At 69.7% G+C, this 57,671-nt stretch carries 50 protein-coding genes (2 of these 50 running past the window's edge); 24 read left to right on the top strand and 26 right to left on the bottom strand.

All coding sequences use genetic code 11. The features are described 5' to 3' along the window. Positions 1–268 carry the start of an IclR family transcriptional regulator gene (locus tag T333_RS21070; protein ID WP_357249996.1) on the bottom strand. Its footprint begins 506 nt before the window's first position, so only the first 268 of its 774 coding nucleotides appear in the window; the start codon lies at positions 266–268; the stop codon falls past the left edge of the window. A gap of 139 nt (positions 269–407) precedes the next feature. On the opposite strand from T333_RS21070, the gene glpK reads away from it, so the two are divergent. Together glpK and T333_RS21080 are read left to right on the top strand one after the other, a co-directional pair. Further along, positions 408–1,922, top strand: a complete 1,515-nt coding sequence (glpK, locus tag T333_RS21075) for a glycerol kinase GlpK (protein WP_496425557.1) — start codon at positions 408–410, stop codon at positions 1,920–1,922. 64 nt (positions 1,923–1,986) lie between these two features. Then, positions 1,987–3,741 carry a glycerol-3-phosphate dehydrogenase/oxidase gene (locus T333_RS21080; RefSeq protein WP_496425558.1) on the top strand — a complete coding sequence of 585 codons (1,755 nt, stop codon included), beginning with the start codon at positions 1,987–1,989 and terminating at the stop codon, positions 3,739–3,741. A gap of 57 nt (positions 3,742–3,798) precedes the next feature. Here T333_RS21080 and T333_RS21085 read toward each other — a convergent pair whose 3' ends face one another. The 4 genes from T333_RS21085 to pruA all read right to left on the bottom strand — a co-directional run bounded on the left by T333_RS21085 (position 3,799) and on the right by pruA (position 8,657). Next, the gene (locus tag T333_RS21085) at positions 3,799–4,356 is read right to left on the bottom strand and encodes an Lrp/AsnC family transcriptional regulator (RefSeq protein ID WP_496425559.1); all 558 of its coding nucleotides are present in this window, start codon (positions 4,354–4,356) and stop codon (positions 3,799–3,801) included. A 34-nt stretch (positions 4,357–4,390) separates the two neighbouring features. Beyond that, on the bottom strand, positions 4,391–5,839 hold the full coding sequence (locus T333_RS21090; protein WP_496425560.1) for an amino acid permease: 1,449 nt from the start codon (positions 5,837–5,839) through the stop codon (positions 4,391–4,393). A 179-nt stretch (positions 5,840–6,018) separates the two neighbouring features. Beyond that, on the bottom strand, positions 6,019–6,984 hold the full coding sequence (locus T333_RS21095) for a proline dehydrogenase family protein (RefSeq protein WP_496425561.1): 966 nt from the start codon (positions 6,982–6,984) through the stop codon (positions 6,019–6,021). Then, positions 6,984–8,657, bottom strand: coding sequence for an L-glutamate gamma-semialdehyde dehydrogenase (gene pruA, locus T333_RS21100; RefSeq protein ID WP_496425562.1), 1,674 nt, complete (start codon positions 8,655–8,657; stop codon positions 6,984–6,986). Before pruA ends, T333_RS21095 begins: the two co-directional genes overlap by 1 nt. A gap of 136 nt (positions 8,658–8,793) precedes the next feature. Here pruA and T333_RS21105 point away from each other — a divergent pair, with 136 nt between their 5' ends. After that, positions 8,794–10,431: a PucR family transcriptional regulator gene (locus tag T333_RS21105; RefSeq protein WP_496425563.1), complete on the top strand. Its 1,638-nt coding sequence runs from the start codon at positions 8,794–8,796 to the stop codon at positions 10,429–10,431. A gap of 35 nt (positions 10,432–10,466) precedes the next feature. On the opposite strand, the gene T333_RS21110 is transcribed toward T333_RS21105, so the two are convergent. Continuing rightward, entirely contained in the window at positions 10,467–11,192 is a 726-nt protein-coding gene (locus tag T333_RS21110; RefSeq protein WP_496425772.1) for a uracil-DNA glycosylase, read from the bottom strand. A 319-nt stretch (positions 11,193–11,511) separates the two neighbouring features. Here T333_RS21110 and T333_RS21115 point away from each other — a divergent pair, with 319 nt between their 5' ends. The 3 genes from T333_RS21115 (at position 11,512) to T333_RS21125 (ending at position 15,119) form a co-directional block, all read left to right on the top strand. Further along, a complete protein-coding gene (locus T333_RS21115; protein WP_496425564.1) occupies positions 11,512–13,971 on the top strand; it encodes an ATP-dependent Clp protease ATP-binding subunit in 2,460 nt (819 codons plus the stop codon). An 86-nt stretch (positions 13,972–14,057) separates the two neighbouring features. Further along, the gene (locus T333_RS21120) at positions 14,058–14,732 is read left to right on the top strand and encodes a LutC/YkgG family protein (protein WP_496425565.1); all 675 of its coding nucleotides are present in this window, start codon (positions 14,058–14,060) and stop codon (positions 14,730–14,732) included. A 27-nt stretch (positions 14,733–14,759) separates the two neighbouring features. Further along, the gene (locus tag T333_RS21125; protein WP_355002949.1) at positions 14,760–15,119 is read left to right on the top strand and encodes a DUF488 domain-containing protein; all 360 of its coding nucleotides are present in this window, start codon (positions 14,760–14,762) and stop codon (positions 15,117–15,119) included. A 14-nt stretch (positions 15,120–15,133) separates the two neighbouring features. Here T333_RS21125 and T333_RS21130 read toward each other — a convergent pair whose 3' ends face one another. After that, complete coding sequence (locus T333_RS21130) at positions 15,134–16,201, bottom strand: GNAT family N-acetyltransferase (protein WP_496425566.1); 1,068 nt, start codon at positions 16,199–16,201, stop codon at positions 15,134–15,136. A 125-nt stretch (positions 16,202–16,326) separates the two neighbouring features. Beyond that, positions 16,327–16,944: a TetR/AcrR family transcriptional regulator gene (locus tag T333_RS21135; RefSeq protein ID WP_355002947.1), complete on the bottom strand. Its 618-nt coding sequence runs from the start codon at positions 16,942–16,944 to the stop codon at positions 16,327–16,329. Between the two features lie 116 nt (positions 16,945–17,060). On the opposite strand from T333_RS21135, the gene fabG reads away from it, so the two are divergent. Next, the gene (fabG, locus tag T333_RS21140) at positions 17,061–17,822 is read left to right on the top strand and encodes a 3-oxoacyl-ACP reductase FabG (RefSeq protein ID WP_355002946.1); all 762 of its coding nucleotides are present in this window, start codon (positions 17,061–17,063) and stop codon (positions 17,820–17,822) included. Between the two features lie 87 nt (positions 17,823–17,909). Here the strand turns inward: fabG and T333_RS21145 are convergent, their stop codons facing one another. Continuing rightward, positions 17,910–19,175 (bottom strand): oxygenase MpaB family protein, encoded by a 1,266-nt coding sequence (locus T333_RS21145; protein ID WP_496425567.1) that lies wholly within the window; start codon positions 19,173–19,175, stop codon positions 17,910–17,912. A 60-nt stretch (positions 19,176–19,235) separates the two neighbouring features. On the opposite strand from T333_RS21145, the gene T333_RS21150 reads away from it, so the two are divergent. The 3 genes from T333_RS21150 (at position 19,236) to T333_RS21160 (ending at position 22,651) form a co-directional block, all read left to right on the top strand. Next, positions 19,236–19,856: a TetR/AcrR family transcriptional regulator gene (locus T333_RS21150; RefSeq protein WP_496425568.1), complete on the top strand. Its 621-nt coding sequence runs from the start codon at positions 19,236–19,238 to the stop codon at positions 19,854–19,856. 41 nt (positions 19,857–19,897) lie between these two features. Continuing rightward, on the top strand, positions 19,898–20,323 hold the full coding sequence (locus T333_RS21155; protein ID WP_496425569.1) for a hypothetical protein: 426 nt from the start codon (positions 19,898–19,900) through the stop codon (positions 20,321–20,323). A gap of 66 nt (positions 20,324–20,389) precedes the next feature. After that, complete coding sequence (locus T333_RS21160) at positions 20,390–22,651, top strand: serine/threonine-protein kinase (protein ID WP_496425570.1); 2,262 nt, start codon at positions 20,390–20,392, stop codon at positions 22,649–22,651. A 98-nt stretch (positions 22,652–22,749) separates the two neighbouring features. Here the strand turns inward: T333_RS21160 and T333_RS21165 are convergent, their stop codons facing one another. Genes T333_RS21165 through T333_RS21185 form a run of 5 tightly spaced genes read right to left on the bottom strand, consistent with a single transcriptional unit; the run spans position 22,750 to position 29,894 of the window. Next, on the bottom strand, positions 22,750–25,536 hold the full coding sequence (locus T333_RS21165; RefSeq protein ID WP_496425571.1) for a DUF5682 family protein: 2,787 nt from the start codon (positions 25,534–25,536) through the stop codon (positions 22,750–22,752). Beyond that, positions 25,533–26,648, bottom strand: a complete 1,116-nt coding sequence (locus T333_RS21170) for an ATP-binding protein (protein ID WP_496425572.1) — start codon at positions 26,646–26,648, stop codon at positions 25,533–25,535. The genes T333_RS21165 and T333_RS21170 overlap by 4 nt, the downstream gene beginning before the upstream one ends. A gap of 14 nt (positions 26,649–26,662) precedes the next feature. Then, positions 26,663–28,027, bottom strand: coding sequence for a VWA domain-containing protein (locus T333_RS21175; RefSeq protein ID WP_355002939.1), 1,365 nt, complete (start codon positions 28,025–28,027; stop codon positions 26,663–26,665). After that, a complete protein-coding gene (locus T333_RS21180; protein ID WP_496425573.1) occupies positions 28,024–29,400 on the bottom strand; it encodes a hypothetical protein in 1,377 nt (458 codons plus the stop codon). Before T333_RS21180 ends, T333_RS21175 begins: the two co-directional genes overlap by 4 nt. Next, positions 29,400–29,894 (bottom strand): hypothetical protein, encoded by a 495-nt coding sequence (locus T333_RS21185; RefSeq protein WP_355002937.1) that lies wholly within the window; start codon positions 29,892–29,894, stop codon positions 29,400–29,402. The genes T333_RS21180 and T333_RS21185 overlap by 1 nt, the downstream gene beginning before the upstream one ends. A gap of 254 nt (positions 29,895–30,148) precedes the next feature. Between T333_RS21185 and T333_RS21190 the strand changes: the two genes are divergently transcribed. The 3 genes from T333_RS21190 (at position 30,149) to T333_RS21200 (ending at position 33,438) form a co-directional block, all read left to right on the top strand. Next, positions 30,149–31,696: a phytoene desaturase family protein gene (locus T333_RS21190; protein WP_496425574.1), complete on the top strand. Its 1,548-nt coding sequence runs from the start codon at positions 30,149–30,151 to the stop codon at positions 31,694–31,696. Between the two features lie 155 nt (positions 31,697–31,851). Further along, complete coding sequence (locus T333_RS21195; RefSeq protein WP_355002935.1) at positions 31,852–32,640, top strand: SAM-dependent methyltransferase; 789 nt, start codon at positions 31,852–31,854, stop codon at positions 32,638–32,640. Positions 32,641–32,712: 72 nt separating this feature from the next. Then, on the top strand, positions 32,713–33,438 hold the full coding sequence (locus T333_RS21200) for a ferritin-like domain-containing protein (RefSeq protein WP_496425575.1): 726 nt from the start codon (positions 32,713–32,715) through the stop codon (positions 33,436–33,438). 6 nt (positions 33,439–33,444) lie between these two features. Here T333_RS21200 and T333_RS21205 read toward each other — a convergent pair whose 3' ends face one another. Next, a complete protein-coding gene (locus T333_RS21205; RefSeq protein WP_496425576.1) occupies positions 33,445–34,227 on the bottom strand; it encodes an IclR family transcriptional regulator in 783 nt (260 codons plus the stop codon). An 87-nt stretch (positions 34,228–34,314) separates the two neighbouring features. On the opposite strand from T333_RS21205, the gene hutH reads away from it, so the two are divergent. Next, a complete protein-coding gene (gene hutH, locus T333_RS21210; protein ID WP_355003092.1) occupies positions 34,315–35,883 on the top strand; it encodes a histidine ammonia-lyase in 1,569 nt (522 codons plus the stop codon). After that, positions 35,883–37,544 (top strand): urocanate hydratase, encoded by a 1,662-nt coding sequence (hutU, locus tag T333_RS21215; protein ID WP_496425577.1) that lies wholly within the window; start codon positions 35,883–35,885, stop codon positions 37,542–37,544. The genes hutH and hutU overlap by 1 nt, the downstream gene beginning before the upstream one ends. A 2-nt stretch (positions 37,545–37,546) precedes the next feature. Here hutU and T333_RS21220 read toward each other — a convergent pair whose 3' ends face one another. From T333_RS21220 to T333_RS21235, 4 genes are all read right to left on the bottom strand, one after another. Continuing rightward, positions 37,547–38,659 carry a PQQ-dependent sugar dehydrogenase gene (locus T333_RS21220; protein ID WP_355002931.1) on the bottom strand — a complete coding sequence of 371 codons (1,113 nt, stop codon included), beginning with the start codon at positions 38,657–38,659 and terminating at the stop codon, positions 37,547–37,549. Positions 38,660–38,858: 199 nt separating this feature from the next. Continuing rightward, positions 38,859–39,701 carry a helix-turn-helix domain-containing protein gene (locus T333_RS21225; RefSeq protein WP_355002930.1) on the bottom strand — a complete coding sequence of 281 codons (843 nt, stop codon included), beginning with the start codon at positions 39,699–39,701 and terminating at the stop codon, positions 38,859–38,861. Beyond that, positions 39,698–40,216: a DUF6879 family protein gene (locus T333_RS21230; protein ID WP_355002929.1), complete on the bottom strand. Its 519-nt coding sequence runs from the start codon at positions 40,214–40,216 to the stop codon at positions 39,698–39,700. Before T333_RS21230 ends, T333_RS21225 begins: the two co-directional genes overlap by 4 nt. Then, complete coding sequence (locus tag T333_RS21235) at positions 40,194–40,442, bottom strand: hypothetical protein (protein ID WP_355002928.1); 249 nt, start codon at positions 40,440–40,442, stop codon at positions 40,194–40,196. The genes T333_RS21230 and T333_RS21235 overlap by 23 nt, the downstream gene beginning before the upstream one ends. Before the next feature lie 311 nt (positions 40,443–40,753). Between T333_RS21235 and T333_RS21240 the strand changes: the two genes are divergently transcribed. Beyond that, positions 40,754–41,023, top strand: coding sequence for a hypothetical protein (locus tag T333_RS21240; protein ID WP_496425578.1), 270 nt, complete (start codon positions 40,754–40,756; stop codon positions 41,021–41,023). A gap of 75 nt (positions 41,024–41,098) precedes the next feature. Here T333_RS21240 and T333_RS21245 read toward each other — a convergent pair whose 3' ends face one another. From T333_RS21245 to T333_RS21255, 3 genes are all read right to left on the bottom strand, one after another. Beyond that, positions 41,099–42,022: a DUF5995 family protein gene (locus tag T333_RS21245; RefSeq protein ID WP_496425579.1), complete on the bottom strand. Its 924-nt coding sequence runs from the start codon at positions 42,020–42,022 to the stop codon at positions 41,099–41,101. Between the two features lie 65 nt (positions 42,023–42,087). Continuing rightward, positions 42,088–43,896 carry a serine/threonine-protein kinase gene (locus T333_RS21250; RefSeq protein ID WP_496425580.1) on the bottom strand — a complete coding sequence of 603 codons (1,809 nt, stop codon included), beginning with the start codon at positions 43,894–43,896 and terminating at the stop codon, positions 42,088–42,090. A gap of 79 nt (positions 43,897–43,975) precedes the next feature. After that, the gene (locus T333_RS21255) at positions 43,976–44,896 is read right to left on the bottom strand and encodes an LLM class F420-dependent oxidoreductase (RefSeq protein WP_355002924.1); all 921 of its coding nucleotides are present in this window, start codon (positions 44,894–44,896) and stop codon (positions 43,976–43,978) included. A 142-nt stretch (positions 44,897–45,038) separates the two neighbouring features. Between T333_RS21255 and T333_RS21260 the strand changes: the two genes are divergently transcribed. Next, positions 45,039–45,524, top strand: coding sequence for a gluconokinase (locus T333_RS21260; protein ID WP_355003091.1), 486 nt, complete (start codon positions 45,039–45,041; stop codon positions 45,522–45,524). Here the strand turns inward: T333_RS21260 and T333_RS21265 are convergent. Together T333_RS21265 and T333_RS21270 are read right to left on the bottom strand one after the other, a co-directional pair. After that, on the bottom strand, positions 45,521–46,315 hold the full coding sequence (locus tag T333_RS21265; RefSeq protein ID WP_496425581.1) for a M50 family metallopeptidase: 795 nt from the start codon (positions 46,313–46,315) through the stop codon (positions 45,521–45,523). The genes T333_RS21260 and T333_RS21265 overlap by 4 nt on opposite strands. Positions 46,316–46,376: 61 nt before the next feature. Continuing rightward, on the bottom strand, positions 46,377–47,426 hold the full coding sequence (locus tag T333_RS21270) for a Gfo/Idh/MocA family oxidoreductase (RefSeq protein ID WP_496425582.1): 1,050 nt from the start codon (positions 47,424–47,426) through the stop codon (positions 46,377–46,379). A gap of 100 nt (positions 47,427–47,526) precedes the next feature. Here T333_RS21270 and T333_RS21275 point away from each other — a divergent pair, with 100 nt between their 5' ends. The 7 genes from T333_RS21275 to T333_RS21305 all read left to right on the top strand — a co-directional run bounded on the left by T333_RS21275 (position 47,527) and on the right by T333_RS21305 (position 56,019). Further along, the gene (locus tag T333_RS21275; RefSeq protein WP_496425583.1) at positions 47,527–48,129 is read left to right on the top strand and encodes a TetR/AcrR family transcriptional regulator; all 603 of its coding nucleotides are present in this window, start codon (positions 47,527–47,529) and stop codon (positions 48,127–48,129) included. Between the two features lie 91 nt (positions 48,130–48,220). After that, a complete protein-coding gene (locus tag T333_RS21280; protein WP_357249917.1) occupies positions 48,221–49,453 on the top strand; it encodes an MFS transporter in 1,233 nt (410 codons plus the stop codon). A gap of 296 nt (positions 49,454–49,749) precedes the next feature. Beyond that, positions 49,750–50,223 (top strand): RrF2 family transcriptional regulator, encoded by a 474-nt coding sequence (locus T333_RS21285; RefSeq protein WP_355002919.1) that lies wholly within the window; start codon positions 49,750–49,752, stop codon positions 50,221–50,223. 1 nt (position 50,224) lies between these two features. Continuing rightward, entirely contained in the window at positions 50,225–51,448 is a 1,224-nt protein-coding gene (locus T333_RS21290; RefSeq protein ID WP_357249913.1) for a globin domain-containing protein, read from the top strand. 54 nt (positions 51,449–51,502) lie between these two features. Beyond that, complete coding sequence (locus T333_RS21295) at positions 51,503–53,308, top strand: sensor histidine kinase (RefSeq protein WP_496425584.1); 1,806 nt, start codon at positions 51,503–51,505, stop codon at positions 53,306–53,308. A gap of 192 nt (positions 53,309–53,500) precedes the next feature. Further along, positions 53,501–54,415, top strand: coding sequence for an ABC transporter ATP-binding protein (locus tag T333_RS21300; RefSeq protein ID WP_357249907.1), 915 nt, complete (start codon positions 53,501–53,503; stop codon positions 54,413–54,415). Then, positions 54,412–56,019, top strand: coding sequence for an ABC transporter permease (locus T333_RS21305; protein ID WP_357249905.1), 1,608 nt, complete (start codon positions 54,412–54,414; stop codon positions 56,017–56,019). The genes T333_RS21300 and T333_RS21305 overlap by 4 nt, the downstream gene beginning before the upstream one ends. 2 nt (positions 56,020–56,021) lie before the next feature. On the opposite strand, the gene T333_RS21310 is transcribed toward T333_RS21305, so the two are convergent. Both T333_RS21310 and T333_RS21315 read right to left on the bottom strand, forming a co-directional pair. Next, positions 56,022–56,660 carry a hypothetical protein gene (locus T333_RS21310; RefSeq protein WP_357249902.1) on the bottom strand — a complete coding sequence of 213 codons (639 nt, stop codon included), beginning with the start codon at positions 56,658–56,660 and terminating at the stop codon, positions 56,022–56,024. Positions 56,661–57,115: 455 nt separating this feature from the next. Continuing rightward, positions 57,116–57,671 carry the 3' portion of a DUF1254 domain-containing protein gene (locus T333_RS21315; RefSeq protein WP_496425773.1) on the bottom strand. The gene runs 836 nt beyond the window's last position, so only the last 556 of its 1,392 coding nucleotides appear in the window; its start codon lies beyond the right edge, outside the window; the stop codon is at positions 57,116–57,118.

Below are 57,671 nucleotides of genomic sequence, written 5' to 3' on the forward strand. Positions count from 1 at the left end.
CCCAGTTCATCGCGTAGGAGCGCAGCACGTTGGTGTCGAGCCGGGCGTCGGCGAGCCCGAGGGCCGCGGCGCCGATCAGGTACTTGCCGGTGGCGTCGTCCTGCTCGATGTAGCCGACTCGCTGCAAGGTGCGCAGCAGACCGTGCGCCGTCGCCTTGGGCAGGCCGAGCGCGCCGGCGAGCTCGCCGACGCCGACGCCGAAGGGCGCCTCGGCGACCACCCGCAGGATCGCGGCGGCCCGTTCGATCGACTGAATCGGTCCCGGCACGGACTCGACTGTACTGCGGAAACCTAGAACGTTCGACATTGTCGAACACGGACCGTTGTCGCGGACTCCGCCGCTGCCTACCTTCGGCATGGCGTACCGGCCGCCGCGCGCGCCGGACAACGGAGCAACGGAGAGACGCATGCTTGACCTCATCGGTGCGGTCGACCAGGGGACCACGAGCACCCGCTTCATGGTCTTCGACCACGCGGGCGCGGTCGTCGCCCAGCACCAGCTCGAACACGAGCAGATCCTGCCGCGGCCCGGCTGGGTCGAGCACAATCCGGTCGAGATCTGGGAACGCACGTCGGCCGTCATCCAGACGGCGCTCAACTCGCACGGCCTGCGCGCCGCCGACCTGGCCGCGATCGGCGTGACCAATCAGCGCGAGACCACCGTGGTCTGGGACCGCCGCACCGGACGGCCGTACCACAACGCGATCGTCTGGCAGGACACGCGCACCGACCGGATCGCCGCCGAGCTGGAATCCCGTGCGGGCGAACTGATCCGCCACCGCACCGGGCTGCCGCCCGCCACCTACTTCGCTGGCGGCAAGATCCGCTGGCTGCTGGAGAACGTCGACGGCCTGCGCGCGGCGGCCGAACGCGGTGAGGCCCTGTTCGGCACCATCGATACCTGGCTGCTGTGGAACCTCACCGGCGGTGTCCGCGGCGGTGTGCACGTCACCGACGTGACCAACGCCAGCCGCACCATGCTGATGAACCTGGAAACGTTGGACTGGGACGACGAACTGCTCGCGCTGTTCGACATTCCGCGCGCCATGCTGCCGTCCATCCGTCCGTCGTCGGATCCCGCGGGCTACGGCCGGACCACCGCGCACGGCCCGCTGGCGGGCGAGATCCCGGTGGCCGCGGCGGTCGGCGATCAGCAGGCGGCCATGATCGGGCAGGTGTGCCTGTCCGCGGGCGAGGCCAAGAACACTTACGGCACCGGCAATTTCCTGCTGCTCAACACCGGCGGCACACCGGTTCGGTCGAAGAACGGGCTGCTCACCACCGTCTGCTACCAATTCGCCGGACAGGACCCGGTCTACGCGCTGGAGGGCTCGATCGCCGTCACCGGCTCGGCGGTGCAGTGGCTGCGCGACCAACTCGGCATCATCCAGGGCGCCTCGCAGAGCGAGACGCTGGCCGGCGAGGTCGCCGACAACGGCGGGGTGTATTTCGTCCCGGCGTTCTCCGGCCTGTTCGCGCCGCACTGGCGCTCCGACGCGCGCGGCGCGATCGTCGGGCTGACCAGGTACGCGACCAACGCCCACATCGCCCGCGCCACCCTCGAGGCGATCTGCTACCAGACCCGCGACGTCGCCGACGCGATGTTCAAGGACTCCGGTGTGGCGCTGGAGGTGCTGAAGGTGGACGGGGGAGTCACCGCCAACAACCTCTGCATGCAGATCCAGGCCGACGTGCTCGGGGTGCCGGTGAGCCGTCCGGTGGTGGCGGAGACCACCGCGCTCGGCGCGGCCTACGCCGCGGGGCTGGCGGTCGGGTTCTGGGGCGGCACAGACGAATTGCGCGAGAACTGGCGTGAATCCAGGCGCTGGCGACCGGAATGGGCCGAGCCGCAGCGGGCCGCCGGATACGAGGGCTGGCGCAAGGCCATCGGCCGCACCCTCGACTGGGCGCCCGCGCACTGAGCCGCCCGCCCACACAGACCACATGCGCACGCGCGCACCACGATTCGAACAGAAGGAGACCGAGATGGTCGACCGTTCTCTCACCGCCCCCGTCGCACTGGGTCCGGCCGAGCGCACCCGCGCCCTGGACGCCATGGCGAGCACCGAACTGGACGTGCTGGTCATCGGCGCTGGCGTCGTCGGCGCGGGCGCCGCGCTCGACGCGGTGACCCGTGGGCTCAGCGTCGGGCTCGTCGAGGCCCGCGACTACGCCTCCGGCACCTCGAGCCGGTCGTCGAAGCTGGTCCACGGCGGCCTGCGCTACCTCAAGCAGCTCAACTTCGCCCTGGTCTTCGAGGCGCTGCGGGAGCGTTCGCTGATCCTGGAAACCCTCGCGCCGCACCTGGCCAAGCCCGTCGAGTTCGTCTACCCGCTGGAGCGTCCCGGTCTGGACCGGGCCTGGGTCGGCGCGGGCGTCGGCGTGTACGACGTGCTCGGCGCGGGACGCGGTGTGCCGCAGCATCATCGGCACCTGGGCAGGCGGGCGACGCTGAAGCGTTTCCCCGGCGCCAAGCGCGGGACCGTGCGCGGCGGTGTGAGCTTCTACGAGGGCCAGCTCGACGACGCGCGCCACACCATGATGCTGGCGCGCACTGCCGCGAGCCACGGCGCGCTTGTCGCCTCCAGCGCCAGGGTCGTCGACTTCCTGCGCGAGGACGGCCGGATCGTCGGCGCGCTGGTGCACGACCTGGAGAGCGGTCGGCACATCCCGGTGCGGGCCAAGCGCACCGTCAACGCGGCCGGGCCGTGGACCGACGAGATCCAGGAAATGCTCGGCGGCGCGGGGGATTTCCGTATCCGCACCTCCAAGGGCGTGCACATCGTCGTCCCGCGCGATCGCATCGACTCCGAGACCGGCCTGATCACCGAGACCGAGAAGAGCCTGCTGTTCGTGATCCCGTGCCCGTGGAGCGAGGACCACTGGGTCATCGGCACCACCGACACCGACTGGGACCACGATCTGGCCCACCCCGCCGCCACCCGCGCCGATATCGATTACATTCTCGCCCAGGTGAATCGGCTGCTCGAGCAGCCCATCGGCCACGACGACATCGTGGGCGTCTACGCCGGGCTGCGGCCGCTGCTCGCGGGCGCCTCCGAGCAGACGAGCGCGCTCTCGCGCGAGCACACCGTGGCGACGCCGGTGCCGGGCCTGGTGATCGTCGCGGGCGGCAAGTACACCACCTACCGGGTGATGGCCAAGGACGCCATCGATGCGGCCGTCGCGGATCTGCCGGGGCGGGTCGCCCGGTCGTGCACCGAGCGGGTGCCGCTGGTCGGCGCGCACGGGTACCGCGAGCTCTCGCTGTCCCGTGCCCGCCTCGCCGACGAGTTCGGCGTCGATCTGGCCACGGTCGAGCACCTGCTCGGCCGCTATGGCAGCGCCGTCGGCGAACTGCGCGAGATCATCCTCGCGCAGCCGGAACTCGGTGCGCCGCTGGGCAATTCCCGCTACCTACGGGCCGAGTTCGTCTACGCGGTGACCCACGAGGGCGCGCTGCACCTCGACGACATCCTCACCCGCCGCACCCGGGTTTCGGTGGAGACCGGTGATCGCGGCGTGCTGGTCGCGGCCGAGGTGGCGCGCCTGGTCGCCCCGTACCTCGGCTGGGACGAGGAGCGGATCGAGCGCGAGATAGAGACCTACCGGGTGCGCGTCGAGGCCGAACTGCGCGCCAACGAGCAGCCCGACGACCGGTCGGCCGACGTGGTCCGGCTCAGCGCGCCCGACTCGCGCGGGATCGCGGGCGCGCCGGAAAGCGACCGCGTGTCGGTGTAGCCGACCACGGAACGGCTCGTCGCGGCTGAGCGTTCGACGACGCCGAGCGTTCGACGACTAGTGCGCCGGTGTCTGCGGCCGCAGGTGCTCGAAGATGAGGATCGTCTCCGTCGAGGACACCGCGGGATTCGCGCTCAGGTGCTTCAGCACGAAAGTGCGCAGCTCGTCGGTGTCCGCGGTGGCGACGTGGACGAGGTAGTCGTCGGCGCCCGCGATGAAGTACACGTTGAGCACCTCGACGAGCGTAGCGAGCCGCCTGCCGAACTCGGCGAGGTGCTTGCGCGAATTACCGTGCAGCCGCACGGCGATCATCGCCTGCAAGCCCCGGCCGAGCGCGGACGGGTCGATGTCGGCGTGGAAGCCGCGGATCACGCCGCGCTCCACCAGGGCCCGCACTCGCCCGAGGCAGGTCGACGGCGCGATACCGGCCGCGGCGGCCAGCGCGTTGTTGGTCATGCGGCCGTCGCGCGCCAGCTCGTCGAGCAGAAAGCGGTCGATGTCGTCCAGGGGGACCGGCGTGCGACTACGGCGCGGCGGGGCCTGAGGTGGTGCTGGTGAATCTTTCCTGGTCACCGGCTCACCGTAGCGAATCCAATTCGATTCGGAAGTGTTCATCCGAACAATCCTCGAGGCCTCGCCGCGCCGCCCCTCATTCGCGCACCGAGCCGACCGCGTTGTGCGCGCCGGGAGCGGTCTGCTGGAGCTTGGAGTGGGTGCGCGAGTACCCGATGTAGATCACCAGGCCCACCACCAACCAGGTCCCGAAGCGCGCCCAGGTCTCCCACGGCAGCGACAGGATCAGCCACACCGAGAACACGATGCCGACGATCGGCACCACCGGCATGAACGGCAGCCGGAAGGTGCGCGGCACCTCGGGCCGGGTGTAGCGGAACACCAGCACCGCCACGCAGACCACCACGAACGCGCTCAGGATGCCGATGTTGGTCAGCTCGGCGACCAGGTTGATCGGCAGCAGGCCCGCGAGGAAGGCCGACCCGATGCCGACGATCCACGTCACGCGGGTCGGCACCTTGCGCTCCGGATGGGTCTTGGCGAACCACTCGGGCAGCAGGCCGTCGCGGCTCATCGAGTACCAGACCCGGGTCACGCCGAGCATGAAGGTGAGCACCACGGTGATGATGCCGACGATGGCGCCGACCGCGATGATGTTGGCGATGCCCGGCATGCCAACGGCCTCGAAGGCGCTGGAGAAGCCGCTCTCCGGGTCGATCTCGGTGTACTTCTGCATGCCCGTGAGCACCAGGGTCGCCAGCACGTACAGCACCATCGCGATGGCCAGCGAGTACAGGATCGCCTTGGGCAGGTGCTTCTTGCCGTCGACCGACTCCTCGGCCGCCGTGCTCATCGCGTCGTAGCCGAACACGGCGAAGAACACCGTGGCCGCGCCCGTCATCACCGCGCCGGTGCCGTACGGGAAGTACGGGGTGTAGTTCGCGCTGTCGATCTGGAAGACGCCGAGCACGATGATCAGCAGGACAAGGGCGACCTTGATGCCGACGGCCACCGTCTCGAACCGGCCGACGCTGCGGATGCCGCGCGAGAGCACCCACGCCGTGCCGAGGCAGAACACCATCGCGAACACGTCCACCACGTGGCCCTCGCCGGTGCCGGAGGCGCCGAGCATCCAGTCGGGCAGCGTGAGGCCCACCTGATCGAGCAGGAACCCGAAGTACCCGGAGACGCCGATCGCGACGACCGCCGCGACGGCGATGTACTCCAGCAGCAGATCCCACCCGATGAACCAGCCGACGAACTCACCCAGCGAGACGTAGCCGTAGGTGTAGGCCGATCCCGCCTTCGGCACCATGCCGGCGAACTCCGCGTAACACAGCGCGGCCGCCGCGCTGGCCAGGCCCGCGACCAGGAAGGACAGCAGCACGGCCGGACCGGTGGTCTTGTTCGCGACGCTGCCCGCCAGGGTGAAGATGCCCGCGCCGATGATGCCGCCGACGCCGATCGCGGTGAGTTGCCATACGCCGAGGTGTTTGGCCAACCGTTCGTCGGTGGGCGTCTCGTCCTCGACTTCGACGAGGGGTTTGCGGCGCAACATCTGGTGGCGCAACTCCGCGAGGGACATGCGGGTTCCTTTCTCCGCTGCGTTTCGGCGCGCCCGGGTCGCGGGACACGCGCGGTAACGCAGATCACACTGGTGGCAGTCAGCTAATCGGACCACGAACACGGTGTGATCGGTGAGTTGGATAAATAATGTTCCGCCCGGGTTGTCCGACTGGACAACCCGGGCGGTCGGTTCGATGGTCAGCGCCGGTTGGCGGGCGCCAAGGCGCGCAGGAAGAACACCAGGTTGGCGGGCCGTTCGGCGAGCCTGCGCATGAAGTAGCCGTACCACTGGTCGCCGTAGGGCAGATAGACCCGCACTCGATGGCGGTCCGCGGCGAGGCGGCGCTGCTCGGCGTCGCGGATGCCGTAGAGCATCTGGAACTCGAACTCGTCCGCCTTCCGGTCGACCTCGTCGGCGTAGCGCTGGGCCGCCTCGATCATCGCCGGGTCGTGGGTGGCGACCATCGGATAGCCCGCGCCGTCCACCAGGATCCGCAGGCACCGCAGGTAGGCGGCGTCCACCTCGGCGGTCGACTGGTAGGCCACCGACTCCGGCTCCCGGTACGCGCCCTTGCACAGCCGGATGCGCGACCCCGGGCCCGCGAAGTCGCGGCAGTCGGCCTCGGTGCGCCGCAGGTAGGCCTGGAGCACGGTGCCGGTGCCGGGGAAGTCCACCCGCAGATCCCGCACGATCGACAGCGTCGAGTCGGTGGTGGTGTGGTCCTCGGCGTCGACCGTGACCGCGACCCCCGCGTCGTGCGCGGCGGCGCAGATCTCGCGGGCGTTGTCGAGCGCGATCCGGTGCCCGTCGCGCGGCAGGGATTGGCCGAGCGCCGAGAGTTTCAGCGAAACCTCCAACGCGCCTACGGTTCCCGGCTCGGTGGCGTCGGGCAGTTCGGCGAGCGCCGTGAGCAGTGCGCGGTAGTGCGCCACGGTGTCGCGTGCCCGGGCGAGGTCGGTGGTGTCTTCGCCGAGGTAGTCGATGGTGACGAATCGGCCGGTACTCCGCAGCGCTCCGGTGGCGGCGATGGCCTGCGGCTCGGTCGAGCCCGCGACGAAGCGGTCGACCAGCGAGCGGGTGGCGCGCATCCGCGTGACGCCGCGCTCCAGCCTGGGGGAGCGGGCCGCCGCGAGCAAGGCGGGCCGCAGCAGTCCGGCGGGCATCACCGCACCTCCGTCTCGGCATCGGACGTGGGAGCAGCCGCGGCCTGGTGCGGGTAGCGGTGGTCGGTGGGCGGCACGAAGGTCTCCTTGATGGTGCGCGGCGAGACCCAGCGCAGCAGGTTCTGCGGCGAGCCCGCCTTGTCGTTGGTGCCCGACAGGCGAGACCCCCCGAACGGCTGCTGGCCGACCACGGCGCCGGTCGGTTTGTCGTTGACGTAGAAGTTGCCCGCGGCGAAGCGCAGCCGGTCGGTGGCCGCCGCCAAGGCGGCGCGGTCGTCGGCGACGATCGAGCCGGTGAGCCCGTAGGCCGCGCCACGGTCGACGAGTTCCATCGCCGCGGCGAAGGATCCGGGCGCCGCGTCGTCGTAGACGTGCACCGCCAGGATCGGTCCGAAGTACTCGGTGTGGAACGCCTCGTCGGTGGGATCGTCGCCGAGCAGCACGGTCGGGTCGACGAAATAGCCGACGCTGTCGTCGGTGCGGCCGCCCGCCGCGATGGTCAGACCCGGCGTCGCCTTCGCCCGGGCGATGGCCTCGGCATTCTTGTCGAAGGCGCGGCGATCGATGAGCGCGCCGCCGAAGTTGCCGAAATCGGTGACGTCGCCGTAGGTCAGCGCGTTCGCCTTGTCGACCAGGTCGGCGCCCATCCTCGCCCACACCGATTTCGGGATGAACGCGCGCGAGGCGGCCGAGCACTTCTGGCCCTGGTAGTCGAACGCCCCGCGCAGCAGCGCCGTGGTGAGCACGTCCGGGTCGGCGGAGGCGTGCGCGAGCACGAAGTCCTTGCCGCCGGTCTCACCCACCAGACGCGGATAGCCTTGATAGCGATCGAGATTCGTCGCCACGGTGCGCCACAGGTGGCGGAAGGTCGCGGTGGATCCGGTGAAATGCACACCGGCCAGGCGCGGGTCGGCCAGCGCCACGTCCGAGACCTCCGGACCCGCCCCGTGCACCAGGTTGATCACGCCGGGCGGCAGCCCCGCCGCCTCCAGCAGCTTCATCGTCCAGTACGCGGCCACCGCCTGGGTCGGCGCGGGCTTCCACAGCACGGTGTTGCCCATCAGTGCGGGCGCGGTCGGCAGATTGCCCGCGATGGCGGTGAAGTTGAAGGGGGTGATCGCGTAGACGAAGCCCTCCAACGGCCGGTACTCCAGCCGATTCCACACGCCCGGCGTGGAGATCGGCTGCTCCGCCAGGATCTGGCGCGCGAAGTGCACGTTGAACCGCCAGAAGTCGACCAGTTCGCACGGCGCGTCGATCTCGGCCTGGTACGCGGTCTTGGATTGACCGAGCATCGTCGCCGCGGCGAGGGTTTCCCGCCACGGCCCAGCGAGCAGATCGGCGGCGCGCAAGAACACCGCGGCCCGGTCCTCGAACGAGAGCGCACGCCAGCCCGGTGCGGCCGCGGCGGCTGCCTCGATGGCGTCCTGGACGTCGCGGGCCTCGGCGAAGGTGAGGGTGCCGAGCACCGCGGCGTGCCGGTGCGGCTGCACCACTTCGACGACCGGTCCGGCCGTGCGGCGATGCTTACCACCGATGACGTGGTGTACCTCGGTCGGCGTCGCGGCGAGCTCGGTCAGTTCGGCACGCAGCCGCCCCCGTTCGGGTGTGCCGGGGGCGAAGCTGCCGACGGGTTCGTTGACGGGCGTGGGTGTGGTCGCGATGGCGTCCATGGATCCTCCTGCCTGGTCGGAGCTGGTCAGCGCAGTCAACTCCGCGAAAGCCCCGCGCCGGATCGGCCGATGGGACAAAGATGGGGTGGAGTTGTTGTCCGGTCGGCCGAAGCCGATCGGGCGGGAAGGTGTGAGCGTGGTCACCGAGGAACCGAACCGTCCGGCGGGTGTGCCGCTGCGCGAACTGCTCGACGCGCTCGACAGCACCGTCACCGATCCGGTCGAAGCGCCCGACGGTGACGCGGTCGCGATCCGCTCAGTGGCGCTATTGGACGGCGACGACCTCGGCGAGTCGCCTTCGGTTCCGGCGGATATGTCGTTGCTGGTCGGCGTGCCGGAGTCCGCGGTGCTGGCCTGGCTGGACGAGCTGGCCGCCCGACCGCCGGAGCGGCGTCCGCGGGCGGTGCTGCTCAAGTCGACCGCGGAATCCGCCGCGGTGCGCGCGGCCGCTCGGCGCTCGCGGGTCGCCGTGGTCGTCGTCGACCGCAGGGCTCGCTGGGACACGGTGCTCGCGCTGGTGCGCCGCGTCCTCGACCGGGCGGGCCGCGGCGGACCGGCCGAGGACCCGCTGACCACCGATACCGACCTGTTCGGGCTGGCCCAGATCGTCGCGCAGAACGCGGGCGGCATGGTCTCGATCGAGGACGCGCATTCGCACGTGCTGGCCTATTCCGCCTCCGACGAATCGGCCGACGAACTGCGCATCCTGTCCATCCTCGGCCGCGAGGGACCGCGCGACTACCTGCGGGTGCTCCAGGACTGGGGCGTGTTCGACCGGCTGCGCCGCGGCGACGAGGTGATCGACCTGCCCGCCCGCACGGAGCTGAACATCAAGCGCCGCTTGGTCGTCGGCATTCACGCCACGGCCGCCGACGGCCGGTCGCGCACGCTCGGCTCGATCTGGTTGCAGCAGGGGGACCGGCCGTTCAAACCGGATGCCGCGGAGGTGCTGCGCGGCGCGGCCGCCGTCGCCGCCCGCATCATCGCGCGGGCCTTGGACGCGCCGTCGACCGAAACCTTGTTGCTGCATAGGCTTTTCGGTGCGCACGGCGAGGGCGTCGACATCCCGTCCGTGGCGGGCGCACTGCGCATTCCCGTGCGTGGACCGGCGGCCGTCGTCGGATTCGCCTTGAACGCGCCCGCGGGCGCGGAGCATTCGGAGATCGGCAGTGTGATCCGCTTGCACGCGAGCTCGTTTCGGGCCGACTCGATCGCGACCGTGCTCGGCGACCGCGTCTACGTGCTGCTGCCCGGGTATCGGTCCGCGCCGTCGGTCACGGCGTGGACCCGGCAGCTGGTCGACCAGCTGGAGACCGGGCGCGGGGCGATCCTGCGCGCGGCCATCGCCATTCCGGTCGCCGACCTCACCCAGGTGGCCGCCGCGCGCGCCGAGGTCGACCGGGTGCTGGACAGCACCGCGGCCACCTTCCCGCACGGCCGGGTGACCACCCTCGCCGAATCCCGCACCGCCGTGCTGCTCGGAGAGATCCTCGATTTGCTCGCCACCCGAGCCGAATTGCACGACCCGCGGCTGCGGGCGCTGTTCGACTACGACCGCGACCACGGCGCACATCTCGGCGAGAGCGTCGAAGGCTACCTGCGCGAGCACGGCGACGTGCGGCGCGCGGCCTCGACCCTGCGGGTGCACCCGAACACGCTGCGCTACCGGCTGCGCCGCGCGGAATCCATCACCGGTGTCGCCCTCGCCGACCCCGCGAACCGCCTTCTGCTGGAACTTCAACTCGCCCTCCACCGCCGCACCAGCCCGGCATGACGTCGACCGGGGTGCCCCGGTGGCACCCGCGTGTGTCAGCGCGGCGTGCGTGGATGCAGTCCCGCTGCTGTCGCCGCGTCGGCGAGTACCTGTTCGAGCATCGCGGGGGTCAATCGTCCGGTGAAGGTGTTCTGCTGGCTGACGTGGTAGCAGCCGAACAACTCCAGTTCCGCGCGACCCGCCACAGCGGGCGCCAGCGTGACCCGCACGCCGTGCCCGAACTTCGGGCGCGGGCGCGGCACCACCCAGCCCGCCTCGGCGAGCGCGGGCAGCGCGGCCTGCCAGCCGAACGCGCCTAGCACCACGACCGACCGGACCGTCGGGGCCAGCAATCCGAGTTCGATGTCCAGCCAGCCGCGGCACCGATCGCGTTCGTCGGGAGCCGGTTTGTTGTCCGGCGGCGCGCAGTGCACGGGCGCGGTGACCCGGGCGCCGAGCAGTTCGAGGCCGTCACCGCGACGCACCGAGGTCGGCTGGTTCGCGAGGCCGACGGCGTGCATGGCGGCGTAGAGCACGTCACCGCTGCGGTCGCCGGTGAACATGCGCCCGGTGCGGTTGCCGCCGTGCGCGGCGGGGGCGAGCCCGATGATCAGCAGCCTGGCATCGGGCGGCCCGAAGCCGGGAACCGGTCGGCCCCAATAGGTTTCGTCGCGGAACGCGGCGCGCTTCTCGCGCGCGACCAGTTCCCGCCACGCCACGAGGCGCGGGCAGGCGAAGCAATCGGCGACGGAGGCGTCGAGGTCGGCGAGGGTGCGGCACATGGGTACCACTCGATCACGACCGTCACCCGGCCGCGGCGGGACAGGGCCGGTGCCGGTGGACATGCCTTGCACGATAGGGCCGGAGTGGCGATAGCGGCTGGTTAGCCAATCTCGAGTTGGTCACGAACCGAGCGGTTGCCACCCTGTGCGAAACGGCGGTACGTTGCGATGGAGCGGGAGATCGATCTCCTGTGGTCGCACCGGCGTCGGCGACGCGATGTGAACGAGCGTGAACCGTGAGCAGTTCCGGTGCCGTCTCGTCAGGCACCGTCCGTGATCCATTGGCGTACCGGGTGCGCCGCGACGCAGTGAGGTGAATATGACCGAGGGTTGGCCGAGTTCGATCAGTTCCTTCGACGATATCTTCCAGCGGTTCTTCGGTTCGGGCATGCTGTCGCAGCCGCCCGTGCAGCGCACCGATCTCGGGCGACTGATGACCGACAACGCGAAACAGTTGATCGGCACGGCCCGCGAGACGGCCCGGGAGTGGGGCAGTCCCGAGATCACCCCCGAGCACCTGCTGTACGCGGCCACCGAGGCCGAACCGGGACGCAGCATCATCGCCGAGCTCGGCCACGATCCCGACAAGGTTGCCAGCCAGATGCGGGATGCCGTCGACACCGGCGAACCCGCCGAGGACGCCGACGAGCAGGTGACCTTGAGCCCCGGCGCGAAGCTCGCCCTGCGCGCGGCCCAGCGCCGCGCGGCCGACGCGGGCAGCAGCTACATCGGCCCCGAACACATCCTGCTCGGCATCGCCTCCGTCAGCGATAGCCCGGCGGCCCACGTGCTGCTGTCGGGCGCCAAGACCGCCACCGCGGGTCGGCCCGCGAAGAGCGAGACCCCGACGCTGGACCAGTACGGCCGCGACATGACCGCGGAGGCGCGGGCGGGGAACCTGGACCCCGTGGTCGGCCGCGCCGAGGAGATCGAGCAGACGGTGGAGATACTGTCTCGGCGGCGCAAGAACAACCCGGTGCTGATCGGCGATCCCGGCGTCGGCAAGACCGCGATCGTGGAGGGCCTTGCCCAGCGCATCGTGAACGGCGACGTGCCGAGCACCCTCGCCGACCGCCGCGTGGTCGCCCTCGATGTCGGTTCGCTGGTGGCGGGCAGCAAGTATCGCGGCGAGTTCGAGGAGCGGCTGACCAAGATCCTGGACGAGGTGCGCGCGCACTCCGGCGAATTGGTGGTGTTCATCGACGAACTGCACACCATCGTCGGCGCGGGCGGCGGCTCCGAGGGCGCGATGGACGCGGGCAATCTGCTCAAACCCGCGCTGGCGCGCGGTGACCTGCACGCGATCGGCGCGACCACCATCGACGAGTACCGCCGCCACATCGAGAAGGACGCCGCGCTCGAGCGGCGGTTCCAGCCGGTCCTGGTGTCGGAGCCCTCCGTCGCTGACACCATCGAGATCCTGCGCGGCCTCGTCGACGTGTACGAGGAACACCACCAGGTGCGGTATCAGGATGAAGCGCTCGTCGCGGCGGCCGAACTGTCGGACCGCTACCTCACCGACCGGTTCATGCCCGACAAGGCGATCGACCTGCTGGACCAGGCGGGCGCGCGGGTGCGGTTGCGCACCCGCACCCCCGCCCCCGACCTGCGTTCGAAGGAAGAGGAATTGGCCAGGCTGCGCCGGGAGAAGGACGCCGCGGTGGCCGCCGAGGACTACGAGAAGGCCAACGAACTCAAGGCCGAGATCGCCGCCGCCGAACAGCGCGTCGAGGAATCCGAGTCCGGCGAGGCGCCGCAGGTGACCGTCACCGACATCGCCGAGGTGGTGTCCCGTCAGACCGGCATCCCGGTCGCCGACCTCACCGTCGAGGAGCGCGAGCGGCTGCTGAAACTGGAAGAGGTGCTGCACAAGCGGGTGATCGGCCAGGAGGAGGCGATCGTCGCGGTCGCCGAGGCCGTGCGCAGGGCGAGAGCCGGGTTGAAGGACCCGAACCGGCCCATCGGCTCGTTCCTGTTCCTCGGACCGACCGGCGTCGGCAAGACCGAACTCGCGAAAGCTCTGGCCGAGGCCGTCTTCGGCGACGAGGACCGGCTGATCCGCTTCGACATGAGCGAATTCCAGGAGAAGCACACGGTCTCGCGCCTGGTCGGCGCCCCGCCCGGATACATCGGCTACGACGACGCGGCCCAGCTCACCGACAAAGTCCGCAGGCAACCGTATTCGGTGATCCTGTTCGATGAGGTGGAGAAGGCGCACCCGGACGTGTTCAACGTGCTGCTCCAGCTGCTCGACGACGGCCGGGTCACCGACAGCAAGGGCCGGACCGTGGATTTCAAGAACACCATCGTCATCATGACCAGCAACATCGGTTCCGACCTGATCCTGTCCGCCCCCGAGGGCGACGTCGAGGCGATCACGGCGCAGCTGATGGATCGGCTGGGCGCGCACTTCCGCCCCGAGTTCCTCAACCGGATCGACGAAACGATCGTGTTCCACCGCCTGGATCGTCAGGAATTGCGCGACATCGTCGATCTGGTGCTGGACGGCACCCGTCGCCTGCTGCACGCCCAGGACATCGCGCTCGACATCACGGACCCGGCCGTGGACTGGCTGGCCGAGCACGGCTATCAGCCCGAGTACGGCGCGCGCCCGTTACGTCGCACCGTGCAGAAGGAGCTCGACAACAAGCTGTCCCGGCTGCTGTTGGACGGCAAGCTCGGCCCGGGCGACACGGTGCGCGTCGACGCCGACGACAAGGGGCTGATCCTCGGCGCGATCGAGCACCGGGGCAAGCAAACCGTCGAAGCTGGAGTCTGAGCGGTGCCGCCGATCCTGCGGTACGATCGCGACGCCTGTCCGGAAGTGTTCGGGGAGGCGGTGGAAACCGCTGGGGGAGTGGGATATTGGGTGAACGCGAGCGGGTGGTGGCGCACGTGAATTCCCGCGAGGACCTGCTGCGCCGGATCAGGGACGCGCTGGTCGAGCTACCCGACGACGAACGGGTCGTGCCGGTGCCGAACGCGGTCGTCCGCCAGGGAACCGGCGCCGAGCCCGGCGATCTAGCGGCGCTGGTCGACCTGTTCGCCGAACGCATGGAACATCACGGTGCGCGGCTGCGCCGGATCACCGCGGCGGACATCCCGGATCAGGTGCGCGCCGCGCTGCGCGAGCACGGTGCGCGCTCGGTCATCGCACCCGACGGACTGCCCGCCGAATGGCTGGCCGGATGGGCGGCCGAGGTTGGCCACCGCATCGTCCCCGATAGTCCGCTGGCGACGACCGGCGAGATGGAGCAGGTCGACGCGGTCGTCACCACCTGCGCGGCCGCGGCCGCCGATTCCGGCATTCTCGTGCTCGACGGCGGCGAGGGACAGAGTCGCCGACCCGCCACGCTCGCGCCCGACTGCCACGTCTGCGTGGTGCGAGCCGAACAGCTCCTCGCCTCGCTGCCGGAGGTGATGGACCGGCTCGATCCGCGCCGGCAAACCATCCTGGTCGGCGGCCCGTCGGCCACCGCCGACGCGGCGACGCCCGGTGTGCACGGCCCGCGCCGGTTGGTCGTGCTCGTCGTGCAGTGAACAGGGACGCATCGGAAGGACACGATCGTGGGTGAATTCCGGACCAAGCGGATCTACGACGACCCCAGCGACGACGACGGCCGCCGGGTGCTCGTCGACCGGCTGTGGCCGCGCGGCATCAGCAAGGAGCGCGCCCGAATCGACCTGTGGGACAAGGAGATCACGCCCTCGAACGACCTGCGCACCTGGTTCCACCACGACTCCGCCGCCGACTTCACCGAGTTCGCCAGGCGCTATGAGGCCGAGCTGTCCGGCGACGCGCAGCGGCGGGGTCTTCGCGAACTGCGCGAACTCGCCGCCGAGCATCCCGTGACCCTGGTGACCGCGGCGAAGGATCCCGAGCACAGCCACGTCGCGGTGCTGCTCGACCACCTGCGCGGTGACTGAGGACGATCGCTCGGTCAGCCCAGCTCCGCGGTGCCGATGACCTCGTCGCCTCGCACGTGCGGTCGCGCGCCGAGTCCGGTGTCGATGAGCTGCCGTGCCGCGATGTTGTCCGGCGTGGTCACGGCGGTGATGCGGCGGGCTCCGGATCGTGTGGCGAGCGCGCGCAACTCGGTGGCGACGCGGCCGCCGATGCCGCGCCCACGGTGCGAGCGGCCGATCCACACGCCCGCCTCCACCTCGTCGCCGTGCGGTTCGAGCCGGGCCGCGCCGACGACGCGGCCCTCGACCGTGATGACGAAGGTGCGTTCGTTCGGGCAGGTGGGATGCAGCGCGCGGTCGCGGTGAAACGCCAGGAACGCCTCCTTGCGCACCGCGGTCCAGCCCGGCGGTCCGGCCACCGGCGCCATGACCTCGAGCGGGTCGGCGTCGGTCACCGCCGCGTCGAGCAGCAGCGGAAGGCTCTGCTCGCTCAGTTCGATCAGCTCGACGACCGGTTCGGCGCGTTGGCGCAAGAGGGCGTCGGCGCGCTCCAGATGGATCGGCGACCAGAACGCGGCCCAGTCGGCGTCTTGGCCGAGCGCGCGGCGGATGGCCAGCACCCGATCGACGAGAGCGACCAGATCGGCGAGAGCCCGTTCGCTCTCGTCGCGATTCACGAAACCCATGTGGATGGCGGAGTCGCGCACCGTGACGATCCGCGTGAGCAGCGCCTCGGGCAAGTGGATGTCCGGGGGCGTGACCCGGTTCAGCACCTGGGCCGCCTCGAGCCCGCCGAGCGTCCACAGGTCGGGCAGCGGTCGGTCCGGATTCTCCGGCCGCCCGGCCAGCGTCAGCGTCGTCTCGAGACCCGCCATGTGCCCGCGGACCAGGTGGATGTCTATTCCGGCGAGTACGGCTTTGAGCAGCGACTCGGCACACGCGCCGATCGAGACGGCCTGGTCGATCAGCGCGAGCGGTTCGCGAGATCCGGTGCAGGCCAACGCGCGGCGCGCGTGCGCCCGCGCGAGTTCCTCGAGCGCGACGGGCAGCTGATCGTAATCGATCGCGCCGAATGCGGTGGGCCACTGGCGAAGTGCTGCCATGCGATCGGCTCCCGAAGGTCGTCGGTGCGAATGTCGGGTTGTTAGATTGCCACACACCGACCGCCGCGGACCGTGCTTTGTCCGCGCGAGATTCGGCGCGGGCCCCGGCGAACTCGGCGGCCCGGTCAGGCGGAGCCGTCTTGCGCGGTGATGCCGAGCAGCACCGACTGCACCTCGCGCAGCCGATCCACGTCGTTGCGGATGCCCGCCGCGGTGTCGGTGTAGAGGAACGCCTCGCCGATCCGAACCAGCGTGTAGGCCAACAGTTCTCGCTCGAGTGGCGGTTGGTAGCCGTCCTCTTCCTCTACACGGGCGATGAGTTCGGCGACGGCGGCGACCGCGCGCGGCTGGACCGGTCCGTCGCTGGCGGTGAGGATGCGTAAGCCCGAGATCGGTTCGTTCTCGAAGTAGAGCCGGAAGGGCTCGTTCACCGCCTCCCAGCGTGCGACGCGGTCGAGCACCTCGAGGATGCGTTCGGCGCCGCGCGACCGTCGCTTGGCGTCGGCGCGGGCGATCATCTGCTCGTACTCCTGGACGAGCATCGCGCCGAGCAGGCCGTCCCGCGAGCCGAACCAGCGGTAGATCGACGCGCGGCTGAGTCCTAGCTCTGCGGCGATGGCCTGCACGTCGACGCGTTCACCGGCCAGGAAGGCACGGCGGGTGAGTTCGATGACCTGTTCGCGGGTGGCCGAAGCCGGACGTCCGGGAGAGCGAGTGGCGGCGGGCCGCGAGGGAGTGGTCACCGGGTGAATCGTACAGCCGATGGACCGGATGGCCGCGCCTATTGGAGACGTAATGGCTTAGTTGTATTTTATGGGGTGTCCCTCGAAACGGACCATCCTCGACAGTCAGGAGAACCATGAGCGCCCCGACTTCCCGCACGGCCATCGTCACCGGTTCCGCCCGCGGCATCGGCGCCGCCACCGCCCGCAGGCTCGCCGCCGACGGCTTCGCGGTCGCTGTCCTCGACCTGGACGAGGCCGCGTGCAAGCCCGTCGTCGAGGAGATCGAGGCGGCGGGCGGCAGGGCGCTCGCGGTGGGCGTCGACGTCTCCGACGAGCAGTCCGCGGGCGCCGCCGTGCAGCGGGTCGCCGACGAGCTGGGCGCGCCGACGGTGCTGGTGAACAACGCGGGCATCACCCGCGACAACCTGCTGTTCAAGATGAGCGTCGCCGACTGGGACTCGGTGATGAACGTGCACCTGCGCGGCTCGTTCCTGATGAGCCGCGCCACCCAGAAGTACATGACCGAGGCCAAGTGGGGCCGCGTCGTCAACCTGTCGAGCACCTCCGCGCTGGGCAACCGCGGCCAGGCCAACTACTCGGCGGCGAAGGCGGGCCTGCAGGGCTTCACCAAGACGCTGGCCATCGAACTCGGCAAGTTCGGCGTCACGGTCAACGCCATCGCCCCCGGCTTCATCGAGACAGACATGACCGCCGCCACCGCCGAGCGGATCGGCGTGAGCTTCGAGCAGTTCGTCGAGGCGGCCGCCAAGCAGATCCCGGTCGGGCGCACCGGCAAGCCGGAAGACATCGCCAACACGGTCTCCTTCCTGGTCGGCGAGGGCGCCGGATTCGTCTCCGGTCAGGTCATCTACGTGGCCGGCGGACCGACCGCCTGAGCGAAGGGAATTGCTATGCGGGTCTTTCACGGCGTCGCCGAATCGCTGTCGGTGCTGGTGGAGTGAGGCATCCGCGCCGCCGGGCGCTCACCGTCGGAATTCCTCGACGGGGGTGAACTCGGCGGCGCGATCGCCGACTTCGTTGCGGTACCACGCTTCTCGGCGGTCGCGCTGAAACCGGTCGGCGAGGTCGTCCAGTCCGGGAACGGTGCGGCGCAGCGTCTCGAGACCGAAGATCACCGGCGTGCGCAGGATCGGGTAGAGGATCCACGGAAAGCGCCGTGGCATGACGTGCGCGGCGTAGGTGGCGGGCGGCAGCCAGAAACCGGTGTAGCCGATCTGCGCGCGGTAGTTGAGCTCGTCGCGGATTCGCTTGCGCCACGGCGTTTCCGGCTTCGGCCGGAAGGCTGGAAGGTAGGACTCGACGAGTTCGGCTCCGTCGGCGCCCGCCGTGTGCGCCCGCTTGACGAAGGCGGCGAACATCAGCTGCGCGCCGGTGCGCAGATCGGTCGGATACCAGTCCGGCTGCACGCCGAGCAAGTGCCCGACGTAGCGCCAGAAATGCATGGTGGCTTCGATTTCCGCCCGCGTGGTCTGGAAACCCGCGCTCCACAGCGCGAGTCCGGGGACCACGCTGCCCGCCATCAGGGTGAGCGTGGCGTCGCCGACGCTGATCGGCACACCCCACGCCGCGCGCTGCCACTCCGGCCTGCTCAGCAGCTTGCGCCGGATGAACACGTGCATGATTCGCACCCGCATGGCGGTCTGCCGTCCGCGCGCGCCGGGCGACAAGCCGCCGGGTTCGGACACATCGATCCAGAAGCGCACGGTCTCCAGCTGGCGTTTGTGCGCGCGCTGTCCCGCGTAGCCGCCGGTGTAGGACAGGGGTTTGGCGACCGAGCTCTCCGAGTACATCTCGAGCGTGCTGGTCGTGGCGAAGCTGAACACCGAAGTGCCCCACCGGCGGAACACCCGCGCGCCCCGTTCGACCAGCTCGCGGTCCAGCCATGGCGGGGGCGTCTCGAACTCCTCGAACAGCCGCACCAGCGATGCGGGCGCGTCCGGCACCGCGCCGACGCCGTGCGTCAGCGCTCGGTCGAGCATGGCCCGTCCCGCTTTCGGGCCGGGTTCGCCGAGATAGACCTCGTCGACGAACGCCTCGGCCACTGGGTCGGCCTCGAAGTAGGCAGCCGCGAAGGAACGGACCAGATCGTCCGACGGTTGCGGATCGAATCGCAAAGCGCGCTTCATGATTCGCCGAATCCGCTGGATCGACGGATCCTCGACGCGCTGCCAGTAGCGGAATTCGGTCGGGGCGGCGGGTTCGGCCTCGTCCGCGGTATCGATAGCCATGTCGAAACACTAAAGTGAGTTCATGCTCACCTTCTACTCGCTTTTGCGGCCGGTCGATCGATGACCGGGAATACCGCGCCGAACCGGCGGAAAGCGCCCAAGCAGCCGCGCGCGAGGGAGTCGCGGGAACGCATCCTGACCGCCGCCGCTCAGCTTTTCGCCGAGCGCGGCATCGTGGACACCTCCACCAATCGCATCGCCGCGCACGCGGGCATGAGCATCGGGTCGCTGTACCGGTACTTCGCGGACAAGGACGAGATCGTCGGGGTGCTGCGCGATCGGGTGCTCACCGAACTCGAGGAGCGCTTCGCCGAGACGGTGCGGGCGGGGATGACGCTGTCCACGCGCGAATCGGTCGCGGCCAGCCTGCACGCGATCGTCGACGTGGTGTCGGCGCGAGAAGGTCTGGTACGCGCGCTGTCGGCGGCCGCCGCCGTGCCCGGATTCGGGCTGCTCGGGCTGGAGCGCAGGTTGCTCGTCCTCACCCGGGCCTATCTGCTGCACCGGCTCGGGCCGTGTCCGGAGGACGAGCTCGACGCGAAGGCGCTGGTCATGGTGACCACCGGCCTCGCCGCCGCCTTGCGCATCACCCTCGGGCCCGCCGCGACCGCCGACCGCGAACTGGTGATCACCGAAACGGCGACCATGATCGGCGGATGGCTCGAGCCGTCGGGTCGGTAGCGATACCATCGGAGGGGTCGGCGTCCCGGAAGGGGTAAAGAATGCACGTTTACCGGAATGCTCGACGGCGGCGGGTCCGCGCCACCGTGGTGGCGAGCGCCTGCGCGGGCGCCGCCGCGATCGCACTGGCCGCCGCGCCCGGCGCGCACGCCACCGCCACGCGGATCGCAGTCCTACCCGACCTGGGTTTCGGCCTCGCGACCAATTTCGGAACCGGCTGCGGCTACACGATCCAGGCCTTCGTGACCGACGCCGTCTCGCCGGTGTCCTTCTACGACAACGGGATTCCGCTCGCCACGGTGGCGCCGACCGGCGGGGTCGCGTTGCTGAAGTGGGTGCCGGCGACGCCGGGCGTGCACACGATCAGCGTGGCGCAGGTTCCCGACCATGCCATCACCGCGGCCACCGCGGTGTCCGTCGGCACCGGCATGCACATCGGGCACGGGTGCGCGGTGTTCGGCGGCTGATCCGAGTACCACGCGGCCAGGGCCGCGCCACCGTCCGGGAGGCGGTTCGCGTCACGGAGGATCGATATGACGACCCAGCGCAGACCACTCGAGGCCGGTTCGGAATTCGGGCCGTACCGGCTGGTCCGGCTGATCGGCCGCGGCGGCATGGGCGAGGTGTTCGAGGCCTACGACAGCGGCAAGGACCGTGTCGTCGCCATCAAGGTGCTGCCCGAGCGGCTGGCCGAGGACCCCGTCTACCGCGAGCGGTTCCGGCGCGAGTCGCACGCAGCGGCCCGGCTCAAGGAACCGCACGTCATCCCGATCCACGACTACGGGGAGATCGACGGGCACCTCTACATCGATATGCGCCTCGTCGAGGGCGAGAATCTGCGCGCGCTGCTGCGGGCCAGCGCGCCGCTGGACCCGCACGACGCCGTCGAGCTGATCAGACAGGTGGCGGCCGCCCTGGACGCCGCGCACGCCGACGACCTGGTGCACCGCGACATCAAGCCGGACAACATCCTCACCACGCCCGACGGGTTCGCCTACCTCGTCGATTTCGGCATCGCGCATTCCAGCACCGCCGAGGGGCTGACGGGCGCCGGTTCGGCGATCGGGTCCTTCCACTACATGTCGCCGGAGCGGTTCACCTCGCGTGTGGTCACCCCGGCCGCGGACATCTACGCGCTCGGCTGTGTGCTCTACGAATGTCTCACCGGCACTCGGCCGTTCCCTGCCGACACCGATGGCGAGGTCATGCGGGCGCACCTGGTGGAATCGCCGCCGCGGCCCAGTCGGTTGCGCCCTGCGATTCCGCGCGCCATGGACGCGGTGATCGCTCGGGCGCTGGCGAAGGAGCCCGCCGCGCGCTATGGCAGCGCGGGGGAGTTCGCGGCCGCGGCGCGGGCAGCGTTGCTTGGTTCGAAGGGTGCTGCGCCGCCGAGCGAAGCGGCGGACACCGTCACCAGCGCGGAAGTTTCTGTGCCAGAAGGTGCTACGGCGACGAGTACGGGGAGGATCGAGAAATCGCCTGCTGCGTTCGCACCTCCGACCGGCGAAGCGTCGATGGAAGTTCTCGCTGATACGGCGGCGACTCCGCGTCCATTCGCGACCGATCTGGGTGACGCGGTGGAAGGCTCCGCGCGGAGTTCCGGGGTGCGCGGGACGGGTGGCGTGGGGGCAACGGACGAGACCGGCGACTCGGCGGCGGGTCCGCCGAAACGGCCGTCACCTGCGGAGGATGGTGGCGCGGGGGCGTCCGGGCCGCCGGAGCGGACGCTGCGGCGGGTGGCGGATCGGATGGCGGTTCCGGCTCTTGTCGCCGCCGTAATTCTCGCGGCGGCAACGGTTTTGGCCGCCTGGGTGGTGTCGGGGCGGCCCGCCGAGGGCACCGCGGTCGCCGATGACGCCGCCCTGCGACCGGCGGACGTCGAGCTGGTGGCGAGCGCCGGATTGATCGGCTACAAGCGCGCGAATTGCGCGCACCGCGAACCGGACGTCGGCACCGAGGCGGTCGTCTACTGCGACGCCAACGATCGCACCGGCACGCCCACCGCCCGGCTGTTCCGGTTCAGCAGCCTCGAGTGGTTGCGGGACTACTACCAGAACTACGTGGTCGAGGCTTACGACGCCACCAACTGCCCCGGCGATCCGCCGGGCGTAGACGGCCCCCTAATGGTGGACGGCAAGCCCGCCGGGCGCGACGCGTGCCTGACCAGTCGGGTCGAGGATCCCGCGACGCCCAAACCGGTGCTGGCCGTGGCCGACGAGGATCAGCTCGCGCTGGGGATCTACGTGTGGGACGGCCCCGAGGCCCAGGCCGAGCGCGATTACGTCGCCTCCCACCACCTCTTCCACTTCTTGCCGAAGGACAAGGCCGTCGACCCGGACTTCTTCACCCCCGCCGACCGTCGCGTCCTCGACCACCTGACCGGCGATTTCGGGCCCTCGACGTGCAAACACGTCGACACGCCCGGTGGCACGGTGGAGGCGGCCGTCGGCTGCGGCAGTCCTCGCGGTGTGCCCTCGCCGACGTTCCTCGGCTTCCCCGACCACCGCTCGATGAGCCTGGGATATCAAGCGGCACTGGGGCAGACGCGCGGTCACGCGTGCGGTGGCAGCAGCGGCGGCGCGGACGACGTGTGGCGCAAGGCTTCCGGTCCCGTCGGCCGCCTCTTCTGCTACACCGATGAGAACGCGGTGCTCGGCACCCGAGAGTGCTTGATGGCGATGCACGACGAATTCCGGCTCGTCGTCGACGTGTGCGCGCTGGGCAAGGACGACCCCGACCAAGGCCCGAGGTCGGAAGCCGAGTTGCTCGAGTGGTTCGAGCGCAATTTCGGTTAGCGCCGCCGATCTGGTGCCGGGCCACCAGCGCCCGCGACCGCGACGTCCGGCGCCGCTGCTGAACGGTGCCGGACGCCGCTGTGGTCTTCCGTCGCGAATCAGCCAGCTGCCGTTGGCACCAGCGCGGCGAGCGCTACCGCGGAGTCCGGGTGCCGGGTCACGAGTGCCGCGACCTCGGTGTGCGGAGCTGCCGCCGGACGCTGCCACTCGCCGCCGTGGCCGAGCAGCGTGGCCAGCGCGTCGCAGCTCGCCGGATGGGCGAACAGCAGATCGCCGACCGGTCCGCCCGCCACTGCGGCGACTGGCGCGGCGGTCGGCTGCGGTGTGCCCGTCCACGGCGGAGTCCAGCGGTCCACCGCCGCGAGACCGGACGGGAACGTGCGACCGGCCTCCCTGGTGAGCGCCGGAATCAGTTCACCGGCCTGGCCGCGCAGGGTGGTGATCAGCTTCGGGAGCCAGGGCAGCAGCACGCTGTCCGGCAGGCGGCCGAACGCCTTCGAGAGCAGCTCCACCACAAAGGGTTTCAAGGACGGCACCGGATCCATGGCTTGCACGAAACCGCTCAGGTAGTGCGGGAAGGCGGGGACCACGAGCGGGTTGGCCAGCATGTCGTCGCAGCGGGTGCGCAGTTCCGGCAGCGTCAGCAGACCGAGCTGCATGCGCGTCGCCCACAGCAGCGCGACCTTGGCGGGCGCCTCCGGATGCGACTGCAACACCGCGAGTTCGAGCTGGGTGTGGTCGCAGCCGAGCGAAAGCGCCAGGTTCTCCATGCCGAACAGGAAGCCGAGCATGGCCGCGACCGGCCGCACTCCGGTGTTCTCGTCGGTGAACGCGGTCGGCAGCAGCGTGCAGTAGTGCGCGTAGCCCGCGGTGACGAACCGGCCGCACCACTCCGGCAGACCGTCGGTGGTCGACCGGAAGTAATTGAGCAGCAGCCGGATTCGGCGCAGCACCTCGGGCGCGTCGTCGACCGAGCGTTCGGCGGCGAGCAGTTCGACGGCGCGGTGACCCAGCTCGTCGGCCAGGCGCGGCGAGTTCAGGAACACCAAGGCGTCTTCCACCGCCGCCAGCGCCACCGCGGCGGTGGCGTCCGCGGCGGACACCGCCATGCGCAGCCGCTGCTCGAGCACCTGCTCGATGGTCACGCCCTCGTAGCCGAGCTCGACAAGGGCGCGCTGGTGCTTGCCGAGCGCCAGATCCCAGCTCTCCTGAATGGAACTCTCGCCGAGCGCCCGCGACCCCATGATCGGCCGCACCGCGTCCGAAGGCAGCAGTCTGCGCAGGATCCACAGCAGATCCGAGCACGGCCGCAGGTGCGGGTCGGCGCGCAGGTCCAGCAGCGAACGCTGCACGGTGCGCTTGCTGGTGTCGATCCCCAGCGGCGCGAGCCGGTCGAGCACGTCGCGGGCGAGCGGCGGCAGCGCCGCGTAGCCCACCTGGCCGATACGGTCACCGCCGAGCAGGATCTCGCACAGTCTGCGCACGTCCCGGCGACCCGGCACGTGGTCCTTCTCGATGCAGGTGATCGCCGCGTCCTGGAAGTCGTACGGCGTCGGGCGGGCGCGATTGCGCATGCCCGCCAACAGGATCGAGGTCTCGAACACCGCGATCGCGTCGGCGGTGCTGGCCAGATAGCCGTTGCGCCGAGCCAGCCGGACGATGTCGACCGACCAGTCGAGCAGCTCGGCCTCATCGAGCGAGTCCAGCCGCGGCGGTGTGGACAGGAACCCCGTCAGCTGGTCGGTCACGGCGGCGGCCGTCACCACCGGCGGGGTGCGCTTGCTCGTCTTCTTGCTCGTGGATTTCTCGCCCGCGAGCTGGAACGGCTTCACACCGCCGCGCCGCAGTCCCTTCGACCAGGTCGCCGTCGCGATCGACACCGACCCCGAGGCCAGCCCGAACTGCTCCTCGATGGCCGAGTGGCTGGACGGGATCAGCCCGTACTGCCAGGTGGTGTTCGATCGCGGCGTGATCTCGTAGGGCGCCGCGTCGGCGGGCAGCCCGAACTGCTCGACGTGACTTGCCGCGTGGAACGCCCCGCACACGTACAGGCAGTCGGCCGGGTCGACGCCGGTCGCGTCCAGGTGTTCGCGCATCCGCGTCCACATGTAGCGCTCACGGTTCTCGTCCTCCTCGACGCCGGTGCGGCGCAGGCGACGGAACAGGCTGCCGATCAGCACCATGACTTGGCGGTAGGTGGCGTAGTCGGCGCCGGCCAGCGGTTGCTCGACGTACTGATCCCACCACTCCGACCAGTGCCGCACCTTCCCGTGGTGCAGCAGGTGCTCCTCGAGTTCGGCGAAACCCGGTCGCAGATCGCCTATTTCGATGCCGACCGCGTCTCCGTGCAGTGCCCCGCCCTCGGTGGGCTCCGGCGTTTCGTCGGCGGGTGCCTCGCCCTTCGGTGCGTCGCGGTCGGGCGCCCACTGGAAGACGTGGTCGGAGGAACGGTCGACGAGCACGAGCTCGACGCCGGGGGTGTCGAGCGCGTAGGCGATGGCTTGGTACTCCGCCGACGCCTCGGTGATCGGCGCGACCACCGACAGCGGCGCCCACGCGGCCGGGAATCCGTCGAGTTCACCGGCCCACGCCTGCACCGCGACCGGCAGCCTGCAGTTGCGCAGCTCGTCCAGGATCGGGCGCAGGTCCTCGCACAGCTCCAGGTAGACGACCTTGGGCCGCTTCTCGTGCAGCCGCCGCACCATCGCCAGCCCCGAGGCGGGTGAATGGTGGCAGACCGGGAAGATCTCGAGTTCGACCGCGAGCGCGCGGTCGACGTCGTCGACGATGCCCGCGAGGATCTCCGCGACCGCGCCCGGCTCGGCCGCGAATCGCTCCGCGGCCGTGGCCAATTGCTCGCGCAGCGCGCCGAACGCTCCGGTCACGAGAGCCTCGCGATCGCCGCCCGGCCGCCCTCGAGGAACTGCGACCAGTCGCCGCCCGCGTCCTTGCTGCGCGGTTCCACCACGCCGTGCCAGAACTTGTTGAGGATCGCCAGGTCCTCCGGCGCCCGCCGGGCCAGCGAGCCGACCAGCGACCCGGCGAGGGTCTCCGCGCGCAGTGTGCGGTCGCCGAAGAACTGACTGTGCAGGATCGCGTCTTCCAGCACGCCGATCTGTTCGGCGGTCGACAGTGCCGACTCCAGCTTCTCGTCGTCGCTGGTCGCGGCGGCGGCCGCGGAGCGAAGATCGGCGAAGCTGTCGAGCAGGATGTCGAGCAGCGTGGGCGGCAGCTCCAGCTCGATCTCGTGCCTGCGCAGCAGCTCGGCGGTGCGGAAACGCACGATCTCGGCCTCGCTGCGCTTGTTGGTCACCACCGGGATGCGCACGAAGTTGAAGCGCCGCTTCAGCGCCGAGGAGAGGTCGTTCACACCGCGGTCGCGGCTGTTGGCGGTGGCGATGATGGAGAAGCCAGGCTTGGCGAACACGACGTTGTCGTCGTCGAGTTCGGGGATGGAGACGTACTTCTCGGACAGGATCGAGATGAGCGCGTCCTGCACGTCGCTGGTGGAGCGGGTCAGCTCCTCGAAGCGGCCGATCACGCCCTGCTCCATCGCGGTCATGATCGGGGACGGGATCATCGACTCCCTGGACTGGCCCTTGGCGATGACCATGGAGATGTTCCACGAGTACTTGATGTGGTCCTCGGTGGTGCCCGCGGTGCCCTGCACGACGAGCGTGGAGTTGCGGCTGATGGCGGCGGAGAGCAGCTCGGCCAACCAGCTCTTACCGGTACCGGGATCACCGATCAGCAGCAGCCCGCGGTCGGAGGCCAGGGTGACGATGCTGCGCTCGACGAAACTGCGGTCGCCGAACCACTTCTGGTCGATCTGGCGGTCCAGGCCGTCGGCGCGCTCGGAGCCGAGGATGAACAGCCGCACCATCTTCGGGCTCAGGCGCCAAGCGAAAGGCTTGGGGCCGTCGTCGATCGACTCGAGCCAGTTCAGCTCCTCGGCGTACTTGATTTCGGCGGGGGCGCGCAGCGCGGTGTCGGTCATTTTTGCGAGGTCTCCTAGTCGAGAAAGTTCTTGAGTTCGAACACGAGTTTTTGGATGCGGCCCGAGATCACCGGTGTGCCCATGGCCTTGAAGCGTTCCCGGAACCAGGGATTCACGCTCTGCTGGCCGGAGCTGTTCACCGAGCCGACGGGGATGAGCTTCACGCCGTTGCGGTGCACGGCCTGCATGCTCTCGTACAGCGGCTGGGAGCGGTCGAACTCGTAGAAGTCCGAAATCCACACCAGCACGGTGTTGGTCGGGTCGACGATCTTCGGCTGGGCCATCGCCATGGCGACGGGGCCGTCGTTGCCGCCGCCGAGGTTGGTGCGCAGCAGCACCTCGAACGGGTCGTGCACCCACGGCGTCAGGTCGATGGCGCGGGTGTCGTAGGCGATGAGGTGCACGTCGACCTTGGGCAATCCGGCGAAGATCGAGGCCAGGATGGTGCAGTTCACCATCGAGTCGACCATCGAACCGGACTGGTCGACCACCACGATCATCCGGGCGGGCACGGTGCGCTTGGCGGTTTGCCGATAGAACAGCCGATCCACGTAGAGGCGCTCGTCCTCCGGATTCCAGTTGGTGAGGTTCTTCCAGATCGTGCGATCGACATCCAGATTGCGCAGGATGCGTTTCGGCGGCACCGAGCGATCGACGGTGCCCGCGGTGGTCTGCTGCACCTGGGTGCGCAGCACCTCCGCGACCTGGTCGACGTAGCGGCGGATGAGCGACTTGGCGTTGGCCAGCGCGACGCCCGACAGGTTCGTCTTGTCGCGCAGCAGCTGTTCGATCAGCGACATGCTCGGCGTCAGTTGCGCCGAAAGCGCGGGATCGGCGAGCACCTCGCGCAGCCGCATCCGCGAGACCAGGTCGGCCTCGAGGTCGCCGAGCACGGCGCGCACATCTGCGCCGCAGTCCTCGCCGAGCATGCGCCGCAACCAGCCCGCATCGCGCTGCCAGCCCGCCAGCTGGGTCGCGCTGACCGTGCCGCCGCCGGTCGCGAAGACGTTCAGCAACAGCTTGGATATCAGAGCGGCCGAACGCACTTCGCCGGAGCCGATGGTCGGATCGGCCTCGGTCTCCTCGGGCCGCACCGGAGTCTCGTCCGCGTCCTGCTCGGCCGATTCCAGTGCGCCGTCCGCCGATTCGGCCGCCCGCACGTGGGCGCCGAGCCCGTCGAATTCGGCCCCCAGATCGGGGAACCGCTGCACCACGTTGTCGATCGAGACACCGGGGTCGAGCAGCACCGCGGGCAGGCCGAGGTCGTCGACGATCGCCACGCTCGACGTCTCCAGCGCGGGCTGCGCCTCGCTGTCGAAAATGCCCGCGAGCAGGCGCCAGTAGAGGATCTGCCGTCGAGTCTCGTTGCTGTCGGTCATTTTCTCAGCAGCCGTCCCGCTCGTTCCCTGAGCACCGCGACCGCGTCGCCCGACTTCGCTTGTGACTTGGCCGCTTTCGGGTCCGTCACGCCGCAGGCCCAGTCGCCGCCGTGCACGTCGACCTCCACGCCTTTGGTCTTCTTGCGCACGGCGAGCGGGCGCAGCGACCAGCGCCCGGCGTCCCAGCGCAGCAGGCCGAGGCAGGTCGATGAGCCGTTCACCGCGGCGGGCGTCAGCGGGCCGCAGGTCGGCAGCCGGTCGAGTTCGAGGGCGAGCCGGTGCCCGTCCAGCTCGAGTGCGCCGTCCTCGACCTTGTAGCCCTCCACCAGGACCGGCTCGGACAGGTGCACCGGATCGCGATCCAGCGGGGGAGTCGCCGGGGCCAGCGCGCTCGCCAGACCGATGCGTGCCGTGGCGAACGGATCGGCGCTCGCGCCGAGGCGAGCCGACTCGTCGTGCCAGATCAGGTCGCCGCTCGCGGTCATCGGCATGCCGTCGATGTCGAGACCGAGCCGCTCGGCCATCGCTTTCAGCAGCTGCGGATGCTCGGGAAACAGCTGCCAGATCGCGGGCCCGACGATCGTGTCGACCTTGGCCGCGGCGATGCTGACCCGCACCCGCCGCGTCTGCCCGCCCGCCGTCTCCAGCAGCGCGTACAGCTGAGCCTGCACCGCGGTGCCGTGCTCGTGCACGTCGACGCCCAGCGGAAGCAGCCGCCCGGAGACCGCGGTCGTCTCGGCGAAATCGCTTGTGCGCCAGGTCAACAGCAGCGCGCGCGCCCACAGGTCCGCCCAGCGCCGGGCGGGCAGCCGGTCCAGCGTCGCCACCGGAGAGCCGGCGCGCAGCTCGGCCGTCAGGCCGTCGAGCAGGACGGCGAGCCTGCGTAAGGCCGGTTCGGCGAGCAACGCCTCGACCGTCTGATCGGCGGCCGAGACGAGGTCGTGGTCGACGCCGCGCCAACCGGTGATGGCGACCTCCTGCAACCAGGAACGAGTGCCCGCCGCCAGGTTGTGCGGCGTGTGCGGCGCCTCCGGCTGCTTCCACGCGGCGCGTTCGCGCCCCAGCGCGGTGTCCACCCGGTCCAGCAGGGCGTCGTGTACGGCGCCGAGCAATGCGGCGCGTCCGCCCGCCAGCGCGGACAGCTCCTCAGGACCGATCGAGCCCGCGCCGAGTTTCGCGACCGCCTCGGCGATCGACGGTCCGAGCGGGGATCCGCCGAGCGCGGCGGCGAGGCTCGCCAGCGCGGCCGTGTGTTCGTCGGTGAGCCGCGCGAATCCGTGCACCAGCGCGGTGTCGAATCCCGTCACCACATCGAGCGTTTCGGGCACACCCGCCGGCGGCTCGAGCAGTTCGGCCAAATGCACGCCGAGCATCAGCGGCTCACCCCCGTCGCGGGAAACCACTGCAACTCGGGGATCGGCGCCGTGGCGCCGGGCAGCTCCAGATACGCGAGATGGCGCAGGAAGCGGCTGAATACGACGGCGGCGGGCGCGGGTTCGTGCGCGCAGTTCAGCGCGGCGCGCAGGCTCGCGCCCTCGGCGATCTCCAGGCCCAGGTAGCGGGCCACCTGCCCGGCGCCGTACTGCACCACAGCCTCGTCCAGCAACGCGTCGATGTGCTTGCACGGAAAGGGTCCGCGCAGTCCGCCGCACGGCCGATTGTTGTTGGTGCTACAGCTGAGTCCGTGCGTCTTCGCCGACACCGACGAGACGTACACCCGCGCGATATCCGATCCGCTCGACACCACGCCCTGCAACCGCCCGTCCGCCATCTCGACGAAGGGCACCTTGGCCAGTTTGCGCGGCGCCACGACGGGCAGCGTCTGCACCACCGCCGCCCGCTCCCACTCGCGGTCACCCGAGTCCATCGCGTTCCCTCCCGTTTCTCTCCATGACCGAAAACCTACGCGAACCCACCGACAAGTTCGGGGCCCGCTTGTCGATCTTGTGAACAGCGACAACCTCTGTCCCGCAACCGGTTTCGGTATCGACGTAGTTGTCGGTAGGGGCTGCTAATCTGCCGCTGGGCGACGCTGCGCCCGGGTCCGCGGGAACCCGTGAGCAGCGCCCCGGCGGCGCGTCGGGGCGGCTGCTCGTGGCGCGGCCGTGGTATCGAGGACGGATGACACCGACGCGCTCTTCCTACGATGTCGTCATCGTCGGCGGCGGCCACAACGGCTTGGTCGCCGCCGCGTACCTGGCGCGAGCGGGCCGCTCGGTGCTGTTGCTCGAGCGGCAGTCGCACACGGGCGGCGCGGCGGTGTCGGAACGCCCGTTCCCCGGTGTCGACGCTCGGGTATCTCGGTATTCGTATTTGGTCAGCCTGCTGCCCGCGAGCATCGTGCGCGATCTGGGCCTGCGGTTCCAGACCCGCCGCAGGCGGATCTCCTCCTATACGCCGGTGGGCGACGGGGGGCTGCTCGTCGACACCGGATCCGAGGCGCGCACCAGGGCGAGCTTCGAACGTCTCACCGGCTCCGACCGCGACTTCGAGGCGTGGCAGCGGTTCTACGCGAGCACCGGACGGATGGCTCGGCGGGTGTTTCCCACCCTGACCGAACCGCTGCCGACCCGAACCGAACTGCGGCGCGTCGTCGCGGACGACGCGCTGTGGGACGCGGTCTTCGAACGGCCGCTCGGGGAGACGATCGAGGCGACCTTCACCGACGACACCGTGCGCGGCGTGGTGTTCACCGACGCGCTGATCGGCACCTTCGCCCACGCGCACGACCCCTCGCTGCGGCAGAACCGCTGCTTCCTCTACCACGTGATCGGCGGTGGCACCGGCGACTGGGATGTGCCGGTGGGCGGCATGGGCGCGCTCACCGACGCGCTGGCGGACGCGGCGCGCGCCGCGGGCGCCGAACTGGTTACGAACTGCGCGGTGACCGGCGTCGACAGCGACGGCGTCGCTGCGGAGGTGCGCTACGAGGGCGGTGCGGTCGGCGCGCGGCACGTCCTGGTGAACGCCGCGCCGCACGAGCTGGCGCGCCTGCTCGGCGCACCGGAAGAGCCGAAACCCGAAGGCTCCCAAATGAAAGTGAACATGGTGCTGCGGCGACTGCCGCGCCTACGGGACACTGCGGTCGATCCCGCCGAGGCCTTCGCCGGTACCTTCCACATCGCCGAATCGTATGCGGGACTGGAGAAGTCCTATCGTGAAGCGGAGGCCGGGCGGATGCCATCGGCGCCGCCATCGGAGATCTACTGCCATACCCTGACCGACCCGTCGATCCTGTCCGCCGACATCGCGGCCCGCGGCATGCACACGCTCACGCTCTTCGGATTGCACACTCCCGCACGGCTTTTCCGTGACAACCCGGATGCTGCCCGTGCCGCCGCGACTAAAAGCGTGCTCGCGCAACTGGACCGGGTGCTGGCCGAGCCCATCGCCGAGTGCCTGGCGCAGGACGCCGACGGCGCGCCCTGCCTGGAGGTGAAGTCCCCGCTCGATCTGGAGCGCGAGGTCGGGCTGCCCGGCGGCCATATCTTCCACCGCGATCTGGCTTTTCCCTATCGGGAGGACGAGAGCGCGACGGATCCGGCCGGACGCTGGGGCGTCGCGACCGGGGTGCACAACGTGTTTCTGTGCGGCTCGGGCGCGGTGCGCGGCGGCGGCGTCAGCGGCATCCCCGGGCACAATGCCGCGCGGGCCGTCCTCGAGTCGTGACACGCCCGGGCGCGTCCGCCGGATATTTTCCAGCGACCCTCGCCCAGCTGCCCGCGATCACCGGTCCCGGCCGCACATCAGCGAACCATCGGATACCGCAACACCATCGGCTGTACAGTCACCGCGACGCAGCCGTTTTTTGCTCAGGAGCCACCATGGCAGACAAGCGCCCCATCCGTACCGACGTCCCGCATTCGGCGCGAATCTGGAACTACTGGCTGGGTGGCCGCGACTACTACGAGGCGGATCGGCTAGCCGGCGAAGCCGGTGTCGCGGGGTATCCCGAGATCAGGACGCTGGCGATGCAATCGAGGCAGTTCCTGATCCGGGTGGTGCGGTATCTGGCGGCGGAAGCGGGCGTCCGTCAGTTCCTCGACATCGGCACCGGGCTGCCCATCATGCAGAACACGCACGAAGTGGCACAGTCCGCTGCCCCCGACTCCAGGATCGTCTACGTGGACAACGATCCGCTCGTCCTCGCGCACGCCAGGGCGCTGCTGGTCAACACCACCGACGAGGGCGTGACCACTTATCTCGAGGCCGATTTCAACGACCCCGAGGCGATCCTGGCCGACGCGCGTCACGTGCTGAACTTCAGCAAGCCGATCGCGATCATGTACATCGGCGTGCTCGGGCACGCGCGCAGCTACGACCAGGTGCGGCGCGTGGTGAACACCATGATGGACGGTGTGCCCTCGGGCAGCTACCTCGCGCTCTGCGACGGAGCCACCGACGACAAGGCGTACGTGCGGATGTGCGAGAACTACGCCAAAACCGGTGGGGTGCCGTACTTCCCGCGCAGCTCCGCCGAGATCACCGGCATTTTCGACGGTCTGGAGCTCGTCGATCCCGGCGTGGTGCCGATCAACCACTGGCGCACCGACGCCGCCGCCGAGGGCGTGCGCGGCGCCTCGGCGTGGGGCGGCGTCGGCCGCAAGCCGTGACGCTCGGCATCCACACCGAATCTCCACCGGCTCGACCGGGAATCGGCGCAACTCGTTCGTAAGGTTGCCTGCATGGTGATCGAACAGCTCGGAACGAACGAATTCGTCCGGTGGGTGGGGGAATTCGAGGCCAAGGCGCGCGCGAGAGCGGCGGCGGGCGACCCGGACTGGAGTCGCGGCGCCCGCCTACACCCCGCGATCGTGCGCAGTGTGCAGCGATTCCAGGTCGGCGAGAGCGGGGACGGGGCGGACCTGGTCGCGAAAGCCGAACGCGCCGGTGATCCGGTGTACACCGCGGCGGTCCGGTTGTTCGTCGAGGAGGAACGCAACCACGCCCGGCTGCTCGCCCACCTGCTGCGTGCTGCGGGCCGACCGACCATCGCGCACCACTGGACCGACGCCGTGTTCGTGCGGCTGCGCCGAGCGCTGGGTCTGCGTCTGGAACTGATGGTGCTGATGGTCGCCGAAGTCGTCGCGGTGCAGTACTACCGGGCGCTGCGCGACGGATCCGACGATCCGCTCACGACCCGCGTCGCCACGCTGATCCTGGACGACGAACGTCGGCACGTGCCCTTCCATACCCAGCGGCTGCGCGCGGCGTTCGCGGACGCGCGTCTGCCGACTCGCCTCGCGGTGCGCGCCTTCTGGTGGACCGTGCTGGTCGGAGCGACCCTCGTCGTCGTCCACGACCACGGTCCCGCACTGCGCGAACTGGGTTGCCCCCGAGGTGAATTCGTCCGCGAGACGCTGGCTCTCTTCGCTACGGTCGTGCCGTCGGCCGTGCACGGCCGACGATGACGCGGGCTATTCGGTGCGGCCGCCGATTCGGCGGGTCAGGGTGTCGGCGGTGGCGCGGACGCGGGCGGCCAGCGCGGTCCAGTCGGCGTCGCAGGGGTGGCGGGCGCACCGGTGGCGAAGGGTCACGCTGACGGCGGCGATGGGGTGGTGATCGTGATCGAAGACGGGGAAGGCGACGGAGGCGAAGCCTGGGGTGACGTGGCCGTCCTCGCAGGCCCAGCCGCGTCGGCGTTCCTCGGCGAGGACACGGCGCAACGCGGCGAGACCGGCCGGACCGCGGTCGGTGCGGGTCACGAAGGACGCGGCGGTGGGGAAGAGGGCGCGCACGTGCGCGGCGGGCAGGTGCGCGAGGATGGCGCGACCCGAGGCGGTCAGGTGCGCGGGCAGCCGGACCCCGACGTCGGTGACCAGGGTTTCCGGCCGTGCCGGGCGCTCCTTGACGAGGTACAGCAGTTCGTTGCCGTGTAGCACGCCCAGATGCGCGTTGTGCCCGACTTGCTCGACGAGTTCGCGCAGCAGCGGTCCGGCGAGACGCTCCAGCGGATCGTGCCGGAGATAGGCGGCGCCGAGCTCGAACGCGGCGATGCCGAGTCCGTAACGGCGCTCGGCGGGCAGGTGCGTGACGAAGCGGGCCTGGGCGAGCTCGGCGAGCAGGTGATAGGTGGACGAGCGGGGCAACCCGAGTTCGCGCGCGATGGCGGCCGCCGACACCGGACCGGGTCTGCCCGCGAGTAGCCGAAGCACCGCGAGCCCGCGGCGCAGTGCGGGGATGTCGCTGCTCGCGCCCACGGTGCCTCCTCGGCTTGTCTGGGATATCAGACCGAATCCGGCGTGGCCTCATTCTCCACCAGCCGTCGCGGTTGTGGAATGGAAACCATGCCGGATATCGCGCAGCTGCCGACCGTGGTGATCGACGGGCCGCTGACCAGGGCGCAGGTCGTCGCGGTCGCGCGCGACGGCGCTCGGGTGAGCCTGAGCGCGGCCGCAGAGCGGCGGCTGATCGCCGCCCGTCAGCACGTCGACGCCTTGGCCGAGGCGTCGACCCCGACCTACGGCGTGTCCACCGGATTCGGTGCGCTGGCGATCCGCCACATCCCTCCGTCGCGCCGCGCCGCGTTGCAGCGATCGCTGATCCGCTCCCACGCGGCGGGCGCGGGCGACGCGGTCGAACGGGAGGTGGTGCGCGCGCAGATGGTGCTGCGGCTGCGCACCCTGGCCTCCGGCCACACGGGAGCCCATCCGGAGACCGCGCACACGCTGGCCGCCCTGCTCAATGCGGGCATCACGCCCGTGGTGCACGAGTTCGGCTCGCTCGGCTGCTCCGGCGATCTCGCGCCACTGGCCGCCGTCGCGCTCACGCTGATGGGCGAAGGCACCGTGACCGACGCCGAGGGAAACCTGGTGGACGCGGAAAAGGCTTTGCACGACAACGGAATAACGCCCGTCATCCTGGCGGAGAAGGAAGGACTCGCCCTCACCAACGGCACCGACGGCATGCTCGGCATGCTGGTGCTCGCGCTGGCCGACCTGCACCGACTGCTCGACGTCGCCGATATCACCGCCGCGATGAGCGTGGAGGCGCTGCTCGGCACCGATCGCGTCTTCGCGGGCGACCTGCAAGCGCTGCGCCCCCATCCGGGTCAGGCGTACGCGGCGGCGCGCATGCGGGCCGCGCTCGCCGGTTCCGAGATCGTGGCCAGTCACCGGGAATGCCATCGGGTGCAGGACGCCTATTCGCTGCGCTGCGCGCCGCAGGTGCACGGCGCGGCCCGTGACACCGTCGCGCACGCGGAGACGGTGGCCGACCGAGAACTCGCCGCCACCATCGACAATCCGGTCGTGCTGGCCGACGGCCGCCTGGAATCCAACGGCAATTTCCACGGCGCGCCGTTGGCCTACGTGCTCGACTTCCTGGCCATTCCCGTCGCCGACGTCGCGAGCATGGCCGAACGCCGCACCGATCGCATGCTGGATGTCGCTCGCTCCCACGGACTTCCGGCGTTCCTCGCCGCAGACCCCGGCGTCGACTCCGGGCACATGATCGCCCAGTACACCCAGGCGGCCGTGGTCGCCGAACTGAAGCGGATCGCGGTGCCCGCCTCGGTGGATTCCATCCCTAGCAGCGCCATGCAGGAGGACCATGTGTCGATGGGCTGGTCGGCCGGACGCAAGTTGCGCGTCGCGGTGAACGGGCTGACCACCGTCCTCGCGGTCGAGTACCTCACCGCGGCCCGCGCCCTCGATCTGCGCGCCCCGCTGCGCCCGGCGCCCGCCACCGCCGCCGCCGTCGCGCTGTTGCGCACCAGAGTCGAGGGGCCGGGCCCGGACCGGCATCTGGCTCCCGAGATCGCGGCCGCCGCGGACTTGATCCGCGAGGGTGCGCTGCTGCGGGCGGTCGCACCGCAGGTGGCCGCGGACCCGGCGCCCGGCGAACGGAGGCAGTGATGACGACGGAGCACCCGACCGTGCGGGCGGCGCGCGGCACCCGCCTGACGGCCCGCACCTGGCAGACCGAGGCCGCGCTGCGCATGCTGCACAACAACCTCGACCCCGAGGTCGCCGAACGCCCGCAAGACTTGGTTGTCTACGGCGGCACCGGGAAGGCGGCCAGGGACTGGGCCAGTTTCGACGCCATCACCCGCACCCTGACCACCCTCGCGCCCGACGAGACGCTGCTGGTCCAGTCGGGCAAGCCGGTCGGGGTGCTGCGCACGCACGAGTGGGCGCCCCGGGTGCTGATCGCCAACTCGAACCTGGTGGGGGACTGGGCGACCTGGCCGGAATTCCGCAGGCTCGAGGCGCTGGGGCTGACCATGTACGGGCAGATGACGGCCGGTTCCTGGATCTACATCGGTACCCAGGGCATCTTGCAGGGCACCTACGAAACCTTCGCCGCCATCGCCGACAAGCGGTTCGGCGGCACGCTCGCGGGCACGCTGACGCTCAGCGCCGGCCTCGGCGGAATGGGCGGCGCGCAACCGCTGGCCGTCACCATGAACGGCGGTGCGGTGTTGATCGTCGAATGCGATCCGGCGCGGGCGCGGCGGCGGCTGAAGGACCGCTACCTGGACGAGATCGCGGACGATGTCGACGACGCGATCCGCCGAGTGACGGCGGCCCGGTCGCAGCGAAAGGCATTGTCCGTCGGGCTGATCGGCAACGCGGCGGAGGTGCTGCCGCGCCTGGCCGCGGCGGACCTGCCCGCCGACATCGTCACCGACCAGACCTCGGCGCACGATCCGTTGTCCTACCTGCCCCGCGGAGTCGAACTGGCCGACTGGCCCGGTTACGCGGCCCGCAAGCCGGACGAATTCACCGAGCGCGCAAGGGAATCCATGGTCGAACACGTCGACGCCATGGTGCGCTTCCTGGACCGTGGCGCGGAGGTCTTCGACTACGGCAACTCGCTGCGCGGCGAGGCGCGGCTCGGGGGCTGCGCCAGAGCCTTCGACTACCCGGGTTTCGTGCCCGCCTACATTCGGCCGCTGTTCTGCGCGGGCAAGGGGCCGTTCCGCTGGGCCGCGCTGTCCGGCGATCCCGCCGACATCGCCGCCACCGATCGCGCGATCCTGGATCTGTTCCCGCACAACGAATCCCTGCGCCGGTGGATCGCCCTGGCCGGTGAACGCGTCGCGTTCCAAGGGCTGCCCGCGCGGATCTGCTGGCTCGGCTATGGCGAGCGGCACCGTGCGGGTCTGCGGTTCAACGAGATGGTGGCCGCCGGTGAGTTGAGCGCACCGATCGTGATCGGGCGCGACCATCTCGACGCGGGCAGCGTCGCCTCGCCCTATCGCGAAACCGAGGCGATGTCGGACGGTTCCGACGCCATCGCGGACTGGCCGCTGCTGAACGCGTTGGTGAACACCGCCTCCGGCGCCGGCTGGGTGTCCATCCACCACGGCGGCGGCGTCGGCATCGGCCGGTCGATCCACGCCGGGCAGGTGTGCGTGGCGGACGGCACCGAGCTGGCCGCACAGAAGCTCGAGCGGGTGCTCACCAACGATCCGGCGATGGGTGTGCTGCGGCACGTGGACGCGGGGTACGAGCGTGCGCGGTCCGTAGCGGACGCCGAGGGGTTGCGAATTCCGTTGCCGGGCAACGACTGAATTCAGCGAGCGGGGAAGCGCAGGATGCGATCGTCGCCTCCGCGCGCGTCGCCGCGGCCGTCGGTGTTCGAGGTGGTCATCCACAGCGCTCCGTCCGCGGCGACCTCGACGGTGCGCAGTCGGCCGTAGCGCTCCTCGAACATCGCGCGCGGCTCGCCGACCGAGCCGTTCACCAGCGGTACGGTCCACAGCCTTTCGCCGCGCAGCGCCGCGGCGTACAGGGTCTCGCCCGCGATCGCGATACCGGACGGGGACGCCTCCGCCGTGGTCCAGGTGACCACAGGGTCGACGTAGCCGCGTCCCGCGCCGCCACCACCCTCGACCGCGGGCCAGCCGTAATTGCGGTTCGGTTCGATGAGATTGACCTCGTCCAAACGATTCTGGCCGAACTCGGCGGCGAACAACCGTCCCGCGCGATCCCAGGCGAGGCCCTGCACGTTGCGGTGACCGAGGCTGTAGACCGGCGAGCCCGGGTTCGGATTGCCCGGCGCCGGTTCGCCTTCGGGCGTCAGACGCAGAATCTTGCCGTTCGGCGAGGCGGGATCCTGCGACAGCGCGCTGCGCGCCGCGTCGCCGGTGCCGACGTACAGCATGCCGTCTGGGCCGAACGCGATCCGCCCACCATTGTGGTTGCCCGCCTTCGCGATTCCCTCGAAGACGACCTCCGGTGCACCGTCGAGCCGGAAGCGCACGATCCGGTTGTCCGTGTCCGCGGTGAAATAGGCGTAGACGTAGCGGTCCTCGGAGTACCGCGGCGACACTGCGAGGCCGAGCAGACCGCCTTCTCCGCGCGCGACAACGCCGGGCACCTCGTACACCTCTTCCGGCGCCCGGCCGGGAACCACCCGCATGATCTTCGCGGTGTCGCGCTCGGCGACCAGCGCGGCGCCGTCGGGCAGAAATGCCAGCCCCCACGGGACGTCGATCCCTTGCGCCACTTCCTCGGGAGCGGCGAGATCGGGCACCCCCGACGGACTGCTCGCGACGGTGGTCGTGACGACCGGCGAAGACTCCCGGTCCGTTTCGGAACGCTCACCGCCGCACCCGCTCACCGCCGCCAGGACGAGCAGCGCGGCGCAGACCGCCGCCCGCCGATTCGTTCGCACAGGTCCCATCACTCGTTGCTCCCTGTCCGCCCGGTGGGCATGATCGTCGACCATCACCCACCGAATCGAGTCCATTCTCCGCTGATGCGCGTCGCCCGCGAGCCAGGACCGCTCGGAGAACGCCGCCCTCATCCTGCCCCGACCCCGCGGCGACGCCCGCTACGCCACGCGGGATCGAAGAGCCTTACTCCGTAGTCTCGCGCAGAGGCTAGAGCCGAGCCTGCCGCTTTTCCAGCGCGCCGTAGATCAACCGTCGCGCCCCTTCGCCGGTCACCGACAGTGCGGCCAGCTCCGCGAACATCCGGGCGTAGATCGCGATCTCGCGCGGCTGCGTGATCGTCAACTCCGCGGTAATCGCCTCCGCCAGCACCATTCGCTCGTCGAACATGACGAAATTCGTCACCTGCATGGGCAATTCGGCGTTTGCCGGGATGATGCCGAGCAGCACGCGAGGCAGGCCGATGACCGCCGAAAGCCGGTCCAGCTGGCCGACCATCACCGAATCACCGCCGACCGTGGTCGACAACGCCTGCTCGGCGACGAGGATGTGGAACCGGCGGTCTCCCTTGTACAGAAGCTGCTGTCGCTCCAGGCGCTTGGATACGCCTTCGTCGAGATCGTCCGGGACACGGAAGAAGTCGATGTATTTGCTCAATACGGCCTCGGCGTACTCCGCGGTTTGCAAGATGCCGGGGACGATGTGCGGCTGGAAGATGCGCATCATTCGAGACGCCTCCGCCATCCTCACCGCCGCGTGCTGTCGCCGCTTGGTTCCGGTGCTGAGAATCTTGCGCCACTCGAGATAGGCGACGTCGATGTCGTGCAGGGTGGCCAGCAGATCCGGGAGTTGATCAGCGGCGTCGCAGAACTGGCAGTAGGCACGGATGTCGTCGTCGGACGGGCTGATCCGGCCGAACTCGATCTTGGAAACCTTGGACTCGTGCCACCCGGACAGGGTCGCGAGCCGCCGGTTGGTGAGCCCCGCTGTACGGCGAAGCTCCCGAAGCCGCGCTCCGAGAGCTTCCCGCGCGTCGTGCACGCTGTTCGTCACCGGTCGGCATACTCCTGGTACGGGATCGCTTGCGCCCACAGTCGCCTACGCACGCCTTGGCAGTACTCGACGATCCGCGGATCGGTGGTCACGCCGAGACCGGCCGGCGCTCCTGCCGCGTCCGTCAGGTTGTAGACGACGCGTTCGCCATCCATCAGCCACCAATCGTCCGGGGGCACTTCTCCGGCGACGTGGCGGGGGAGGTACCGAATGTCTTCCCCCGCATCGACATTGTGCACGGTCACCGACAACAGCCAACGCTGATACTCCGAGTGCGGGACGGTGACGACACGGACCCGGCTCACCGAGACGCCGCGGCCGGTGGTTTCCCGCATGAGGTCCTGCCACGGAGTACGCGGATCCACCGGCGGCTCGCCGTCGAGAAACCGGCGCAACCTCTCGGACTCGTCCGGCACGGCGTACGTGTCCCGGACCTCCAGATGGAACGCGTCCCGCTCGACCTCGCGGAACAGTTTCTGCCACAGCTCCGGTTCATCTGTGGGCCGCAGTCGCACCGTAGAACGTCCTTCCCAGCTTGGGCACCTCGATGGCCGTCTCGTCCTCGGCCAGGTCGAGTTGGGCCAGCGTCTCGGTCTCGGTGATCGGCCTGCCGGAGAGGAGGAACGTGCCCCGCCCGGTATCGGTCATGGTCGCACCGATGAACGTGTCCGGCTGCGCGAAACCGGTCAGCAGATGCGGGATTTCGACGGTGCCGTCCTGGTTCGTCTGCCATCCCTGCACGAGATATGACTCCCGGTCCGTCGCGAACAAGGACGGACAACCCCCGCTGTCCGATCCGCCTTTGCCGAGGAACTGTAGGCGCATTGTGTCGACCCCCTGCTCAGTTCTGTGCACGAGTCTTCTCATGCGTGGTTCACGATCCACCCGGTGAAGCGCGCTGTCCAGCGAAAACCGAATTTTTGCAAACTCGAGCACACTCCTGGTCTCGCTGCCTGCGAGGTGTCTAACGTCCTGTGCAAGCAGGGTGCCGGGCGATCCGACCCGCACGGATGCGATCCAACTGGAAACGCCCAAGTGGTCGAGGAGGACTCATGCGCAGCTACCTGGTCAAGGTGCACTGCTGCGGCACCCGCTGGATCGTGCATGTTCCTGCTCTGGACCGCTGGACCCTGGTCACCGAGAAGTCGTCCATCAAGCGGATTGCCCGCCAGATGATTTCGACTCTGGCCGGGGCGGAACCCGGCTCGTTCGAACTGGATCTCCTCGAGGGACGTGCACTGTCGACGGTCGACGAGTTCGCCGCCGATCCCGGTGCGCTCCGCCGTTGGGACTCTGCGCCGACCACGGCCCCGTCGCGGTAGCCGACGGACTCGCCGCACTGCTCGGCAACCACCGCGAAGTGTGTGGACCTTGTACGAGACCGGCTTTCGGTCTGGTCAGAGGGCGTCGAGGGCAGCGAGGACTTCGAAGGCGGTGTCGGCGGTGCGCCAGAGGAGGTCCATCTCGGTGCGGACGGTAGGGGCGAGGGCGGGGTCTTGGAGGGCGAGGCCGTTGCCGAAGATGACGACGTTGGCGCCGGCGTCGGCGAGGCGAAGACGGGGGACGGTCGCCACGCCCGCGCCGAGCACGGCGTCGAGACCTTCGCCGAGGAAGTAGAAGCGCCAGAGTGGGCCGAGGTCGCCGCCGTAGGTCGCCTTCGTGGCGTCGACGAGGAGGAAGCCGTTCGTCGCGATCGCGTCGACGATGCGGAAGTAGTCGGGTCCGTTGGCGGTGGTGCCGCGCACCGCGGCGACGGAGAGTGAGAGGTCGACGGTGAGGTGGGCGTTGTAGCCCGCCATCGCCACCCGGGCCGCGGACAGGTGGCACTGCTTGGTCAGCGCGAAGTAGTGCGCCCACTGCGGTTCCGCTGCGGCGCCGGTGAATTCGGCGTGTACGGCGCGCAGGAAGCGGGACAGCAGGTCGAGGCTGATGTTGTGCGCCCACTCGCGATCGTCGAAGGCGGCGGGGTCGCGTTGCAGCGGCATCACGGCGGACTGCTCGACGATGTCGAGTCCCAGCGCGAGCAGTCCGCGCCGGTCCCCGTGCTCGACGAGGATCTCGGCGATGCGGTGATGGTTGTCGACCGCCGCTTCCAGCCGTTGCATGGACGTACCGGTCAACGCGGTCGTGTCGGAGAGTTCGATGATGGTGTCGATCGCGTCGGCGGACAACGGTGTGCCGCAGGCGGTGTCGAGCGAGTACGCGTGCGCGGCCGACGGCGTTGGCAGGCCCGCCACCAATGCGGCGACGAGCGCCAGCGCGAACACCAAGGCGCGCAAGGGAACGATCCGGTCGACGACACGCGTGCTCGGCGAATTCATCCGTCCTCCGTCAAAGCTGGAGCAGCCCAAAGCCTAACCGAAACAGCCCACCGAAGCGGATTGCGTCAGCCCTTGTGCAGCGTGCCCGCGATGGTGCCGCCGAACACGCCGGGCGTGCTGTAGGACAGCGAACCGTCCGATTGCAGCCGCACCGTCGAGATGGAGCCGTCGTCGACGCAGTCGGTGGGACTGTCGGCGCTGAGCCGCGCGACGAAGGTGAGCTGAGTTTCGGTGGCGGCGGTGAGTCGTTCGATCCGCCCGCAGCGCTGCCGGGACACCTTGCCGGTGTTCGACGAGGTGGCGACCTCCGCGCCGACTTCGCCTTCCTTGATGGTCAATTCGATGTCGAAGGTGACGAGGCCGTCCGCGGCGCTGCCGCGCCAGGCGCCGACGAAGGCCGTGGGCACATTCGATACGGAGGCCCCCGCCTCGGTGGTTCCGCTTGCGACCGTGGTCGTGCCGCCACCGCCGGTGTCGGAGTTCCCGCGCAGCTGACCACCGATGACGAACGCGCCGATCGCGACCACCACGCAAACCACCAACAGTCCGGCCAGCAGTGGACCGCGGCGGCTAACCCGCGCGCCTCCCGAATTGGCGCCCGTGTGCTGCTGGTGCGGAATCGAACTCTGTGCCGGAGCGGGTCCCGGTCGTGAGGCGGCGGGCTGCCAACCTTGGTGCGACCGAGATTCCGCGTGATCCCCGTGCACTCGATGCGGTGACGAATCCATGCGCTGCCACTGCGGCGCAGGCGTTGCCGGGTGCTGCCACTGCGCAGGAGCGGCGTCGCTCGGTCCGGAATACTGCCAAGGCTGTCGACTCCCGGGGGCTTGCGGATACGAGCCGGCCGACGACGTATCCCCGCGCACGGCCGAATCCCCTTGTCGCCAGCCGCCGAAACCTTGCCCGCCTTCCGACGACAGTGCGGTCTGCGACCACTCACCCAACTGCACCGGCCCGGAATCCAGATCGAGCAACCGCACCGCGCGCACGCTCACCTCTTCCAGCACCGGAGGAGGCAACCATCCGGCCCGCTCCGGCACACCGAGCGCGGCCAATTCGTCCAGCAGCTGCCGGGGCGTCGGCCGGGCGGCGGGATCCTTTGTGAGGCAAGCCGCGACGAGCGGCCGGACCCGCTCCGGCACGGCGTCGAGCCGCGGGTCCTCGTACACGATGCGCCACAGCATGTGCACCGTCTCGCCCGTGCCGAACGGCCCGTGTCCGGCGGCCGCGAAGGCCAGCACGCCGCCGAGCGCGAAGACATCGCTCGCCGGACCGACTGGTTCGCCGGTCACCTGCTCCGGGCACATGAAACCCGGTGAGCCGATGACCTTTCCGGTGGTGGTGAGCGCGGTGTCCTCGACGGCGCGCGCGATACCGAAATCGATCACCTTCGGCCCGTCCACCGCGAGCAGCACGTTGGAAGGCTTCAGATCGCGATGGACCACCCCGGCCTCGTGCACCGCGATCAGCGCTTCGGCCAGGCCGCGGGCCAGCACCAGCAGAGTGGGCTCGGTGAAAGTGCCGAACCGTTCCACCGCCTCCGACAGCGCGAACCCCGCGACGTATCCCGTTGCCAGCCAGGGCGGGTCGGCGTCCACGTCGGCGTCGAGCACCGGCGCGGTGAACTGTCCGCCGACCCGCCGTGCCGCCGCGACCTCGCGCCGGAACCGGGTGCGGAACTCGTCGCCGCCCACCAGATCCGGTCGGATCACCTTCACCGCGACGGTGCGCCCGCCCGCGTTGCGCCCGAGATAGACCCGGCCCATTCCACCTGCGCCGAGCACGCCGAGGATCCGGTAGTCGCCGATCCGTCGCGGATCGTCCATGCCGAGCGGTTGCATCGCGAAGTCGGTTCCCTTCGAATGGTCGAACATCGAAAGGCTACCGACCGTCACCCGGCAACCCGAACGGCGCGGCGACCCCATTTCGACGGGCAGCCGCGCCGCGCGGGTATCAGAGCTGGGACTTGACCTTGTCCGCGATGAGTTCCAGGTGCGCCAGGTCGTCGAGATCCAGGATCTGTAGATAGATTCGGCCCGCGCCGATCTCGGCGTAGCGGCCGATCTTGTCGACCACCTCGTCGGGCGAGCCCGCCAGACCGTTGGTCTTCAGCTCGTCCACCTCGCGGCCGATGGCCGCGGCGCGGCGGGCCACCTCGGCATCGCTCGCGCCGACGCAAACCACCAGCGCGTTGGAGTACACCAGCTCGTCGGCGCGCCGCCCGTAGGTCTCCGCCGCGGCGCGGACCCGCTCGAACTGGCGGGCGCTGTCCTCCAGCGAGGCGAACGGCATGTTGAACTCGCTCGCGTACTGGGCGGCCAGCCGCGGCGTGCGGGTGGCGCCGTGGCCGCCGATGAGCACCGGCACTGGATCCTGCACCGGCTTGGGCAGCGCGGGGGAGTCGGTGAGCTGGTAGTGCTTGCCCTCGAAGCTGAAAGTGTCACCGGGCTTGGTCGCCCAGAGACCGGTGACGATCGCGAGCTGTTCTTCGAAGCGCGCGAACTTGTCGGACGGGAACGGGATGCCGTAGGCGGCGTGTTCCTCGGCGAACCAGCCGCTGCCGAGCCCGAGCTCGACTCGGCCGCCGGACATCTGATCCACCTGCGCGACCTGGATCGCCAGCGGGCCGGGCAGCCGGAAGGTGGCCGCGGTGACCAGCGTGCCGAGGCGGATCCGGCGGGTCTCCCTGGCCAGACCGGCGAGGGTGATCCAGGCGTCGGTGGGACCGGGCAGACCGTCGGAGTCGCCCATCGCCAGATAGTGGTCGGAGCGGAAGAACGCGTCGAACTCCAAGTCCTCCGCAGCTTTCGCGACGTTCAGCAGGGTGTCGTAGTCCGCGCCCTGCTGCGGCTCGGTGAAGATGCGCAGTTTCATGACATCCATCGTGCCCGAGGCATGTGCGCGCCTCGGACCGCGGACCCCCGGGAGTGGTCGATACCACTAGGGTCGGCTGCGAGCCGCCGCGTCGTCGAGGAGGACATCCGTGACCGAAGCCCGAGCCCCGCGCGTCGTCGTCATGGGCGTCGCCGGATCCGGCAAGTCGACCGTCGGTGACCGGCTCGCGCACGCGTTGCGCGTCGAGTTCGCCGAGGGCGACGACTTCCACCCGCCCGCCAACGTCGCCAAGATGCGGGCGGGCGAACCGCTCACCGACGTCGACCGCGCCCCCTGGCTGGACCGCATCGCCGCCTGGCTGGCCGAACAGTCGGGCCGCGGCGGCGTAGTCAGCTGCTCGGCGCTGAAGCGCGATTATCGGGATCGGATGCGGGCGGCCGCGCCCGACGTTCTGTTCCTGCACCTGACGGCGACCCGCGAGGAGCTGGCCCGCCGGATGTCCACGCGCCGCGACCATTTCATGCCGCCGAGCCTGCTCGACTCCCAGCTCGCCGCCCTGGAACCGCTCGCCGCCGACGAGCGCGGCATCGTCGTCGACGCGACCCGCGCGCCCGCGGACCTGGTCCGGGAGACGATCGCGGTCCTGGACAGCGGTCGGCCCGCCTAGCGCACGGCGGGCGGCGCGCATTCCCCCGACACCACCGGCAGACAGATCCCCGTCGCGTCCGACAGCATCAGCCCACCGCCCACGACCAGCGCGGCGACCGCGACCACTCCGAAGAACAGCACCCACAGCAGCCCGGGAAGGTGGGTGAGCCGGGCCAGCTGATCGGCATCGGAGTCGACGTTCCCCGGCTGTCGCCAGCGGTGCACTCGCCCGCGCTGCATCTCGATGACCGGACGAAGACCGGCGAGCAGCAGGAACCACGCGGCGAGATAGGCGAACGCGGCCTGCACCGTGTCGGTGCCGAACCAGGACACCGCGAACACCGTCGCGCCCACCGCGAAGACCGTGAAAAGCCCGTAGATGTTGCGGACCTTGATCAGCACGGCGGCGAGCAGCGCGATGGAGGTCCACAGCATCAGCGTGATGCGATCCGCGCCGAGCAGCGCGGCGAAACCCAATCCGAGCAGCGGCGGCGCGGGGTAGCCCGCCGTGGCGGTGAGAATCATGCCCGGGCCGTAGGGTTTTCCGCTGGAGACGGTCAGCCCCGAGGTGTCGGAGTGCAGCGTGATGCTGTTGAGCCTGCGGCCGGTGAGCAGCGCGCTCAACGCGTGCCCGCCCTCGTGCGCGATGGTGACGACGTTGCGGGTGAGCCGCCACAGCGGTCCGTAGCCGACGAGCACCAGCGCCGCCACCCCCGTGACGACGACCAATTGCCAAGGTGGTGGGGTCTGCGTGGTGGTGAGTCGATCCGCGATGGAGGCGCCGCGGTCGACCAGTTCGGCGGTGTTCACCGCCGCACCCTATCGGTCGCGCGCCGCGGCCGCATCGGGGACGAATGCCCCTCGGCGGTGTTCAGAGGAGTCGCGCGGTCCCGGACTCGGCCGATCGGCGGGCCGCCGCGAGCACCCGAAGCGCCGCGACGGCGTCGCGCGGGTCGACGGGGACCGGCGCGCCGTCCAGGATCGCGGCGGCCATCTCGGCGTAGAAGGCCGGGTAGTCGCCCGCCAGCGTCGGGTGCGGTGCGAGATCCGGTTCGGCGCCGAGCAATCCCCACCGCTCGGATTCGACCGTGCCCCAATCGTCCTCGCGCGGGTCGCGACCCGCGCGCAACGCGTCTTCCTGCGGGTCGAGCCCGTAGGTGACGTATCCGGCGTCCGCGCCGAGCACCCGGAAGCGCGGACCGAGCTGGGGCGCGACCGCGCTCATCCACAGGTGCGAGCGAACACCGTTCTCGTGGGTCAGCGCGAGGAAGACGTCGTCGTCGGTCTGGATGCCGGGGCGGCGACGATCCAGCTCGCCGTACACCGAGCGGACCGGGCCGAACAGCGTCAGCGCCTGATCGACCAGGTGACTGCCGAGATCGAAGAGAATTCCCGCGCCGTCGGCGGCGGTGCCGATCTCACGCCAGCCGCCCTTCGGCACCGGACGCCACCGCTCGAACCGAGACTCGAAGCGCCGCACCGCGCCGAGCCCGCCGCCCTCGACCAGCTCGCGGACCGTCCGGAAATCGCCGTCCCAGCGCCGATTCTGGAAGACCGACAGCGCGACACCCGCCCGTTCGGCGTGCGCCACCACCTCCTCGGCCTCGTCGACGGTGACGGCGAACGGCTTGTCCACCACCACCGGAATCCCCGCGTCCAACGCCCGCGCGGCCAGCCGCGCATGGGTGCGGTTGGGCGTCGCGACGACCACCAGGTCGATGCCGCGGATGTCCTCGAACAGCGCGTCGACATCGGAGAGGACCCGCACCCCGTCGTGCGCGCGGCGGGCCTGCTCGGCGCGTTCCGCCGACCCGGTGACCACCGCCGCCACCCGCATCCGGGGTTCCGCGGCGATCAGCGGCGCATGGAACACCGCACCGGCCAAGCCGTATCCGACGACTGCCACCTCCAGGCTGCTCATCCTCCCGACGCTACCGCCACAGACAGCAGCCAACCCGCGCCTACCGGGACCACGCGGTGAAGCTCTTGACAAGTTATACATACATGCTTACATGTATCCCATGAAGCGATCGGTGGTCGAAGCGCGGGAGACGCGGGCGAGCATTCTGGCGGCTGGCTTGGCGTCGTTCGCCGAGCTGGGTTGGGAGCGAACGACATTCGTCGGTGTCGGGGCGCGGGCGGGGGTGACCCGTGGTGCTGTTCATCACCACTTTCCCGACAAGGTGTCGTTGCTGACGGCGGCGCTGGACGAAGGCTGGGCCGATGCCGCCGCGCCGTTGTTGGGAGCTCTCGCCGCCGCCGACATCCCGGGAGCGGAGCGGCTGGTCGGATTCGTGTCCGGTTATGTGCTCGCGTTGACCGGTGACGACCGGTTCCGGCGGTTGGCGATCGTGTCCACGATCGTGGCGCCCCAGGCGGTCGCGCTCGAAGCGGGGCTGGCGGCCAAGCGGCGCGGGATGTCGGCGTGGGAGGACGGGATCCGGGAGGCGTTGACCGACACGGTCTTTCGTCCCGGCGTCACCGCCGATGTCGCGGTGATCGCGCTCGTGACCCTGATCCACGGATTGACGATGACCGCGGCGACCCAACCCGAGTCGCTGCCCGCCGATGCCGCGGGCGCGCACGGGCTGGCCACCGCCTGCGTCCACGGTCTGGTGGCCTGAACCGACCGGACCCATACCCATCCGGCCGCATCCGCGCGCCGGATTCGAGCGACCCGCCGGAAGCGGGTCGCGTTGCAGGAAGGCAACTTCAGTGTCTGCTCGTCCGAGCGATAATTCTTCGACCGCGGCGGTGATCGTCGCGTGCCTTGCTCTGTTCACCGATATGTTCATCTACGGCCTGGCGATCCCGGTATTGCCGCTGTTGTCGGCGACCGTGGACGCCGGCCCGGCGGCGACCGGGTTGCTGTTCGCCAGCTACGCCGCCGCGATGCTGTTGGCCACACCGGTGGCCGGAGCGCTCGTCGACCGGCACGGTCCGCGTATGCCGCTGTTGATCGGCTTGTTCGGGCTGGCCGCTGCTACAGTGCTTTTCGCGTTCGGCGCGCCGTTCTGGTTGCTGCTCGTCGGCCGCACGCTGCAAGGGTTGGCCGCGGGCATGGCATGGGTGGCGAGCCTGTCGCTGATCGCTGCCACGGTGCCGTTGGCCAAACGCGGACCGGTGATGGGCGCGGCGATGAGCATGATCAGCGTCGGCATCCTCGCCGGGCCCCCGGTCGGCGGACTGCTGGTCGAGCACTTCGGCACCGTTGTTCCGTTCTTGCTCGCCGCTGGACTCGCGGTCGTCGACGGTATCGCGCGCGTGGTGTTCGTCCGGGTCGATCATGTCGGGACGGACGATCCCACCGGGCCGCTGGCGGTGCTGCGGGTACCCGGCACGATTCCGGTCGTCGTGGTGGTGCTGATCAGCGCCGCGATGATCGCCGCGGTCGAGCCGGTGCTCCCGCTGCACCTGACCCGATCCTTCGACACCGGCCCGGTGGGCATCGGTCTGTTGTTCGGGCTGACCGTCCTCGTCGGCGCCACCCTCAACCCGATCGTCGGTGCGCTGATCGGCAAGATCGACGCCCGCTTGCTCGTCACCACCGGCATCCTCGTCGCCACCGCGGGCTTGGCGCTGCTGGCCCTCGGCGCCCAGCGATGGCAGGTGATCGTCGCGATGATCCTGCTCGGAGCGGCGACGGCGTTGCTCTCGGCGCCGGGCACGACCCTGATCGGGTTCCAAGGACAGCAGACCCAGCCACCCGCCCTTGGCGGCGCCTACACCTTGTTCAATCTCGCCTACGGTGCCGGGCTCATGGCTGGTCCCGCGATCGCGGGCGCACTGACCGGCGCATTCGACCTCCGGGTCGCGCTGCTCGTCGTCGGAGCCGCGATCGTCGTCGCGGGGCTCGCCGTCGTGACCGAACTCCCGACCGCCCTTGGTCTTTCGATCCACGGAGAACAAGATCCGCGAGATCGGACCGGCGCCACACCTCGGGGCTGACCCGGCCGGCTAGCTACCCGGCGCGCTCGCGACCTTTCGCGATGCCCTCGAAGCCGTGCCACTGGGCTGACGGCCATCCGGGCACAAAGTCCTTCGCGGTGGGGCATCCCGGCCCTGGTCACCCACGGCCGCACAGGACCATCCTCTAAGCACTATGGCTGCTGCGCGCCCTCCCGATCACCCCGCTACCCGACCGGCGGCACACGAGTGCGACTCGCACCACTGCGCCGGGAACCCCCTGGTTATCCCGCTCACAAAATTGGTATCCGGGATGCGAATTATCGTAGGTTCGGGGCATGCAACTCACCCGGTTCACCGACCTCGGACTGCGAGTCGTCATGCGACTCGCGGTGGTCGGCGATGGTGATCGTCCCGGTAGCCGCGAGATCGCCGACGAGCTGGCGGTGTCCTACGCCCACGTGGCGAAAGTGATCACCCGGCTCGGCGAACTCGGGGTCGTGGACGCGCGCCGCGGGCGCAGCGGCGGTCTGGCCATCACCGAGCTCGGGCGCACCGCTTCGGTCGGCTGGCTGGTGCGTCGTCTCGAAGGCGAGGGTGAAGTCGTCGAATGCGAGGGTGCCCATCCGTGTCCGCTGCGGGCGGGCTGCCTGCTGCGCTCGGCGTTGCGCCGTGCCCAGGAAGCCTTCTTCGAGTCCCTCGACGCCCTCACCATCGAAGACCTCACCCGAACTCCCACGCGCACAGTACTTCTCGCTCTACCTCGGGTGGGCGAGACGAGCTCCGAGATTTCCGCGACGAATGGAGAATGACATGCTCTCGGCGACCACGACGGAGACCATCCGCGCCACCCTGCCCGCGGTGGGCGCCGCTATCGAGGACATCACGACGCTGTTCTACCGCAAGATGTTCGCCGCCCATCCCGAACTCGAACGCGACCTGTTCAATCGCGGCAACCAGAAGCAGGGCGGGCAGCAGAAGGCGCTCGCCGGCGCCATCGCGGCCTTCGCCGCGCTGCAACTGGAACCCGATCAGGCTCGTGTCGACCTGATCTTGTCGCGGATCGCGAACAAGCACGCCTCCTTGGGAATTCAGCCCGCGCAGTACCAGATCGTGCACAAGTATCTGTTCGAGGCCATCGTGGCGGTTCTCGGTGACGCTGTCACCGCCGAGGTCGCCGCGGCGTGGGACGAGGTGTACTGGCTGATGGCCGAGACGCTGATCGCGATGGAAGCCGGGCTGTACCGGGCCGCGGGTGTCGCCGACGGTGACGTGTGGCGGCAGGTGCGTGTGCGCGAGCGTCGCCACGAGTCGGCCGACGCGGTCTCTTTCGTGCTCACCTCCCTCGATGGCGCGCCGCTGCCGTCCTTTTCGCCGGGGCAGTACTTGTCGGTGGGCGTTCACCTTGCGGACGGTGCGCGTCAGATCCGTCAGTACAGCCTGTCCTCGGCGCCGTCGAGCGGGGACTGGCGCATCACCGTCAAGCGGGTCGACGCGCACACTCTGCCGGACGGCTCGGTCGCCCCGGCCGGTGAAGTGTCGAACTTCTTGTACCGCAACGTCTTCGAAGGCGACGTGCTCGACGTCACCACCCCGTTCGGTGATCTCGTCCTGCAAGACGACGACGCGCCGCTGCTGCTGATCTCGGCGGGTATCGGATGCACCCCGATGATGGGCATGCTCAGCCACCTCGCCGACACCGCCGACCCGCGCTCGATCTCGGTGATCCACGCCGATCGCGCGCCCGCCAGCCACGCCCACCGCGCCGAGCTGGCCGAGCTCGTCGACCGGCTGCCGTTGGCGATCATGCACCGGTGGTACGAGGACCTCGGCGCCCGCCGCCCCGAAGACGGACTCCGGGAAGGCCGCGCCGACCTCGGCGAGATCACCATCGCCGAGAACACCCACGTATACCTCTGCGGGCCACTGCCTTTCATGCTCGGCATGCGCGAGGCGCTACTGGGCAAGGGCGTCGCCGCCGGGAACATCCACTACGAAGTCTTCGGGCCGGACAGCTGGGCGGCCGCCCCGGCGTAGGCGGTGGTGGGTATCGCGCCATCGCGGTGGTGCGGGGGTGCCAGAATGCTGGGTATGCGAGGTCCATCGGCCGACGACGGCTCCGACGACAGGTCTCCCGTCATCGGAGCCCTGGCCCAATCACGGCTGCGGGAGCTGCTGGGTGAGGTCCAGGAGCGCATCGCGGAGATCGTGGGTGTGCGTGACCAGATGGACCGGCTCATCGAGGCGATGCTGGTGGTCACCGCGGGCTTGGACCTGGACAACACGCTGCGCACGATCGTGCACGCCGCGATCGAGTTGGTCGATGCCCGCTACGGTGCGCTCGGTGTCCGCGAGACCGACAAGAACTCCCACCAGCTGGTGGAGTTCGTCTACGAAGGCATCGATGACCGCACGCGCGTGCTGATCGGTGATCTGCCGCGCGGGCACGGGGTGCTGGGGTTGTTGTTCGAACAGCCCAAACCGATCCGGTTGGCGGACATGTCCGCCCATCCGTCCTCGGTGGGCTTCCCCGCTCATCACCCGCCGATGAAGACCTTCCTCGGCGTCCCGGTCCAGGTCCGTGACGAGATCTTCGGCAACCTGTATCTCACCGAGAAGGCCGGTGGCCTGGAGTTCACCGAGGACGACGAGGTCGTCGTGCAAGCGTTGGCGGCCGCGGCGGGCATCGCCATCGCCAACGCCCGCCTCTACGAGGCATCGCGGATCCGCCAGCAATGGTTGGAAGCGACGCAGGATGTGGCGACGGTCGTGCTGGCCGGCGGAGACCCCGACGAAGTCCTCGAACTGATCACCGCACGCGCGTTGACGGTGACCGCGTCGGCGTGTGCCTATCTCGCCTTGCCCGAGGACCCGGACATGCCCTCGGAGGACGTCGGCGAACTGGTGGTCGTGTCGGCGGCCGGGCTCGACGCCCAGCAACTCGTCGGACAGCGGATTCCGGTGCACGGGTCCCGCACGGGCGCGGCGTTCCGTGACCAGCAGTACGTGCCCGCCGCGGAACCCGGCGGTGTCGCGGAGCTCGATTCGCCAGGAAAGTACGGTGCCGCGCTGACCTTGCCGCTGCGGGCGGGGCAGTCGGTCATCGGCGTGCTGACCATCCTGCGTTCGGCCGAGGTGCCCGCACTCGACGCGGCGGGGCATTCGATGATGAGCGGCTTCGCCGACCAGGCGGCGCTGGCGTTGGAGCTGTCCAACACCCAGCGCCGCATGCGCGAACTCGACGTGGTCTCCGAACGCGACCGCATCGCCCGCGACCTGCACGACCACGTCATCCAGCGGCTCTTCGCCGTCGGGCTCTCCCTGCAAGGCACCGTGGCCCGCGCCCGCACGCCAGAGATCAAAGCCCGCCTCACCGACACCATCAACGATGTCCAAACCATCGTCCAGGACATTCGCCACTCGATCTTCGACCTGCACTCCAGCACCGCCGCCGAGGCGCCGGTCCTGCGCAAACGCCTGCACGCCGTGGTCGCGGAAATGACCGCCGACACCGACCTGCGCACCTCCATCCGCATGGCCGGACCGGTATCGGTACTGACCCCCGCCATGTTCGACGACCTGGAAGCGGTGCTGCGCGAGGGGTTGAGCAATGTGGTGCGCCACGCCCGAGCCACGGCAGTGTCGGTCAAGATCGCCATCGGCGACGACGTCGTCCTGGAAGTCACCGACAACGGCATCGGCCTGCCCGACGAACTCTCCCGCCGGAGCGGCCTGGCGAACATGGCCGCCCGGACCCGCGAAGGCGGCAGCTTCAGCGCCGACAAAGCCTCTGGCGGCGGCACCGTCATCCGGTGGTCGGTACCGCTGCCCGTGGTATCGGTGAACGGCGCCGGTAACCCGCGACCCACGACACCGGACGACACGACAGAACGCTGATTCCGGACGGAACTGCTGCCTTCGCGGCGGCGCCTTCCGGATCGATTCGGGTCGGCGGGGCCTCGAAACGGGCAGAATTGTGTTCCTACGCGAGGCCCGCACCGGGAGGACGGCGATGCACTTCGACCTGATGCCGCTGACTTTGCGCAAGACCGTGTCTCTGTCGGCGCCGCGACCGATGCGGATGTCGCTATGACCGAGGCCGCTATCTCGATCACAGCCTTGACGAAATCGTTCGGTGCGGCCAAAGCTCTCGACGGCTTGGACCTGACCGTGCGCACCGGTGAAATTCACGGGTTTCTCGGGCCGAACGGTTCGGGCAAGACGACGACGATCCGGATCCTGTTGGGGCTGTTGCGCGCGGACTCGGGGAGGGTGCGCATGCTCGGTGGCGATCCGTGGACCGACGCGGTCGCGCTGCACGCTCGCCTGGCTTATGTGCCCGGTGAGGTCGTCTTGTGGCCGGGGATCACCGGTGGCGAGGTCATCGATCTGATGGGGCGCCTGCGCGGCGGCATCGACCCGCGGCGTCGTGCCGAACTGCTGGACAGGTTCGATCTCGATCCCCGGCAGAAGGCGCGTGCCTATTCCAAAGGCAACCGGCAGAAGGTCGCGCTCGTCGCGGCGCTGGCTTCCGATGCGGAATTGCTGCTGCTCGACGAACCGACCGTCGGCCTGGACCCGCTGAAAGAGGCCGAGTTCCAGCGTTGTATCGCCGAGACGAAGAACGAGGGCCGGACCGTGCTGCTGTCCAGCCACATTCTCGCGGAGGTGGAGGCGTTGTGTGATCGGGTGAGCATCATCCGCCGCGGGCGCACGGTGGAATCCGGCACGCTGTCCGAACTCCGGCATTTGACCCGCACCATCATCACTGTCGAGACCATCAGGGCGGCAACGGATCTGGAGGCGGTACCGGGTGTGCACGATCTCGTTCGCAACGGCACCCGGACCAAGCTCGCCGTCGACGCCGCGCACCTCGAGACGGTGATGCGGATACTCGCCGAGCTGGGCGTGCGCAGTCTCACCAGCACACCCCCCACCGTGGAAGACATCTTCTTGCGTCACTACGGCCCCGCCCCGGTGCAGCCTGGAAAGGACGAGCCGTGACCGCCTCCGCGACACCGCAGAGGAACATCTCCGGTGTGGGGACGTTGGTGCGGTTCGCACTCTGGCGCGAGCGACTGTCGCTGCCGTGCTGGCTGCTCGGCGTTGGCGCGCTCCTCGCCTTTCAGTCCCTGGCCAGCCAGCGCTTCTACGACACGCCACAGAAGCTCGCTCAGCTGCGCGAGACGATGAGCGGCAGCGCGGCCACCATCGCCATGGCCGGGCCGACCCGGCTGCTGGACACGATCGGCGGGGAAATCGTGTTCGAGATCTTCGCTTACCTGGCGGTCGTGGTCGCGTTGCTGAACATGTTCCTCATCGGAAGGCACACTCGCTCCGAGGAGGAAACCGGGCGGGCGGAATTGCTGCGTTCGGCGCCGGTGGGACGCTGGGCGCCGCCGGTCGCCGCGCTCGGTGTGGCCGGGCTGGCCGATATCGCCGTGGCGCTGGTGGTCTTCGCCGCCGCGGCGGGGACCGGGCTCCCGGTTGCTGGGTCGCTGCTGCTCGGGGTCGTCACCGCGGGGATCGGTGTCACCTTCGCCGCTGTCACCGCCGTCGCCGCGCAGGTATTCGAGAACCCGCGCAGTGTTTACGGGGCGGTCGGGCTCGCTCTGGCGGCCGCGTACGTGGCGCGTGCCGTGGGCGATGTCGGCAATGGTGTGGCCTCCTGGACTTCGCCCATTGGATGGGGCCAGCGCAGTTACCCGTACGCGGGCGACCGGTGGTGGACGGTACTGCTGTTCGCCGCCGCGACCGCGATACTCACCGCTGTCGCGTTCCTGCTGCTCGACCGGCGTGATTTCGGCGCGGGCCTACTGCCCTACGGCACGGGGCGTGCGAGTGCCTCCTGGGCGCTGCGGTCACCGCTCGGTTTGGCGTGGCGGCTGCAACGCGGGTCACTGGCGGGATGGACGGTAGGTGTTTTCGCGCTGGGCACGGCCTACGGTTCGTTCGCCGAGAGTATCGAGGACTATCTCACCGACAACCCCGAAATCGCCGCGTATCTTCCTGGCGGCGCGACCGAAGCGGTGGATTCCTATCTGTCCCTTGCGGTTTCGATCACCGCGCTGCTCGCCGCCGCGTTCGGCATCACCAGTGTGCTGCGTGCCCGCGGGGAGGAGACCGCGGGCCGCGCGGAGCCGATCCTGGCCGCACCGGTGAGCCGAGCGCACTGGCTGACCAGCCACCTCACCGTCGCGACGGTCGGCGGTGGATTCGTGCTGGCCTGCGGTGGCTTCGGCGTCGGGCTGTCCTACGGTCTGACGATCGCCGACGCCGTCCAGCCGCTACGGATGACCGGGGCGGCGCTGGTCTACCTGCCCGCGGTCTGGACGATCGTCGCGATCGCGACGATCGGCTGCGGCTGGTTGCCGAAGGCGGCTGTCCCGCTGGCGTGGACGGTCTTCGCCTACTGTGCGGTGGCCCTCCTGTTCACGGCGGCCTTCGACCTACCCGCCTGGTTCGACAAGGCATCGCCGTTCACACACATTCCGAAGGCGCCACTCGAAACGGTCACCGCCGCACCGATACTGGCGATCACCTCGGTGGCCGCGGCGGGACTGGTCGCCGGATTCGCCGGGTTCCGTCGCCGCGACACCGGATACTGACGCTAGCGCGGGGGCGGGTACTGGTGCGGTCCCTGGCCGCCGGGGATTCCGGGTGTGGGCGGCGTTCGCGACGTCGCGGCGGCGATCACCGTCGCGAGGGTGGCGGCGAAGGCGGCGAGCGCGCACGGGATGGACAACCAGACGGTGTCCTCGAAGAGGAATTCGAATTGTGCGGCGTTGAGAGTCGCTTCCACCGTGCCGGACAGGAGCATGCCCGCGGCCACCGCCGCGAGCGCGCGCAGCACGGGATAGCGCGCGCCCATCCCGGCGAGCGCGCAGATACCGGTGAGGATCGCGAGCAGGATCATCAGCACGAGCATGATGTCGGACCAGAAGAAACGTGAACTCGAGGAGAACGCGTTGGTTACGCGGAAGACGATGGCGAGCAACGCGGTGACCAGCAGCAGACCGCCCGCGACCCGCTCCATCGCGCCGCCGCTCGCCGGTCGGCCCGGTGGACCGTAACCGGGTACGTGCGGCACCGGAGCGGGTGCGCCGGGCGGCGGTGCGCCGTAGGGATACGGCTGACCGACGTAGGGATGCGGTTGACTCTGCTGCGGATTCACGTGTGCCTGATTCGGATTCGACTGGCCCTGCGGCCCGTACCCACCCGGCTGACCCGGCGGCATCGGATTCCCCATCGGTAGTACTCCTCCCCGGCCGTCCGGCCGCACTCTCGAACCGCTACGACCAAGGACCCTAGTGACTCCGGCCCCGCGCCGGGAATCACGATTGCCTCGAATCGTCCAGGCTCGTCGCGTCTCTACCGTTCACTTCACTCTGCTCCGCTGTTGGCGAGCGAGTTGTACCGACGCCGACTGCCCGTCGACGCCGGTACGAATCCTCGGACCCGGAGTGTGCTACTTGGTGTCGCCGGCGGGTGCTGCGACCGCTGGCGCGGACGTCAGTATCGTGCCTGCGATAAGAGCGGCGGGCAGAATCTTCTTGACGCGCATTGCTTTTATTGTTCTTTCTGCGGTTTCGGGCAGGGTTGAGCGTCGGCCCGCGTGGGATGCGGGCCGAAAGGAAGTTCTGGGTGTACCCCCTCGGTGCCGGTAGAGGATCCAGCTACCGAGGGGATGTGTATGGCGAGCGATTACGCGGCGACTTGAACGACCGCCGGAATTTTCCAGCTTCCGTCGAGCAGTGACGGCGAATTCTCTGTCGGCCAGAACATCCGCAACATGAGGTTGAACCGATCCTTGGGCGCCGGGAGCCAGTTCGATTCCTTGTCCGCACCCGGGGAGTCGGCCTGGATGTACAGGTCGACCGAACCGTCCGGATTCACCTTCAGCGGGTCGCGCGCGCTCGAGGTGTATCGGTTGAGCGGATTGGCGACGAAGAAGTAGTTGGCGTCGTACATCGTCAGCGACCAGAAGCCCTTGGCAGGCGGCAGTTGTCCCTTGTCGAAGTGCATGACGTATTTGTTGGCGCCGCTGTACGTCTGCGTCGGGCTCGGCCCCTCCGACACGGGATAGATGGCGTCTTGTGGCAGATTGGCACCCAGTCCGATGGCGGTGATGTAGGCGCGGTGGACGTAGTGCGTGCCGTACTGGCCGGTTTCGGTGGTGAACAGCCAGCCGTTCTGGAACGAGATGTCACCGGCGGCCACGCCGTCCTTCGTCCAGGCCATGATTCTGGCCTGCGCGGAT

It is taken from the genome of Nocardia sp. CNS-044, assembly GCF_059570515.1.

Bases quoted from the DNA above. Each gene is read 5' to 3' on its own strand.
- T333_RS21095 (WP_496425561.1), bottom strand. From the start codon at position 6,984: ATGCCCGCCGGACTGCTGCGGCCCGCCTTGCTCGCGGCGGCCCGCTCC.
- fabG (WP_355002946.1), top strand. From the start codon at position 17,061: ATGAGCGCCCCGACTTCCCGCACGGCCATCGTCACCGGTTCCGCCCGC.
- T333_RS21155 (WP_496425569.1), top strand. From the start codon at position 19,898: ATGCACGTTTACCGGAATGCTCGACGGCGGCGGGTCCGCGCCACCGTG.
- hutU (WP_496425577.1), top strand. From the start codon at position 35,883: ATGACGACGGAGCACCCGACCGTGCGGGCGGCGCGCGGCACCCGCCTG.
- T333_RS21180 (WP_496425573.1), bottom strand. From the start codon at position 29,400: ATGCTCGGCGTGCATTTGGCCGAACTGCTCGAGCCGCCGGCGGGTGTG.
- T333_RS21295 (WP_496425584.1), top strand. From the start codon at position 51,503: ATGCGAGGTCCATCGGCCGACGACGGCTCCGACGACAGGTCTCCCGTC.
- T333_RS21300 (WP_357249907.1), top strand. From the start codon at position 53,501: ATGACCGAGGCCGCTATCTCGATCACAGCCTTGACGAAATCGTTCGGT.
- T333_RS21285 (WP_355002919.1), top strand. From the start codon at position 49,750: ATGCAACTCACCCGGTTCACCGACCTCGGACTGCGAGTCGTCATGCGA.
- T333_RS21245 (WP_496425579.1), bottom strand. From the start codon at position 42,022: ATGAATTCGCCGAGCACGCGTGTCGTCGACCGGATCGTTCCCTTGCGC.
- T333_RS21275 (WP_496425583.1), top strand. From the start codon at position 47,527: ATGAAGCGATCGGTGGTCGAAGCGCGGGAGACGCGGGCGAGCATTCTG.
- pruA (WP_496425562.1), bottom strand. From the start codon at position 8,657: ATGGACGCCATCGCGACCACACCCACGCCCGTCAACGAACCCGTCGGC.
- T333_RS21250 (WP_496425580.1), bottom strand. From the start codon at position 43,896: ATGTTCGACCATTCGAAGGGAACCGACTTCGCGATGCAACCGCTCGGC.
- T333_RS21080 (WP_496425558.1), top strand. From the start codon at position 1,987: ATGGTCGACCGTTCTCTCACCGCCCCCGTCGCACTGGGTCCGGCCGAG.
- T333_RS21255 (WP_355002924.1), bottom strand. From the start codon at position 44,896: ATGAAACTGCGCATCTTCACCGAGCCGCAGCAGGGCGCGGACTACGAC.
- T333_RS21170 (WP_496425572.1), bottom strand. From the start codon at position 26,648: ATGACCGACACCGCGCTGCGCGCCCCCGCCGAAATCAAGTACGCCGAG.
- T333_RS21220 (WP_355002931.1), bottom strand. From the start codon at position 38,659: ATGGGACCTGTGCGAACGAATCGGCGGGCGGCGGTCTGCGCCGCGCTG.
- T333_RS21195 (WP_355002935.1), top strand. From the start codon at position 31,852: ATGGCAGACAAGCGCCCCATCCGTACCGACGTCCCGCATTCGGCGCGA.
- T333_RS21260 (WP_355003091.1), top strand. From the start codon at position 45,039: ATGGGCGTCGCCGGATCCGGCAAGTCGACCGTCGGTGACCGGCTCGCG.
- T333_RS21110 (WP_496425772.1), bottom strand. From the start codon at position 11,192: ATGTGCCGCACCCTCGCCGACCTCGACGCCTCCGTCGCCGATTGCTTC.
- T333_RS21190 (WP_496425574.1), top strand. From the start codon at position 30,149: ATGACACCGACGCGCTCTTCCTACGATGTCGTCATCGTCGGCGGCGGC.
- T333_RS21130 (WP_496425566.1), bottom strand. From the start codon at position 16,201: ATGGCAGCACTTCGCCAGTGGCCCACCGCATTCGGCGCGATCGATTAC.
- glpK (WP_496425557.1), top strand. From the start codon at position 408: ATGCTTGACCTCATCGGTGCGGTCGACCAGGGGACCACGAGCACCCGC.
- T333_RS21175 (WP_355002939.1), bottom strand. From the start codon at position 28,027: ATGACCGACAGCAACGAGACTCGACGGCAGATCCTCTACTGGCGCCTG.
- hutH (WP_355003092.1), top strand. From the start codon at position 34,315: ATGCCGGATATCGCGCAGCTGCCGACCGTGGTGATCGACGGGCCGCTG.
- T333_RS21200 (WP_496425575.1), top strand. From the start codon at position 32,713: ATGGTGATCGAACAGCTCGGAACGAACGAATTCGTCCGGTGGGTGGGG.
- T333_RS21240 (WP_496425578.1), top strand. From the start codon at position 40,754: ATGCGCAGCTACCTGGTCAAGGTGCACTGCTGCGGCACCCGCTGGATC.
- T333_RS21290 (WP_357249913.1), top strand. From the start codon at position 50,225: ATGCTCTCGGCGACCACGACGGAGACCATCCGCGCCACCCTGCCCGCG.
- T333_RS21310 (WP_357249902.1), bottom strand. From the start codon at position 56,660: ATGGGGAATCCGATGCCGCCGGGTCAGCCGGGTGGGTACGGGCCGCAG.
- T333_RS21145 (WP_496425567.1), bottom strand. From the start codon at position 19,175: ATGGCTATCGATACCGCGGACGAGGCCGAACCCGCCGCCCCGACCGAA.
- T333_RS21270 (WP_496425582.1), bottom strand. From the start codon at position 47,426: ATGAGCAGCCTGGAGGTGGCAGTCGTCGGATACGGCTTGGCCGGTGCG.
- T333_RS21115 (WP_496425564.1), top strand. From the start codon at position 11,512: ATGACCGAGGGTTGGCCGAGTTCGATCAGTTCCTTCGACGATATCTTC.
- T333_RS21150 (WP_496425568.1), top strand. From the start codon at position 19,236: ATGACCGGGAATACCGCGCCGAACCGGCGGAAAGCGCCCAAGCAGCCG.
- T333_RS21090 (WP_496425560.1), bottom strand. From the start codon at position 5,839: ATGTCCCTCGCGGAGTTGCGCCACCAGATGTTGCGCCGCAAACCCCTC.
- T333_RS21185 (WP_355002937.1), bottom strand. From the start codon at position 29,894: ATGGACTCGGGTGACCGCGAGTGGGAGCGGGCGGCGGTGGTGCAGACG.
- T333_RS21085 (WP_496425559.1), bottom strand. From the start codon at position 4,356: ATGAACACTTCCGAATCGAATTGGATTCGCTACGGTGAGCCGGTGACC.
- T333_RS21160 (WP_496425570.1), top strand. From the start codon at position 20,390: ATGACGACCCAGCGCAGACCACTCGAGGCCGGTTCGGAATTCGGGCCG.